46 protein-coding genes and 1 tRNA gene are annotated in these 54,026 nt (G+C 61.2%); 17 read left to right on the top strand and 30 right to left on the bottom strand.

What is annotated here, in order from left to right; translation table 11 throughout:
* Nucleotides 1-5,002: G5 domain-containing protein (locus tag HMPREF2792_RS01800; protein ID WP_083306367.1), on the bottom strand; the 5,002-nt coding region annotated here is incomplete at its 3' end.
* A gap of 348 nt (nucleotides 5,003-5,350) precedes the next feature.
* On the bottom strand, nucleotides 5,351-6,127 hold the full coding sequence (locus HMPREF2792_RS01795) for a hypothetical protein (protein WP_070530402.1): 777 nt from the start codon (nucleotides 6,125-6,127) through the stop codon (nucleotides 5,351-5,353).
* A 162-nt stretch (nucleotides 6,128-6,289) separates the two neighbouring features.
* On the opposite strand from HMPREF2792_RS01795, the gene HMPREF2792_RS01790 reads away from it, so the two are divergent.
* A complete protein-coding gene (locus tag HMPREF2792_RS01790; RefSeq protein WP_198530281.1) occupies nucleotides 6,290-7,429 on the top strand; it encodes an Mrp/NBP35 family ATP-binding protein in 1,140 nt (379 codons plus the stop codon).
* Nucleotides 7,430-7,436: 7 nt separating this feature from the next.
* On the opposite strand, the gene HMPREF2792_RS01785 is transcribed toward HMPREF2792_RS01790, so the two are convergent.
* The 3 genes from HMPREF2792_RS01785 to sigE all read right to left on the bottom strand — a co-directional run bounded on the left by HMPREF2792_RS01785 (nucleotide 7,437) and on the right by sigE (nucleotide 9,311).
* Nucleotides 7,437-8,009 (bottom strand): twin-arginine translocase TatA/TatE family subunit, encoded by a 573-nt coding sequence (locus HMPREF2792_RS01785; protein WP_070524949.1) that lies wholly within the window; start codon nucleotides 8,007-8,009, stop codon nucleotides 7,437-7,439.
* Nucleotides 8,010-8,093: 84 nt separating this feature from the next.
* A complete protein-coding gene (locus HMPREF2792_RS01780; protein WP_070524947.1) occupies nucleotides 8,094-8,561 on the bottom strand; it encodes an anti-sigma factor family protein in 468 nt (155 codons plus the stop codon).
* Nucleotides 8,562-8,645: 84 nt separating this feature from the next.
* Complete coding sequence (gene sigE / locus HMPREF2792_RS01775) at nucleotides 8,646-9,311, bottom strand: RNA polymerase sigma factor SigE (RefSeq protein WP_070525260.1); 666 nt, start codon at nucleotides 9,309-9,311, stop codon at nucleotides 8,646-8,648.
* Between the two features lie 164 nt (nucleotides 9,312-9,475).
* Here sigE and HMPREF2792_RS01770 point away from each other — a divergent pair, with 164 nt between their 5' ends.
* A complete protein-coding gene (locus HMPREF2792_RS01770; protein ID WP_070524945.1) occupies nucleotides 9,476-10,123 on the top strand; it encodes an O-methyltransferase in 648 nt (215 codons plus the stop codon).
* Nucleotides 10,124-10,204: 81 nt separating this feature from the next.
* Here the strand turns inward: HMPREF2792_RS01770 and glgC are convergent, their stop codons facing one another.
* Nucleotides 10,205-11,422, bottom strand: a complete 1,218-nt coding sequence (glgC, locus tag HMPREF2792_RS01765) for a glucose-1-phosphate adenylyltransferase (RefSeq protein ID WP_070524943.1) — start codon at nucleotides 11,420-11,422, stop codon at nucleotides 10,205-10,207.
* 154 nt (nucleotides 11,423-11,576) lie between these two features.
* On the opposite strand from glgC, the gene glgA reads away from it, so the two are divergent.
* On the top strand, nucleotides 11,577-12,731 hold the full coding sequence (glgA, locus tag HMPREF2792_RS01760; protein WP_070524941.1) for a glycogen synthase: 1,155 nt from the start codon (nucleotides 11,577-11,579) through the stop codon (nucleotides 12,729-12,731).
* A gap of 11 nt (nucleotides 12,732-12,742) precedes the next feature.
* Nucleotides 12,743-14,200, top strand: coding sequence for a GH32 C-terminal domain-containing protein (locus tag HMPREF2792_RS01755; protein WP_070524938.1), 1,458 nt, complete (start codon nucleotides 12,743-12,745; stop codon nucleotides 14,198-14,200).
* A gap of 493 nt (nucleotides 14,201-14,693) precedes the next feature.
* On the opposite strand, the gene HMPREF2792_RS01750 is transcribed toward HMPREF2792_RS01755, so the two are convergent.
* From HMPREF2792_RS01750 to dapE, 7 genes are all read right to left on the bottom strand, one after another.
* Nucleotides 14,694-15,578: a methyltransferase domain-containing protein gene (locus HMPREF2792_RS01750; protein WP_070530398.1), complete on the bottom strand. Its 885-nt coding sequence runs from the start codon at nucleotides 15,576-15,578 to the stop codon at nucleotides 14,694-14,696.
* A gap of 10 nt (nucleotides 15,579-15,588) precedes the next feature.
* The gene (locus HMPREF2792_RS01745) at nucleotides 15,589-15,756 is read right to left on the bottom strand and encodes a DUF3117 domain-containing protein (protein WP_010187237.1); all 168 of its coding nucleotides are present in this window, start codon (nucleotides 15,754-15,756) and stop codon (nucleotides 15,589-15,591) included.
* A gap of 89 nt (nucleotides 15,757-15,845) precedes the next feature.
* Nucleotides 15,846-16,145: a DivIVA domain-containing protein gene (locus HMPREF2792_RS01740; protein ID WP_070530397.1), complete on the bottom strand. Its 300-nt coding sequence runs from the start codon at nucleotides 16,143-16,145 to the stop codon at nucleotides 15,846-15,848.
* A gap of 3 nt (nucleotides 16,146-16,148) precedes the next feature.
* Nucleotides 16,149-16,886 carry a glucosyl-3-phosphoglycerate synthase gene (locus tag HMPREF2792_RS01735; RefSeq protein WP_070530396.1) on the bottom strand — a complete coding sequence of 246 codons (738 nt, stop codon included), beginning with the start codon at nucleotides 16,884-16,886 and terminating at the stop codon, nucleotides 16,149-16,151.
* A 3-nt stretch (nucleotides 16,887-16,889) separates the two neighbouring features.
* Nucleotides 16,890-17,702: a dihydropteroate synthase gene (folP, locus tag HMPREF2792_RS01730; protein WP_198530282.1), complete on the bottom strand. Its 813-nt coding sequence runs from the start codon at nucleotides 17,700-17,702 to the stop codon at nucleotides 16,890-16,892.
* A gap of 26 nt (nucleotides 17,703-17,728) precedes the next feature.
* Entirely contained in the window at nucleotides 17,729-18,499 is a 771-nt protein-coding gene (locus HMPREF2792_RS01725; RefSeq protein ID WP_070530393.1) for an LOG family protein, read from the bottom strand.
* Between the two features lie 7 nt (nucleotides 18,500-18,506).
* Complete coding sequence (gene dapE, locus HMPREF2792_RS01720) at nucleotides 18,507-19,595, bottom strand: succinyl-diaminopimelate desuccinylase (protein ID WP_070530391.1); 1,089 nt, start codon at nucleotides 19,593-19,595, stop codon at nucleotides 18,507-18,509.
* A 91-nt stretch (nucleotides 19,596-19,686) separates the two neighbouring features.
* Here dapE and HMPREF2792_RS01715 point away from each other — a divergent pair, with 91 nt between their 5' ends.
* The 6 genes from HMPREF2792_RS01715 (at nucleotide 19,687) to HMPREF2792_RS01690 (ending at nucleotide 25,754) form a co-directional block, all read left to right on the top strand.
* Nucleotides 19,687-21,045 (top strand): amino acid permease, encoded by a 1,359-nt coding sequence (locus HMPREF2792_RS01715; RefSeq protein ID WP_070530389.1) that lies wholly within the window; start codon nucleotides 19,687-19,689, stop codon nucleotides 21,043-21,045.
* A gap of 18 nt (nucleotides 21,046-21,063) precedes the next feature.
* Nucleotides 21,064-22,035 carry a 2,3,4,5-tetrahydropyridine-2,6-dicarboxylate N-succinyltransferase gene (gene dapD, locus HMPREF2792_RS01710; protein WP_070524922.1) on the top strand — a complete coding sequence of 324 codons (972 nt, stop codon included), beginning with the start codon at nucleotides 21,064-21,066 and terminating at the stop codon, nucleotides 22,033-22,035.
* 126 nt (nucleotides 22,036-22,161) lie between these two features.
* Complete coding sequence (locus HMPREF2792_RS01705) at nucleotides 22,162-23,592, top strand: amino acid permease (RefSeq protein WP_070530387.1); 1,431 nt, start codon at nucleotides 22,162-22,164, stop codon at nucleotides 23,590-23,592.
* A gap of 562 nt (nucleotides 23,593-24,154) precedes the next feature.
* Nucleotides 24,155-25,000, top strand: coding sequence for a type IV toxin-antitoxin system AbiEi family antitoxin domain-containing protein (locus tag HMPREF2792_RS01700; protein WP_070530385.1), 846 nt, complete (start codon nucleotides 24,155-24,157; stop codon nucleotides 24,998-25,000).
* A gap of 69 nt (nucleotides 25,001-25,069) precedes the next feature.
* Nucleotides 25,070-25,279 (top strand): helix-turn-helix transcriptional regulator, encoded by a 210-nt coding sequence (locus tag HMPREF2792_RS13115; protein WP_070524916.1) that lies wholly within the window; start codon nucleotides 25,070-25,072, stop codon nucleotides 25,277-25,279.
* Nucleotides 25,272-25,754: a hypothetical protein gene (locus tag HMPREF2792_RS01690; RefSeq protein WP_070524914.1), complete on the top strand. Its 483-nt coding sequence runs from the start codon at nucleotides 25,272-25,274 to the stop codon at nucleotides 25,752-25,754. The genes HMPREF2792_RS13115 and HMPREF2792_RS01690 overlap by 8 nt, the downstream gene beginning before the upstream one ends.
* Before the next feature lie 419 nt (nucleotides 25,755-26,173).
* On the opposite strand, the gene HMPREF2792_RS01685 is transcribed toward HMPREF2792_RS01690, so the two are convergent.
* The 8 genes from HMPREF2792_RS01685 to typA form a co-directional block, all read right to left on the bottom strand.
* Entirely contained in the window at nucleotides 26,174-26,737 is a 564-nt protein-coding gene (locus HMPREF2792_RS01685) for a GtrA family protein (protein ID WP_070530382.1), read from the bottom strand.
* A gap of 107 nt (nucleotides 26,738-26,844) precedes the next feature.
* On the bottom strand, nucleotides 26,845-27,603 hold the full coding sequence (locus tag HMPREF2792_RS01680; RefSeq protein ID WP_198530280.1) for a pseudouridine synthase: 759 nt from the start codon (nucleotides 27,601-27,603) through the stop codon (nucleotides 26,845-26,847).
* A gap of 48 nt (nucleotides 27,604-27,651) precedes the next feature.
* Complete coding sequence (gene dapC, locus HMPREF2792_RS01675) at nucleotides 27,652-28,737, bottom strand: succinyldiaminopimelate transaminase (RefSeq protein WP_070530378.1); 1,086 nt, start codon at nucleotides 28,735-28,737, stop codon at nucleotides 27,652-27,654.
* 3 nt (nucleotides 28,738-28,740) lie between these two features.
* On the bottom strand, nucleotides 28,741-29,064 hold the full coding sequence (gene fdxA / locus HMPREF2792_RS01670) for a ferredoxin (protein WP_070524905.1): 324 nt from the start codon (nucleotides 29,062-29,064) through the stop codon (nucleotides 28,741-28,743).
* A 50-nt stretch (nucleotides 29,065-29,114) separates the two neighbouring features.
* A complete protein-coding gene (locus HMPREF2792_RS01665; protein ID WP_070530376.1) occupies nucleotides 29,115-29,507 on the bottom strand; it encodes a hypothetical protein in 393 nt (130 codons plus the stop codon).
* Entirely contained in the window at nucleotides 29,504-30,370 is an 867-nt protein-coding gene (locus HMPREF2792_RS01660) for a PIG-L family deacetylase (RefSeq protein WP_070524901.1), read from the bottom strand. The genes HMPREF2792_RS01665 and HMPREF2792_RS01660 overlap by 4 nt, the downstream gene beginning before the upstream one ends.
* Complete coding sequence (locus HMPREF2792_RS01655) at nucleotides 30,363-31,964, bottom strand: ABC transporter family substrate-binding protein (RefSeq protein WP_070530374.1); 1,602 nt, start codon at nucleotides 31,962-31,964, stop codon at nucleotides 30,363-30,365. Before HMPREF2792_RS01655 ends, HMPREF2792_RS01660 begins: the two co-directional genes overlap by 8 nt.
* Before the next feature lie 102 nt (nucleotides 31,965-32,066).
* Entirely contained in the window at nucleotides 32,067-33,977 is a 1,911-nt protein-coding gene (gene typA, locus HMPREF2792_RS01650) for a translational GTPase TypA (protein WP_070524897.1), read from the bottom strand.
* 272 nt (nucleotides 33,978-34,249) lie between these two features.
* Here typA and HMPREF2792_RS01645 point away from each other — a divergent pair, with 272 nt between their 5' ends.
* From HMPREF2792_RS01645 to HMPREF2792_RS01635, 3 genes are read left to right on the top strand one after another with little or no spacing between them, the layout of a single operon-like run.
* Nucleotides 34,250-34,969, top strand: coding sequence for an Rv1157c family protein (locus HMPREF2792_RS01645; RefSeq protein WP_070530371.1), 720 nt, complete (start codon nucleotides 34,250-34,252; stop codon nucleotides 34,967-34,969).
* Complete coding sequence (locus tag HMPREF2792_RS01640) at nucleotides 34,969-35,505, top strand: ribonuclease FAU-1 family protein (RefSeq protein WP_070530369.1); 537 nt, start codon at nucleotides 34,969-34,971, stop codon at nucleotides 35,503-35,505. Before HMPREF2792_RS01645 ends, HMPREF2792_RS01640 begins: the two co-directional genes overlap by 1 nt.
* A 42-nt stretch (nucleotides 35,506-35,547) precedes the next feature.
* Entirely contained in the window at nucleotides 35,548-36,468 is a 921-nt protein-coding gene (locus HMPREF2792_RS01635) for a DUF808 domain-containing protein (RefSeq protein WP_070530367.1), read from the top strand.
* Here the strand turns inward: HMPREF2792_RS01635 and zupT are convergent.
* Both zupT and HMPREF2792_RS01625 read right to left on the bottom strand, forming a co-directional pair.
* On the bottom strand, nucleotides 36,461-37,258 hold the full coding sequence (gene zupT / locus HMPREF2792_RS01630; protein WP_070530364.1) for a zinc transporter ZupT: 798 nt from the start codon (nucleotides 37,256-37,258) through the stop codon (nucleotides 36,461-36,463). The genes HMPREF2792_RS01635 and zupT overlap by 8 nt on opposite strands.
* Nucleotides 37,259-37,267: 9 nt before the next feature.
* A complete protein-coding gene (locus HMPREF2792_RS01625; protein ID WP_070530362.1) occupies nucleotides 37,268-39,205 on the bottom strand; it encodes a BCCT family transporter in 1,938 nt (645 codons plus the stop codon).
* Between the two features lie 154 nt (nucleotides 39,206-39,359).
* Between HMPREF2792_RS01625 and HMPREF2792_RS01620 the strand changes: the two genes are divergently transcribed.
* On the top strand, nucleotides 39,360-40,184 hold the full coding sequence (locus tag HMPREF2792_RS01620; RefSeq protein WP_070530361.1) for a hypothetical protein: 825 nt from the start codon (nucleotides 39,360-39,362) through the stop codon (nucleotides 40,182-40,184).
* A gap of 71 nt (nucleotides 40,185-40,255) precedes the next feature.
* Here the strand turns inward: HMPREF2792_RS01620 and selB are convergent, their stop codons facing one another.
* The 3 genes from selB to HMPREF2792_RS01605 all read right to left on the bottom strand — a co-directional run bounded on the left by selB (nucleotide 40,256) and on the right by HMPREF2792_RS01605 (nucleotide 43,449).
* Nucleotides 40,256-42,046 carry a selenocysteine-specific translation elongation factor gene (gene selB / locus HMPREF2792_RS01615; RefSeq protein ID WP_070530360.1) on the bottom strand — a complete coding sequence of 597 codons (1,791 nt, stop codon included), beginning with the start codon at nucleotides 42,044-42,046 and terminating at the stop codon, nucleotides 40,256-40,258.
* Nucleotides 42,047-43,330 carry an L-seryl-tRNA(Sec) selenium transferase gene (selA, locus tag HMPREF2792_RS01610; RefSeq protein WP_198530279.1) on the bottom strand — a complete coding sequence of 428 codons (1,284 nt, stop codon included), beginning with the start codon at nucleotides 43,328-43,330 and terminating at the stop codon, nucleotides 42,047-42,049.
* Nucleotides 43,331-43,354: 24 nt separating this feature from the next.
* Nucleotides 43,355-43,449, bottom strand: a tRNA-Sec gene (locus HMPREF2792_RS01605).
* A gap of 35 nt (nucleotides 43,450-43,484) precedes the next feature.
* On the opposite strand from HMPREF2792_RS01605, the gene selD reads away from it, so the two are divergent.
* Nucleotides 43,485-44,462 (top strand): selenide, water dikinase SelD, encoded by a 978-nt coding sequence (gene selD / locus HMPREF2792_RS01600; protein WP_070530357.1) that lies wholly within the window; start codon nucleotides 43,485-43,487, stop codon nucleotides 44,460-44,462.
* Here the strand turns inward: selD and nrfD are convergent.
* The 4 genes from nrfD to HMPREF2792_RS01575 form a co-directional block, all read right to left on the bottom strand.
* Nucleotides 44,452-45,546, bottom strand: a complete 1,095-nt coding sequence (gene nrfD, locus HMPREF2792_RS01595) for an NrfD/PsrC family molybdoenzyme membrane anchor subunit (protein WP_070524875.1) — start codon at nucleotides 45,544-45,546, stop codon at nucleotides 44,452-44,454. The two genes, selD and nrfD, sit on opposite strands and share 11 nt — an antisense overlap.
* Nucleotides 45,543-46,586: a 4Fe-4S dicluster domain-containing protein gene (locus HMPREF2792_RS01590; RefSeq protein WP_070524873.1), complete on the bottom strand. Its 1,044-nt coding sequence runs from the start codon at nucleotides 46,584-46,586 to the stop codon at nucleotides 45,543-45,545. The genes nrfD and HMPREF2792_RS01590 overlap by 4 nt, the downstream gene beginning before the upstream one ends.
* Before the next feature lie 9 nt (nucleotides 46,587-46,595).
* Nucleotides 46,596-49,868, bottom strand: a complete 3,273-nt coding sequence (fdnG, locus tag HMPREF2792_RS01585; protein WP_232748427.1) for a formate dehydrogenase-N subunit alpha — start codon at nucleotides 49,866-49,868, stop codon at nucleotides 46,596-46,598.
* A 103-nt stretch (nucleotides 49,869-49,971) separates the two neighbouring features.
* Nucleotides 49,972-50,838, bottom strand: coding sequence for a PRC and DUF2382 domain-containing protein (locus HMPREF2792_RS01575; RefSeq protein ID WP_070530355.1), 867 nt, complete (start codon nucleotides 50,836-50,838; stop codon nucleotides 49,972-49,974).
* Nucleotides 50,839-51,318: 480 nt separating this feature from the next.
* Here HMPREF2792_RS01575 and HMPREF2792_RS01570 point away from each other — a divergent pair, with 480 nt between their 5' ends.
* Nucleotides 51,319-52,389, top strand: a complete 1,071-nt coding sequence (locus tag HMPREF2792_RS01570) for a lipoate--protein ligase family protein (protein WP_070530347.1) — start codon at nucleotides 51,319-51,321, stop codon at nucleotides 52,387-52,389.
* Nucleotides 52,390-52,506: 117 nt separating this feature from the next.
* Complete coding sequence (locus tag HMPREF2792_RS01565) at nucleotides 52,507-53,877, top strand: dicarboxylate/amino acid:cation symporter (protein WP_070530344.1); 1,371 nt, start codon at nucleotides 52,507-52,509, stop codon at nucleotides 53,875-53,877.
* The last annotated feature ends 149 nt before the right edge of the window (nucleotides 53,878-54,026 follow it).

Here is a 54,026-nt window from a genome sequence, read left to right as displayed (position 1 = left end):
CAGTCGGGGTTTCCGTCGGGTCCTCAGTCGGGTCTTCCGCTGGATCTTCCGTTGGGACCTCCGTTGGGTCTTCCGTCGGGTCCTCTGTCGGGTCTTCCGCTGGGTCCTCCGTTGGCTCTACCGTCGGGTCCTCTGTCGGGTCTTCCGTTGGGTCTACCGTCGGATCGTCCGTCGGGTCCTCGGTGGGATCAACTGTCGGGTCGTCCGTCGGCACTTCGCACTTGCACTTGGAACCCACACGAATCTTGCGCGGGGTCGGCTCCTTAATGACTTCCTCAGACGTCTCCGGATCGCTTTCCGGCACGCCGTCCTTGAGCTTCCAGGTCTTGGTTACTTCCTTCTCACCAAATTCGCCTGCCTGGTCCTCAACAACCTTGCCAACTTCCAGGTTCGGGTCATACTCAATGATGGTGTCGAACGGAGTGCTCTCCTTGTGCTTATCCGTCAGCTCAGTCTCGTGGTGGGTCGCAGGACCAACCTCGATAATGTGCGTGGTCGGATCACTGATCTTCTCAGTGGACTCATCCTTCGTCGCCTCACCGTTCTCAGCGTTAACGGTGACGGTGTGCTTAATCTCGCCCTGCTTGCCTTGCTGGACAACCTTGGTCTCGCCAGGCTTCAGCGCAGGGTTAACGCGGACCTCAACCTCGAACGGAGTGTGCTCATTCCATTCGATGACCGTGGATGCAGGCTTGCCCTTGGTGCCTACCCTGACGATCTTCTTAACTGGATCGCTAACGCGCTCAGTGGTGGTCTCCGTACCAGTAACCTTCGAATTCTCGATGTTCTTCGTCGTGGTGACCTTGTCCTTGCCCAGCTTGCCCTCTTGAACGGTCTCCTGGGTACCGGCTTCCATCGTGTCATCAAAGATGTACTCGGTCTCGAACGGCACATCGACCTCGTACTCGGAGGTCTCAGAACCCTCGGTCTTGGTGCCAACACGGATCACCGCGTTGCTTGGCTCCTTGGTGCGCTCAGTGGTCACAGTCGGCTCGCCATCCGGTTTGCCGTCCTTGATCTTCTGAGTGGAGGTGACGGTCTCGCTACCGAGCTCGCCTTGCTTGTCGACGACCTGCTCACCCTCCTTCAACGTGTTGTCAAAGACAATTTCGGTCTCAAACGGAACCGGCTTTTCAACCTTAGTCACCACAGAAGTGTCCTCGGCCGCAGGGCCGTACTCGATGATCTCGTTGACAGGAGCCTTGGTCTGCTTCTCCTCCGGGGTCACCGTTGCCTGGTCACCCTTCGCGGTGAAGTCCGCGGTGTAGGTCTTCTCACCCGGGACGCCCTTCTGGACAACCTTGATCTCACCCGGCTTCAACTCCGGGTTCGGACGGGTCTCAACATCGAACGGAACCTGAGCGGTCCACGTAACCTTCTCAGAGGCCTCAGACGGCTTGGTGCCAACGGTGATGACTTCGTCGACAGGCTGCTTGGTGATCTCTTCGGTGATCTTGGGATCGCCCGGCTTGGAGTTGACGATGTCACGCTTGATCGTCACCGTCTTCTCACCCGGCTCACCCTTGGTGGTCACCTTTGACTCGCCAGCAGGCATGTTCGGGTCATACTTCACTACAACCTTGTACGGGGCCTCAGCCTTGTAGGTCTCGGTGTTCTCACCGGTGGTCTTGGTACCGACGCGGATGATCTGCTCGGTCGGCTCCTTGGTGCGCTCCGTGGTGACGGTTGGGTCGCCGGAGGGCTTGCCGTCGACAAGCTTCTGCGTGGAGGTCTCAACCTCGGTGCCGAGCTCGCCCTTCTGATCGACGACCTGCTTGCCCTCTTCCAGGGTGTCATCGAAGACAACCTTGGTCTCAAACGGAATCGGCTTCTCGGTCTTGGTCACCAGCTCGCTCGGGGCCAGACCCGGGCCATACTCGATGATGCGCTTGACCGGTTCCTTTGTGGTCTCTTCCTCGGCTACCTCGGCCTTGTCGCCCTTAGCAGTGAACTTGGCTGTGTAGGTCTTCTCGCCGTCCGCGCCTTCCTGGACAACACGGGTTTCACCAGGCTTCAGGTCCGGGTTCTCGCGAACCTCAGTCGGGAAAGGAATCGGGACCGTCCAGGTCACGTCCTTGGCGCTCTCGGCAGGCTTGGTGCCGACGACAACGACCTCATTAACCGGCGCCTTGGTGCGCTCCCAGCTACCGTCCTTGTTCTGCTTCTCCGAGCCCGCCTTGCCTTCGGTTTCAACCGTGTAGGTACCGGCCGGGACGGTGTCGTCGTATTTGTAGACGACGTCAAACGGAACTTCGCGCGTCGGAACGTCAACAACGTTCACAACACCGTAAGCGGTGTCCGTGGAGCCATCCTCGTAAGTCACAGTAACCGGGATCTTGACCTGGTCACCCGGCTTGGCATCCTTAGGTGCGGTTGCGGTGATCTGGCCATTGTCATCAATGCTGACGGTCCAACCTGCCGGAACCTTACCCAACTTGTAGGGGTTTTCCTTCGCAACGTTGACGTTGTCCGGCTTCTCAATCGTCACCGGCAGTTTCGCAGTGTCACCCGGGTAGACCGTTTCCTCGGGGTAGGTTGGATCGGCCTCCCATTTGTTGGTCAGCTTCACCACGGTGGTCACGGGCACCTTCGGGGTGGATCCGTCTGGGGTTTCAACCGTGACGCTGATGGTCTTCTGCTCACCCGGCTTGGAATCCGCCGGCGGAGTGGAGGTCACGACACCAGTTTTCGGGTCGATCGTGTACTTCCAACCGTCAACATCCTGTTCGGTGATCGGCGATCCATCGTCGTTCTTACCAAAGGAGAACTTCGATCCCTTCGGGGCGTCCTCAACATGGTGCTCCACAGACTGGTTCGGGCCTGTGACCTGTACGTCGTAGGTAGGGGCGATGTCGCTCTTGAGCACGACAACGGTGCCCTTGACCTGCTGCGGTTTAGCGGTGTTGTCGTAGTAGGCAAGAACCGGAACGTCCAGGATGTATCCTTCGGGCGCTGTCCGTGGGATGGTGGTGGTGATTTCACCAGTGTTCTCATCGATCTTGACGGTCCACGTACCGCTGTCATCCGTGACGGTGTACTCGGTCTTGCCGCCTTCAAACGTGTAGCGCTTCGGGGCTTCATCGTTCGTGTTACCGCTCAGGCCGCGCTCCGGGAGCTTCGGCTTGAGGCTCACCTTTGCGGTCGGCTTGTTGGTCACCGTGTCATAGTCGGGGATCTTGATGTCCACGATGGCTTGGAACTGCGTCTCAATCTCATCGGTGGTCTGATCCGGGTAGGTGGCCTTGATCTTTGGGGTGATGATGCTGCCCGGCGGGACGGTTTCGTCCGCCTTCGCGGTAACCCTACCGGTCTCATCGACGGTAACGGTCCAGCCATCCGGAACGGTATCCGGGTCAACCTCAAACTTCGCGGGGTGAACCGGGCCATGGCCCTTCATGATGGACTTGGTGCCAACCTGAGCCGTAATGCTCTGGCCCACCTTGCCCTTCGAAATACCTGGGCGCACTAGGTCGGTGACCTGGGTGTGGTTCGGTTCAACGACTACGAGCAACTCAAGCTCATCGGTGGAGCCGTTCGAGTACTCCACAATAACCTTCGGACGAGCGAAGGTGCCTGGCTTTGGCTCCTCTGGAGCGGTGACGGTGACGTTGTAGTCCTCGTCCGTCTCAACAGTCCAGCCCTCGTAGACGTACTTCTCATCCAGCTTGACCTTGGCTTCGAAGCCCTTTTCGCCCTTCTTCTTCGCTAGGTCCCTGATCAGGTCCGGGGTCTGGGTGAAGGTAACCTTCTGTGGCTCGGTAGCCAGCGGCCCGGTGGCGCTATCGACGCCGGAGATGATCGAGGCGTCGGTCTTGTCGTACTTCGGGGTGTGGTACTCGGTGTCGTCCAGGGAGAACGCCTTCGAGTCGATGACGTTCGCCTTGTTGTAGCGCGTCAGCGAGTTGGAGCTTTCGAAGGCCTGACCACCTCCGAAATTGTTATTCTCGACAGCAGCTTGAAGCTGATCGACGGTACGCGGCTTCGCCAGAACGGAGAAGTTCACGTTCTTGTCAGTTGCCAGGTCGGTACCGCGGTACTCAGGCCACGTGAAGTAAATGTCACCGTTGTCGTCGATGCGTAGATTCTGCTCGCCGCCAGACGCTGCAGGGTCCGTAGTTCCAATGAACTTACCGTTGCCGTCGTAAGCTTCCACAAGCATGCGCGACATTGAATCGTCCGTGCCGCCGTTAACAACTTCCGGAACGTTGATGTGACCGACCTTGGTCTCTTCCCCTGGGACGATGACGTGCTTTTCGAAGCTCTCCCACGAGACCGTAATCGGGTTACATTCGATGTTCTCGCTCGGCCAAGGGTTCACGACAGCCGTGTACAGGGCATTGGGGCCCTGAGTCGCTTTCAGGCCGTTGGGATTCTCCTTCGTGTACTTGCTCTGCCAGACGTAGCGCACCGGGTTATCTTTACCGGCCTCAGCGAACTGTGTGACCTCTTCCTCGGTCAGGTCGGCGTAAAGATTCAGGTTTCTCTGAGTACGTGATGCCGTAATACTGATGCTTTCATCGGCCTTCGCAGTGGCAGGCCCCAAATCACCAAGAGGGGTCTCTCCGGGGTCCTTCGAGGAAACTGAGCCAGCATTCAGTACGGCTCCCAAGTTTCCAGCATTAGTAAAACCCCAATCCGCGAACGTACGGTCCTGCGAGTTGTCAAAAGATAGGCTCAGACCCCAATCCTTTTGCTTTTCAACAGGCGTACCCGAGCTCGGTTCCACGGTATACCAGGTAAAACCCGCCTGGCTGCCGCTTGGGGAATTCTCATTGATCACACACGAACCAGCCGGCAGGTCCGAGGCCTTCTGCGCGTCCTTCTCCACCGCGCCGGACTTGTCGCGGATGCCGCCGGTCAGCGTTGCGGCTGCGGCCTCGGGGGACACAGTATTAAAAGACGTGACGCTTAGCCCACTGAGCGCGAGAGTAATGGCGGAGAGAGCGGCCACTCCCCTGCGAGAGGCGCGACGGTGGGGCGAACTACTGCTTTGTGCATTCATTTCAATAGACCTTTCCAATGCAAAACTCTGCCTCGCCCCCCGCGGGAAAGCGTTGGTCTTAGGGCTTGCCAAGCGCTCTCCCCACAAATACCCGAGAGAACAGACAGGGAATAGACAGGTTATCGTTCAAAATAATACCTACCAAAGAGGAGAAAAGCAAGGAAAAATACCTACTCACCAGCCATTTATTGACGACAGTTCACAGCATTTTAAAAGCTGAAAATTCGCTGAATCGTCCACCCTATGAGACAGGACTAGGTTTCTGCATGTAGGGCACGGGGAGACGTCGCCAAGCACAGCGTGCCCACCGTCATGCGAAGCACACGATCAAGCGGTAGGCGCAACCGTTTAGGATTCCTCGTGAACCAAATCCGAGCCACCGGAGGAATTGGAGTCGCCCTCCTCGTTGAGGTTCTGCGAGAGGTTGGCCTCCATCCAGGCGCGCACGGCGCCCTCGAAATCCTCAGACTCCTCCACCTCCTCAACGACTTCATCGAGGTCCTGCGTCGTCAGGAATTTGGTAAAGGACGCGATCTCTAGTTTCTCATCGCGGTTAAAAAGCCCGTCTTGGTAGACCACGACGTAGTTTTGCGGCAGTTCCGGCTTGGAGTTAGGGCAGCCCTCAGCGCCGGCGGGCTCGACCACGGACATCTCCGGAGGCATCGACGCCATGAGCGCAACGTGGGTGCGCTCCAGGAAATCCACGTCCTTCGTCCCCTCATCCTTGGCGGCCACATAATCCTTTGAAATCTCGCGGGCCTCCACCGGGTTGTAGACGTTTAAAAATTCGCCCGTACAGCCAACGAAGAAGTTTCCGTTCGTGCTTACCCCACTGACGTGTTCACCGCCGCGCCGGACCATCATTGGCTCCTGGGAAACGGTGGCCGCACGCCCCTCATCGCGGAGGGTCTGGCGGTAGATCTCAGCCAATACGCGCTGCTCATGGGATGTCGGGTCGATCATGATGGTGATTGGCGCCGATGCAACAGGCTTGGGATCTGGCTTGGGCTCATATCCCGAGCAAGCGCTGAGCGACGCCCCCACAACCCCCACCAAGGCCACCCCAGCAACGCGGGAGAAGGTTCGGGAACGTGAGGTTTCGCGGGGCATCAAAATAGGGCGCATTCTTTCTCTTAAACCAGACATGGGGCAGGACATAAACCACAACATGTCACTACTGTGCAGCTGCAGCGCTTCAGGCGCAGCATCTGGCTGAATTTTACACATCCCATTGCCCTGACGCGGTGTGGCTCTCCTCAGCAACGGGTGACTAGACTGGTGCGGGTTATGACTAGCGCTATTACTGAATCTTCCGTTCGCGACGCGCTCACCCGCGTCGATGACCCAGAAATCGGTCGCCCCATCACTGAGCTCGGCATGGTGAAGTCCGTGACCGTCACCGGCTCGGACGTGGATATCGAGCTTTATCTCACCATCGCGGGCTGCCCGATGAAGAGCACCATCGAGTCCAATACCCGCGCGGCTGTTTCCGAACAAGACGGTGTCGGCGAGATCACCATCTCCATGACACCGATGAGCGACGAGCAGCGCAAGGAGCTCAAACAGAAGCTGCGCGGCGGGCAAGCCGAGCCGGAGATCCCCTTTGCCAAGCCTGAGTCCACCACCCGCGTCTTCGCGGTGGCCTCCGGCAAGGGCGGCGTGGGTAAGTCCTCCGTCACGGTGAACTTGGCGGCTGCCTTGGTGAACAAGGGCCTCAAGGTGGGCATCGTGGACGCCGATATCTACGGCCACTCCGTGCCCAGCCTGCTGGGTTCCACGGCGGGCCCCACAGTGCTTGACGACGAAATGCTGCTTCCCCCCGTCTCCCACGGCATCAAGCACATCTCGATTGGCCAGTTCGTGGAGGGTAACGCGCCCGTCGTCTGGCGCGGACCCATGCTGCACCGAGCCCTTCAGCAGTTCCTCGCGGACGTCTTCTGGGGTGACTTGGATGTGCTCCTGCTGGACCTGCCACCGGGTACTGGTGACGTGGCCCTGTCGGTGGCCCAGCTCATCCCCAACGCCGAGCTGCTCATCGTCACCACCCCGCAGGCGGCCGCGGCCGAGGTGGCCGAGCGCGCCGGTTCCATCTCGCAGCAAACGCGCCAGCGCGTGGCCGGCGTGATTGAGAACATGGGCGCGATGGTCATGCCGGACGGCTCCACGATGGATATCTTCGGCTCCGGTGGCGGCAGCGTGGTGGCCGAGCGCCTCAGTGTGCTGCTGGGCCACGAGGTTCCCCTGCTGGCCAGCATCCCGCTCGATCCAAGCCTGCGCGCGGCTGGCGATGCCGGAACCCCCATCGTCATCTCCGCGCCCGACTCCCCCGCTACGCAAGCCATCACCAAGGTGGCGGATTCCATTGCGGTGCGCTCCGATTCCCTCGTGGGCAAGAAGCTCGGCTTGGGCGTGACCCGCAAGAACTAATCGGGCCTTAGGTGACATCCTCCCAGGAGGAGCTGCCCTCGCCGGCGGATGCATTCCCGCCGCGCGGGGGCTGTGTCGTTTTCTTGTTAGTCGCTCGCTCTTCCACGGACTGCTGCGCACCCAGGTCCGGGTAGACCTGCGAATAATCAAACGTCGGCCGCGCGGGGTTCTCCTGTGGCGCGGGCTGCGCTGGTCTCTGCGGCGCGGGTTGGTTGTTTACTTCTGCGTCGTGCTCGTACGGGCTGGTGCTCTTCTTGATGTCCTCAGCCATCTTTTTCGGGTTGAAATCGTCCCAGGCGGACTCGTCGCCGTCGAAAAGCGCCTTGGTGATAACCCCGCGCGGCCCCATGCGCGTCCACTCCGCCGCCTGGCTCAGAGGTACGCGAAGATCATCGAACTCCGCGCCGAGACCGCTCATCTCACCGTTGAGCTCCGCCTTAGCGTTGGCAATTGCTTTGCGCGCCGCATAAATCGCCGCACGCACGTCCATAATCACACCGGGCAAGCGCTCAGGTCCGATGATCACCAGACCCAGCAGCACGATGACGAGGATCTCTACCCAACCAATTGAGGAAAACACGAAACTATCTTAACCACTTCGCTGTATGTGACAGGCAGGACCGGTGTGTAGGGCGCGCCCCACAACCTTTGGGGTTTTGGGGGCTCAGCTCCTCTGGTTATGGCGAATAGCGCGGACGACCATCTCCACCTTGTCAAGGAAGTCTTGGCGAGGCCGATGGGCGGGCATCTCCGCGTCCGGCCCAGGCCCAGCGCCCTGATTAGCAATACCCGCAAGTTTAGCCATGAGGGAATCCGGCGCCTTGACGTGGGAATCCACGCTGCATTCCCGAATCCATTCGGCGGCATTGCGCTGGTGGTGAATGTCCGCTCGGCACTCCGCGCAGTGCACGAGATGAACGCGCACGCGGTGGGCATACTTGGCCGGCATTTCACCATCGACAAAGGCGACGACCGCCTCGGGCCCCAAGTGGCCGATCGTATCCGCGCGCTGCGCGCGTGACTTGGCTTTATCGCGGACTTTGGCTTGGGCCTCAGTAAAGAATCCGGACGAGCCTAGGTAGTGGCCATGTTCCTGATCCCCCGAGGACTTCTTATGCCCTGATTCCTTCACCTCAACGTCACCTCAACTCAGCGCGTGCTTTAGGCCTTCACTTAGCTGCGAGTTTCGCAGTCCTAAGGCTAAACGCTGCCCAGTCTAGCGCGTGCGCAGCAGGCTGCGGGTGTCCGCGTTGGTCTGTGCTTCCTTTTCCAATGCGGCGCGCAACTGGGAGCGGCCACGGTGGATTCGAGAACGCACGGTACCCATCTTCACGCCAAGGGTTTCGGCGATTTCGTCGTAGCTCATGCCAACGACATCACAGAGCACCACCGCAACACGAAAATCAGGCGCAAGGTTATCCAGTGCCGATTGCAACGCCGGGTCGAGGTTAGCCACCGAGTAGGCCTGCTCCGGGGTCATGTCAGTGCCGGGGACACGCTCATAATCCTCCGGCAAGGCCTCCATGCGGATTTTAGAGCGGTGGCGGACCATGTCCAAGAAGAGGTTCGTGGTAATGCGGTGCAGCCAGCCCTCAAAGGTTCCGGCCTGGTATTTATTCAAGGAGCGGAAGACGCGCATGAAGGTCTCCTGCGTAAGATCCTCGGCGTCATGCTGGTTACCGGAGAGGCGGTAGGCCAAACGGTAGACACCATCAGCATGTTCGGCAACGAGTTCCCCCCAAGAGGGCATGTCGCCCTGGCCGGCGTCGAACGCTGCGGTTCCGGTCAGCTCTTGGGCTTCTGCACTCTCGGAAGAGCTGACGGTGGAAGAAGAATCACGAGTGCTTTGAGCGGGCTCAACACTGCGCTGCTGTGTGGTCATGAGGATCATCATTCTATAGTGCGGGCCGAAACTCCAGCCAGCGCACTGTGAGCAGCCTGTGAATCCGTCACTCCTCTTACATGCGCTTCTTGTGCCACACGGAGAGGACAATCGCGGGCGATTCTCGGCGCGCAGCTGCAGCGAGTTCACTATGGTTTTCTATTGTGACTACTACGGCTTATGACGCAATGCGAACCTATATCGAATCCACCAGCGAGAGCTCTGAGGTGCTCGCCGCCGCCCGCGCCCACGCGGAGGAGTACGGACTGCCTTCGCCGGATGAGGCCACCGGCCAGCTGCTCAGCACGCTCGCCGCGGTTTCTTCCGGTACCGCCTCCCGCCCCCAAGCGGTGGCGATTACCCCCGCTGCCTCTGTCGTGGGCCTTTACCTGTTGGCGGGGATGCCGGACAACGGTATCTTGACCTGCATTGACCCAGAGGCCGAGCACCAGGCCAGCGCTAAGCAGGCGTTCCGCGATGCTGGCTACTCCCCTAGCCGCGGGCGCTTCCTTCCTTCCCGCCCGCTCGACATCATGGGCCGCTTGGCTAATGACACATACCAGGTGATTTACGCCGAGGTCCCCGCCCTCGACATGCCTGCACTACTCAAGGCCGCCTGGCCTCTGCTCCATCAGCACGGCACCTTGGTGTTGGCCAATGCGCTTCTCGACGGCACCGTGGCCGACCCCTCCCGCACCGACCGCGACACCGCCGCCGCCCGCGAGGCCGACGAGTTTGCTCGCTCCCTCGACGACGCCGCCGTCACCCGCTTACCCTATGGCGCGGGCCTGACACTCATCACGAAGCTCTAGCCCACCAAGCACCACAAAAGCGGGCGCGACGGTGGCAATCACACCACCCGCACGCCCGCTTTAGGACAGAAATAACGCGACTTAGACCTTTACATTCTTGCCCACAACCACGACTCCGCCTTCAGAGACCTTGAAGCGCTCCTCATCGCGCTCGCGGTCCACACCGATGATGGCGCCGTCACTGACCACCACGTTCTTATCCAGGATGGCATGGCGGACTACCGCGCCACGACCGATGCGCACGCCGGGAAGGATGACGGAGCCTTCCACCGTCGCCCCATCCGCCACATGCACGTCCGAAGCTAGGACGGAGTTGCGCACCGTACCACCGGAGACGATGCAACCCGGAGCCACCATCGAGGACTGCGCAATACCGTTCTGCACAAACTTCGCCGGCGGGAAGTTGGAGTCATCCGTGGAATGAATAGGCCACGAACGGTTGTACAGGTTGAAGATTGGGTGCACCGAAATCATGTCCATGTGCGCCTCATAGAAGGAGTCGATGGTACCGACGTCACGCCAGTAGCCATGGTCACGCTCCGTGGAACCGGGAACTTCGTTAGCCATGAAGTCATAGACGTGCGCCTGATCGCGCTTCACGAAGTAAGGGATAATGTTGCCGCCCATATCGTGAGCGGAATCCTCATCCTTTTCGTCTTGCAGCAACGCGTCGATAAGCGCCTGCGTGGTGAAGACGTAGTTGCCCATGGAGGCATAGGTCATGTTCGGATCATCCGGGGTCGCCGGAGGATTGGCAGGCTTCTCGACGAACTCCGTAATCGTTCCCATCCCATCCGCCTGGATGCAGCCGAAGGCAGAAGCCTCCGAACGCGGGACGCGGATGCCCGCCACCGAGCAGTCCAGGCCAGTCGCGATGTGTTCCTCCACCATCTGCGCTGGGTCCATGCGGTAGACGTGGTCGGCGCCGAAAACGATGACATAGTCCGGCTTTTCGTCATAAATCAGGTTCAGCGACTGCAGGATGGCATCGGCGGAACCGTTGTACCAGCGCTTACCGCGACGCTGCTGAGCCGGAACGGAAGCGATGTACTGCGGGGTGGGTCCAGACAGGTTCCACGCTTGGGAAATGTGGCGGTCCAGAGAATGGGACTTGTACTGGGTCAGCACCGCGATCTTGAGGAATCCGGCGTTGACAAGATTGGACAGCACGAAATCGATCAGGCGATAGGAACCGCCGAACGGAACGGCGGGCTTAGCGCGGTCTTCCGTCAGAGGAAAAAGGCGCTTTCCCTCACCGCCGGCAAGGACAATGGCAAGGACATTTGGAAGGCTTCTCACATCACCCAATCTATAGACGTTTTCTGGATCGCGCAGTCGAAGAGTGCTTGTTTTTACCCCCTTTTGATGACCTCTCGCCGCCCCCGCGGGCCAACGTGCCACATGGCCTCTCAAGGTTTAGCGCGAGCTGTGGATAATCCGTATTCTGGCGATTATGAGAGCCGGAATTTTTTCTAAGGAGTATCCGCCGGAGATTTATGGCGGAGCGGGCGTCCACGTTGCAGAGCTCACGCGCTTCATGCGCGAGATCATCGATGTTTCAGTTCACTGCATGGGTTCTGAGCGCGACGAGAAGGATGTGTTTGTGCATGGCGTTGATCCCTCGTTGAAGGAGGCTAACGCCGCGCTGCAGACACTCTCCACAGGGCTGCGCATGGCCAACGCCGCCTCCGATATTGATGTGGCTCACTCCCACACCTGGTACACGGGACTGGGTGGGCACCTTGCCAGCCGCCTGTACGGCATCCCCCACGTGGTCACCGCACACTCGCTCGAACCCCACCGCCCGTGGAAGCGCGAACAGCTTGGTGGTGGCTATGAGATCTCCTCGTGGTCGGAAAAGAACGCCATGGAGTACGCTGACGCCGTCATCGCGGTGTCGGCCGGAATGAAAGACTCAATCTTGGATGCATACCCCCGCATCGACGCCGACAAGGTCCACGTGGTCCTCAACGGCATCGATACTCAGGTATGGCAACCGGGTGAGTCGGCGGTGCTGGATAAGTTGGGCGTCGACAAGCAGCGTCCCATCGTCGCCTTCGTGGGGCGGATCACCCGGCAGAAGGGCGTGAAGCACCTGCTGAAGGCTACCCAGAACTTTGACCAAGACATTCAGCTTGTGCTGTGTGCCGGCGCACCCGATACGCCGGAGATTGCAGCGGAGACCGAGGCCCTCGTGGAGGAGCTGCGCGCCCAGCGTGACGGCGTGTTCTGGGTCAAGGACATGCTCTCGCGCGAGGAAATTAAGCAGGTCTACTCCGGCGCCGACGTGTTCGTCTGCCCCTCAATTTATGAGCCTTTGGGAATCGTCAATCTTGAGGCAATGGCTTGTGGCACCGCCGTGGTGGCGTCCAATGTGGGCGGCATCCCCGAGGTCGTTGTCGACGGCGAAACTGGTGTTTTGGTCAACTATGACGCAGATGACGACGCGACCTTTGAGGCCGATATTGCCGCCGCCGTGAACCGCGTTGCTGCCGATAAAGAGCTGGCACAACGCTTCGGTGCTGCGGGCCGCCAGCGCGCCATCGAGGACTTCTCGTGGGCCACCATCGCGCAGCAGACCGTGGACATTTACCGCTCGTTAATGTAGGAAGGACTGCCGTGACGCATAAAGAAACGCACCATCGCCCAGAACTTCACTTCGTTCCCGATAGCGGGATCCTCGACGCCCCCGCGGGAATCGTCCGGGACGGTCATACCTGGCACTTGTTCCACCAGTACCGCCCTGACGCTGGCCAGCCTGCGCGCTGGGGCCATTCCACCTCCGAGGAAACAGCCTTCGCGTGGCTGGACTGCGACGACGTCCTCGCCCCCGTCGGTGGCGAGCTGTCACTACGCGCAGGCTCAGTGGCGGAGGGCAAGGACGCCCTCAACCTTTATTTCACCTCGGTGACCTCGGTGGGCACCAGCGTGCGCTTGGCGCGGTATACCGACTACGCCGATGAATGCATCGTGTCTGATGACCCTTCTGCGCTCGATCCGGATGTCGTCCGCTTTGGGGAGGCGGTGGGCGCCCACACCAACTATGACCGCTTCCGCTCGCCTTCCGTGGTCCCGGATTGGGCCAAGGAAGACCGCGAAGAGGGACACGATGGCTGGCTGATGCTGGCGCTGACCGGTCATTCCGATGCCCCGATGCCGGTAATTCTGGACAGCCCCAATGGCGAATCTTGGACTCTTCTTGGGCCCTTGAGCTTCGACGGCGACCCTGGCTTTGAAGACGGCGAGGTCCCGGCTACCTCCCCCATCCCGCCGGTGGTGTCACCGCGCTTGGTGCGCCTTCGTGACGAGGTAGATAGGGAAATCTACGATGTCCTCTTTGTCACCTTAGAGCGCGAGGGCCGCGACGTTTCTGGCTACATCGTGGGCCGCCTCGACGGCACCGTGTTCACCGTGGCACGAGGTTTCCAGCGTGTGGACTATGGCCATGACTTCTCCCGGCCACGCAACACCAACACCACGACCGGAACGATTCCGCAGGAGCGCCGCTACGACCGCGCAGTCATCCTCGGCCTGCTCAATGGCAATGGCCGCGGTGATGACGCTACCAAGCACCCCACGTGGGAGGCTGAGGACTGGGCTAATAGCTTGTCACTGCCACGTGCAGTCACGCTGCAGGGCGGTGTGCTCTACCAGACTCCGGCGGAGGGGCTGCCGGATGCTGTGAAGCTCTCGAACTACGCACGGTCTTGGACAGGTGTATTGGAGGTACCGGCGGGCTCGAGCGTGACTGTCACGCTGAAGGACGGCTCCGGTGACGCCGCTGCGGTCATCCGCCACACGGGCGAGGAAATCAGCTTGGATCGCTCCATGTCGAAGTCCTTCGACAACTACTTCAAGGATTCCGCGCCAGCAGTGGCCAAGCTGGCCGAGGGCGATTCGGATACCCTCACCGTCATTCAGGATGGTGCCAGCGTTGAGGTGTTCGTAGACGGCGGATTGGTCGCCATGAGCTCCCGCGTCTACTTCGAGGGTGGTTGCTCTGCTATCGAAATCAGCACCGAGGGCGAGGCTATTATTGAGCAGTCCTGGAACAGGAAGGGCACCAAGCTCTCTTAAGAGCATCGAACGACGATCATAGAAGGAGGCCCGGGGTAACCGGGCCTCCTTTTGTGTGCGGGCCCACTGTGTTGTGTGGCCACGTTGCGCCGCTGCGCTCGCGGTCATCATTTCTCGCGCATGCCTCATCAGTTCCACTCGCTCCCCTTCCGCCCTTCGCGCTCACCGGGAGCGGTCATGACGGCTGATTGAGGCTCTTGGTGAGCGCGAGGGGAGAATTCGATGGGTGGCTTCGAGGCAAGGGTTCAGCGAAATAGCCAGCGCGTCAGCGCAAGCTCCAGATCACAGTGAGCAAACAGGCCCAGGGGTGGTTGCATCACAGGCCGCCCCGCCCTTCGCGCTCACGGAGGAGCTAAAAACTTCCGACGGACCCATTGCCGGTGAGCGCGAAGGGTCGTTCCGGAGAGAAAAGGGACGTTCCGAAGAAAGAAGGGCCGTTCCCCGGGGCTGAAAAGCAAGGGCTGGCAATGAGAAGCCGAGCGCAAGCGATGAGTTAGGCCGAGCGCAAACGATCCAGACGGGCGTGGGCCGTCACAGTCAACGTCTGCGGCAAGGAGGCCATGCGCTCTGCCAGCTCTTCCGGACTAATGTGGCGCGCCGAGGGGCTCATCCCCACCTGCGCAGCGATGGACGCCTTATCCAAGACGATGGGGAAAGAAATATCGACCGGATCCGCTGCCTGCTTAAGGAACCCTTCCGCCTGCGTGTAGAGGCGATCCACCTTGCCTTCTTCCACGCCGAGAATTCCCAGCGGCTCTCGCAGCTCATCCAGGTGACCGGACTGCGGGGTCAAGACGATGACCTCCCCGCCGGGTGCGAGAACGCGCTGGAACTCCGCCGGATTGCGCGGCGCGAAGACCACCGAGATGGCATGGATTGAATCATCCTTCAAGGGCAGGCGCTCCCACACATCCGCAACCACAGCGCCGACGCGCTCGTGCGACTTTGCCAGATGCTTAGCCGCATGCGTAGAGATATCGAGGCCCACGCCGCGAGCGCCCTCAATCGAATCGAGCGTGTGCGCCAGGTAGTAACCCGTGCCAGCGCCTACCTCTAGGAGCGAGGGGGCGGTGTCCTCATTGAGGCCTGCTTGCTGAGCCGCGTCCTGACTCTCCAAAGAATCCTGCACCGCTCCAGTGACTGCCTCCACGAAGGGTGCGAAATGCCCCATCGCCAGGTAGGTTTCACGGGCGGTGACCATCGCGGCATCGTCACCTTGATGCTTCAGACCCGCACCAGCTGCCAACGTGACGTAGCCCTGCTTGGCCACGTCATAGGAATGGCCGGTCTCCGACACGAGGCGGGAAAAATCATCCGCGCCTTCAAGGGCGCTGCCATCGGCGGGATCGGCCAGAATATCGACGATATGTGAAAGCATGCTCCCTAGACTAGCTAGAAACTGCTACGAGGAGTGAACCCAACTCCGCTGCTTCTTCTTTGCTGAGCTCAATAACAATGCGCCCACCCCCGTCAGAAGGAATGCGCATGACGATCTTGCGGGACTCCTCTACCGCTTCCATCTCTCCACCAGTGGTACGGGGCTTCATCGCTGCCATATTGAGTCTCCTTCGACTGTATTTTGTACGTCCTTCTAGTCTAGCTCTTTTTCGGCCGCCGGCGGCAGACTCGTCGCTGTAGGCTCGGCCTAGGCCTGAACCGAAGGTTCTGAAGGTTCGCCCGATGACGCCGCCTTGGCACCCCAATGGCGCTCCACTGCCGCCAACAGGGCATCCACTTGGTCCTGGCGGTAGCCGCGCGCAACCACGTCAAAGCGCAGGTCATCGAAGCGCCCCTCCTCGAGGGCCCGCAGATTCTCTCGATCGGTATCCACGGCCTTGTCGGGAGCGCCCATGACAGGTCCCCGGCCTACGAAGCTTCCCCACGCCCACGTGCCGATGATGATGAGGGCAATGAGCACAACGATAAGAAGAATCCAGGACATCATGCGCTAAATCCTACCCAGCAATGGTGGCCTTTGGGCAACAGGCCCAACCACGCCAGCACGGGACAGGATGGTGCGCGCAACCACATCGGCCATCGGGGCTAGCTCCTCCAATGGACGGTTACGGTGGGTGCGGGTGCCCAGGTCAACCTCGGCGAGGGCATAGGGGCCATAGCGCTTGGCGACGTCTATCAGCAGCCCCGCTTCCACCCCGTACCCTTCCACGAACGGCAGCTCCATGGCGGCCGCGCGTCTTAAGGCGTATTCGCCGCCGAGTGGTTGGTCAATGTGTGCGAGCTCCGGGAAGAACTGCCGCAAAAGCGGCTTGGCGGTCAGCTCGGTCACGCGCCCGCCACCGGTGGGCTTTCCTTGAAAGCTGCGCTGGTAGCGCGCCTTAACCATCTGGATGTGCGGATCGATGAAAGACTCTGTGAGCGCGGAAACCATTCCGGGCGCGGCGGATTCTAGGTCCGCATCGATGAAGACGACGATGTCGCCCTCAGCTGCCGCCACGCCGCGCCAGAGGGACTCACCCTTGCCTGGTCGGGGCATCTCAGGCAGGATCTCGCGCCAATTGAGCACCCGAGCCCCTGCCGCCTGTGCCTCAGCCACAGTTTCATCGCTCGAGTCCGCATCAATGACGATGACCTCTAGAGGATCATCCGCCAGGCAAGCACGCACCACGTGCGCGACTGTGCGCTCCTCGTTGAGCGCAGGGATAACCACAGAAACGCTGTCGGTCATGGCTTAGGCTAGCCCCCGCGTCGTGGCCAAGGGAGCTATCTGGCCCTGGATGGCGGCGGTCATGCGGATGACGTCGAGAGTCGGGGCCACCTCATGGACCCGAAAGGCCGCCACGCCCCGTGCCGCCGACCATGCCGTCGCTGCCAGCGTGCCCGCGACGCGCTGGTCCACGGCGCGGTCGAGGGTCTCACCCACAAAGTCCTTGTTCGACAAGGCCATGAGCACCGGCCAACCGGTCGCCACGATCTCATCGATGCGCCGCAGCAACTCCAAGCCGTGGAAGGTGTTTTTGCCGAAGTCGTGCGTGGGGTCGATAAACGTCAGCTCCTCCGGGCAACCGAGGTCGGCGGCTCGCTCGGCCAGCCGCGTGGTCTCGCTGATGACATCGGCAACCACATCATCGAAGTGCACGCGGTGCGGGCGGGTGCGCGGTGTGACACCGCCGGTGTGCGAGCACACGTAGCCCACCTTGTGGTGGCCAGCCACCTCGATGAGCTCCGGGTCCCAGCCGGCCCACGTGTCATTGACCAAACCGGCCCCCGCAGCGATCGCGGCATCTGCTACCTCAGCGCGCCACGTGTCCACGGAAATCAGCGCCTCTGGGCGGCGGCGGTGCAGCTCCGCGATGGTGGGCACGACGCGCTCGATTTCCTCGGCGGCGTCGACATGCTGACCCGGGCCGGCCTTGACGCCTCCGATGTCGATGATGGAGGCGCCGTCGTCAAGCGCTTGCTCCGCGCGCTGGATTGCTGGGTCGAGCTCGAAGGTGGCGCCCTTGTCGTAGAAGGAGTCTGGGGTGCGGTTCACAATCGCCATGACCCGCGCGAGGTTGTGCGCTTGGGTCACTTGCTCTCCTGCTCCCGCAGGCGCTTGTCCGACATGACCTTGTGCGCGGCCAGGATGTGGGCGACGGCCTCATCGATATCGTCCGTGACCAAGAAAAGATCGAGGTCCTCGGCGCTGATGAACCCGCCCTCGGCCAGGGTCTTCTTCATCCACTCCACCAAGCCGGACCAGTATTCAGTACCCATGAGCACGATGGGATAGTTGGTCACCTTGCCAGTTTGGACCATGCACATGACCTCAAAGAATTCATCCATGGTGCCCATGCCGCCGGGAAGACAGATGAAGGCCTGGGAGTACTTGAGGAACATGGTCTTGCGGGCGAAGAAATAGCGGAAGTTAAGCCCCAGATCCACGTAGGGGTTCAGGCCCTGCTCGTGCGGAAGCTCGATGCCCAAGCCCACAGACAACCCTCCGGCCTCGTGCGCGCCGCGGTTGGCCGCCTCCATGATGCCGGGGCCACCGCCGGTGATGACGGCATACTTGGCTTCTACCAGGCGGCGACCCAAGGCCACACCTAGCTGGTAGTTCGGATCCTCCTCCGGGGTGCGAGCGGAACCAAAGACGGTCACGGCCTTCGGCAGCTTGGCCAGGGCGTCGAAGCCGTCCACGAACTCGCCTTGGATGCGCAAGACGCGCCAGGGATCGGCGTGCTGCCATTCGTGATCCGCGCCGGACTGCAGCAGCCGTTGGTCAAAGGTGGAGGACTGCTCTCCGGCGGTGCGCACGAGAAGAGGTCCGCGCAGGGTGCGCAGTTGCTCAGGCGTCATGGTGGTCTTATCCCTTCAGGTAGTTCAAGAGTGCGGTCGAGACTTCGGCGATCTGGGTGACGGGCACTTGTTCGTCCTTCTTGTGGGCAAAGCCTGGGTCACCAGCGCCGAAGTTGACGGCTGGGGTCCCCATCTCGGAGAAGCGGGCCACGTCGGTCCAACCATACTTGGCGCGGACGTTGCCGCCGACGGCGTCGACAAGCGCGCGTGCCGCCGGCTGGCCCAGACCGGGCAGGGCGGCGCCGGCGATGTCATCGACCTCCACGGTGATGTTCTCGTGTTCGCCGATGACCTCCATCAGGTGCGCCAGCGCCTCCTCGGAGCTGCGGTCCGGGGCGAAGCGGAAGTTGACGAACATCCAGGCCTCATCCGGGATGGTGTTGGTGGCCACGCCGGATTCGAGGTGGACGATGTTGAGGCCTTCCTTGTATGTGCAGCCATCAATTTCCACATCGCGCGGCTGGTAGTTGGCCACGTTGAGCATCACCGGCGCCAAGGTGTGGGCGGCGTTGGAGCCCAGCCAGGCGCGGGCCGAGTGCGCACGGGTGCCATGGGCGGTGACGCGCACGCGAATGGTGCCCTGGCAGCCGGCCTCGATCATGGCGCCGGAAGGCTCGCCCAGCAGCGCGAGGTCCCCCTGCAGCCACTCGGGGTGATCCTTCTGCAGGTGGCCCAAACCGTTGAATTCGGTGGCGACCTCCTCGCCCTCATAGGCGATGACCGTGAGATCGTGCTTGAGCTCATCGGTGTTGTACAGCTGCGCGAAGGCGTTGAGGTAGACCGCCATGCCCGACTTCATGTCCACGGTGCCGCAGCCATACATGATGCTGCCGTCCTCCGACATGGTGTGGGGCACGTTATCGGCCAGGGGCACGGTATCGATGTGGCCGGCGAGGACCACGCGGCTTTCGAAGCCCCGATTCGTCCGGGCGCAGACGGTGTTGCCGTAGCGTTCCACCTCTACTTTGCTCTGGTCCAGACCACGTAGGGCCTCTTCGACCGCATCGGCGATCGCTTGCTCGTGGTGCGAAGGGCTAGGGATATCCACCAAGGCCTTGGTCAGCTCGATGGGATCGGAGAAGAGATTTAAAGTCACAACCCGCCATGCTAGCGCCCCCGGATGCTCAGCGCATTGCGTAAAGTACTTCCCATTACAAACAATCAATAGCGTTGAAGGTGATCACCCTATGGCAGCGGCCACACAACTCAAAACCCGCCACCTCACCATGATGGGGCTCGGATCCGCAGTGGGTGCGGGACTCTTCCTGGGCGTGGGCCTAGGCATTCAGGTGTCCGGCACCTCCGTTCTCATCTCCTATGCGGTAGCTGGCGCGCTCATCGCCTTGGTGATGTGGATGCTCGGAGAGATGGCCGCCGCACGCCCTTCGCTGGGCGCTTTCTCCACTTATGCAGGACAGGCTTTTGGGCCGTGGGCCAGGTTTACGTTGGGCTGGATTTACTGGTTCATGCTGGTCATGGTGATGGGCGCGGAGATTACCGGTGCTGCGGCCATCATCTCGAATTGGTTCGGGGTCGATCCGTGGATACCGGCTTTGGTGGCTGTGGTGTTCTTCGCCGTGGTCAACTTTGCCGCCGTGGGTGGTTTCGGCGAATTCGAGTTCTGGTTCGCCATCATCAAGGTGGCCACCATCGTGGCTTTCCTGGGCGTCGGCGTGCTCATGGCTTTGGGCATCCTGCCCGGAATGGACCTCTCCTTGGCAGGTCATAACTTCACAGAGAACTTCCTGCCCAACGGCGGCCCCGGTTTTGCTGCCGGCCTGCTCGCCGTGGCTTTCGCCTTCGGTGGCATCGAGCTGGTCACCATTGCCGCAGCCGAGTCCGAGGATCCAGCGCACAACGTCGCCACTGCGGTGCGCGCCATTATCGTGCGCATCATGGTCTTCTACATCGGTTCCATCCTGGTTATCACGCTGGCATTGCCTTTCAGCTCCATCCAGGACGCCGACGTCGCCGCGGACTCGCCCTTCACGCTGGTCCTCGCCGCCGCGAAAATCCCCTTCGCTGCAGGATTCATGGAAGCCATCATCGCCCTAGCGCTGCTCTCTGCCTTCAACGCACAGATCTACGCCACCTCCCGTCTGGTCTATGACATGGCGAAGGACCATAGCGCGCACCACATCTTCCTTCGGACGAACGCCTCCGGTTCCCCCATTTTTGCGGTGGTGCTCTCCATCATCTTCGCCTTTGCATCGGTGGTGCTGCAGTACTGGAACCCGCCGGGATTGTTGGCCTTCCTCTTCAACGCGGTTGGCGGCTGCCTGCTGGTCATCTGGTGTTTCATCGTGGCCTCCTATATCAAGCTGCACCCACAGATGCAGGCCAACGGCGAGCTCACCACGCTGCGCGTCCCGGGCTTCCCGTGGCTGCCGTGGCTCACCGCCCTAGCGCTGGTCGGCCTCACAATTCTTATGCTTTTCGACGCCTCCGCCCGCAACCAAGTCCTCGCCGTCCTCATCCTGACCGTGGCCCTGGTTGTGATCTTTCACCTACTACCGGGTAACTCACGGCGCACGACAGAGGCGTAGCTGCTAGGGTGTGAGCCTATGACTTCAGCATCCGCACGCGGCCTGGCAACCATTACCCACGACGGCACCGTCCTGGACGTTTGGTTCCCGGCAGTTCACACCGATATTTCTGTAGACGCCAGCGGCACCGAGCGCTTGGAGGAGGTTCCGCAGCAATTCGCTGACCTGGTTGGCCCTGATGAGGAGCGCGGCGTCGCCCGCATCGCAGTGGAGACTAAGATTGCGGACCTTGACGAGGCGCCCGCCGATACCTACGACGCTTACCTGCGCCTGCACCTGCTCTCTCACCGCGCAGTCAAGCCTCACGGCCTGAACGTGGACGGGATCTTCGGCAAGCTGGCCAACGTGGTGTGGACCAACTACGGCCCCTGCGCGGTTGCCGATTTCCAGATGGTCCGCGGCCGCCTCGCTTCCCGCGGCCCGGTCGTGGTCTACTCCGTCGATAAGTTCCCGCGCATGGTGGACTACGTCGTCCCGTCCGGCGTTCGCATTGGTGACGCCGACCGCGTTCGCCTGGGCGCCCACCTCGCCGAGGGCACGACCGTGATGCACGAGGGCTTCGTCAACTTCAACGCCGGCACCCTGGGCGCCTCCATGGTCGAGGGCCGCATCTCCGCAGGTGTTGTCGTGGGCGATGGCTCCGATATCGGCGGCGGCGCCTCCATCATGGGCACCCTCTCCGGCGGCGGCAAGGAGGTCATCTCCATCGGTGAGCGCTGCCTTTTGGGCGCGAACTCGGGTGTAGGCATTTCGCTTGGCGACGACTCCGTCGTCGAAGCCGGCCTCTACGTCACCGCCGGCACCAAGATTGCGGTCTTTGGCAAGATTGCTCAGGCCCTGGGTCTGTCCGAGGGCGAGACTGTCAAGGGCTCTAAGCTCTCCGGCGTCTCCGGCGTTCTGCTGCGCCGCAACTCCGTCACCGGCGCCGTCGAGGCCGTGGACTGGAAGTCTGAGGCTGTGGCCCTCAACGAGGATCTGCACAAGAACTAGGCGCTGTTGCTTGAGGCCCCCGTTTCTGCGGGGGCCTTTCGCGATCGTGGACTTAAGCCCTCCGCTTTGTGCACAAGCGCTATAAAATGGCCCCTTTATGCCCAAACGCCTTGGCAGCTGCCTACAATGCTAAAGGTGACTGCTCAAAACGATTCCTCTCCTAGCTCACTCGGCAGCGGCTTGAAAGTCCGCCACCTGACCATGATGGGGCTGGGCTCCACTATCGGTGCCGGTCTTTTCCTAGGCACCGGCGTAGGTATTTCCGCCGCCGGTCCCGCGGTTCTCTTGGCCTACCTCATCGCTGGCTTCCTTGCCATCTTGGTCATGCAAATGCTCGGTGAGATGGGCACGGTCATCCCCGCTTCCGGTTCCTTCTCCGAATACGCCGAGCACGGTATCGGACGCTGGGCAGGCTTCACGCAAGGCTGGATTTATTGGCTTGCCACCGTCGCCGTCCTCGGCGCGGAAATTACGGGCGCTGCTGGTTTCATCGGCGCATGGTTCGACTGCCCGCCGTGGATCCCCGCGGCCATCTGCGTGGCGCTCTTTGGCACCATCAACCTCTTGCGTGTGCGCTTGTTCGGCGAGTTCGAGTACTGGTTCGCCTTCATTAAGGTCGCTGTCATCATTGCCTTCCTTGTCATCGGTGCGCTGCTGATCTTCGGGCTGCTTCCTGGCCACACCTTCATCGGGACGTCCGTCTTCCTTGCCGACGGCTTCATGCCCAACGGCCTTGGCGGCGTGGCCGCCGGCCTGCTCGCCGTGGCCTTTGCTTTCGGCGGCATCGAGGTCGTCGCCATTGCCGCGGCGGAATCCGAGGACCCCGAGAAGTCCCTTGTCAACGCGGTGCGCACCACCATTACTCGCATTTCGGTCTTCTACTTGGGCTCCGTCCTCGTCATCACCTTCCTCCTGCCCTACTCTTCGCTCGGCTCCGCGCAGTCTGCCGCCGAGTCTCCGTTCACGATGGTCTTGGACCGGGCTGGAATCCCTGGTGCTGCGGCCATCATGGAAGTGGTCATCGTGCTCGCGCTACTCTCCGCGTTCAACGCGCAGATCTACGCCTCCTCCCGCATGATGCACTCGCTGGCCTCCCGAGGTGAGGCGCCCAAGCTCTTCGCTGCAACAGATCGCCGCGGCGTGCCAACCGCCGCCATTGCGCTGTCCGTGGTGCTCTCCGCGGTCATGGTTGTTCTCAACTATGCGGATACCGGATGGCTGCTGTCCTTCATGCTGAACGCCGCTGGTGCTTCGCTGCTCATCGTGTGGGTCTTCATTGCGGTGAGCCAGTTGCGCCTGCGCCCGCAGCTCGAGGCCATCCACCCGCTGCCGGTCCGCATGTGGGCCTACCCCTACCTCACGTGGTTCGCGCTGGCATTGTTTGCAGCTATTGCTATGCTCATGCTTAGCGACGCCTCCGCCCGCATCCAGCTCTACTCCGCCGCCACGATGTTCGCTGTGCTCGCTGTCGCGGGCGTGATCAACGCTAAGGCCCGCGGAATCTCCCCGACCGCGCGCCTGCCGCTACCGACAGCCGAGGCGCTGAAGGCCCGCTAGCCGCCCCTCCCGCTGCCGCTCCACTCCCTTCGCGTCCCTTCCTCACTCCTCCTCGCAGCCACCCCACCCCCTTCGCGCTCACCGGCGCACTGCGTAGCACCGTTTCTTCGATCCCTGTGGCCGCCAAGGGCATGCCGCATGAGCTGTCACCCCAGCAAGCGCCCTTCGCGCTCACCAACGAAGGGCGGACTATGACAGGCGCCTGCCCCGTGAGCGCAAAAGGTAGGTGGACCCGAACGGCGCTCGATGCAATTCCCAACCTCACCGATGCAATTCCCGACCAAGCCTATGCCCTTCGCGGTCACCGCCGAAAGCTCTAGCAGCTAATCAGCGAGCTCGGTGAGCGCCAAGGGCGCGGAGGGATTTAAGGGGCTGTGTTGGTCGACAACGCCGAATCGATGCGGCGATCCGAACACTGCAAAGCCCAAACGATAGGGAATGCGCTAGACAGGAAGACGACGCGTCAACATAAACCCTCAAAATCTGGCTTTTGAGGCAGGGTTATCCACAGGCGGAGAATTGACTATCGACTCGTCGCCAAGCACTGCATACCTTGAGTTTCATGAAGGCATGGACTACCGCAGAGCTGCGCGAGATGGGGTTGAGCAAGGAGGCAATCCGGCGGAAGCTTCGCGCGGGAAAGCTGTTTCGCGTGCATCGGGGGATTTATAGCGATGAGTGGTCGCCGTTAGCTGTGGCACAAGCTCTGGCTCACGGGCTGAGTCGATTACATTTCACGGGTAAGACCGCGCAGGAGATTCACTTGGGGCGGAATTTGACGTTTCCGCTGGAGGCCGAGGGGCCACGAACGCTCAAGGGGAAGAACTTTCGGGTGACGCATTCGCGGCTTTCGGCCACAACCCTGGTCAACGGACTTCCGGTCATTCAGGTTCTCTGGGCGGCGCGGCGAATAGCCGCAGCGTGTGGTCAATTGCTGGAAGAGCATTATCGCGGCAAGACAGGCCCTGCTCGCCTCGAAGATGACCGGCGGAGAATGCGGCGAGTCCCACAACGCTTGAAAGAAACTATCCGTCGCACGCCCATCGGCACAGACAGCGTGCCGGAGCGCCAGCTCAGTCGAAGACTGCGCACGGACGGAATCTTCCCTGAGCACAATGCGCTCATCGCGGTCTACCGCTTTGACTTGAAGATTGGCAAGCTCATAGTCGAGGTCGACGGCTGGGAGCACCACAAACATAGTCGCGCTTTTCAAGCAGACCGCTCGAAGCAGAACGCCGCAGTGGCACATGGCTATACGGTTTTGCGCTTTACTGCCGACGATATCCGCTACCACCTCGACGATGCAGTTCTACTCATCAAAACCACACTTGAACAGCTCAAAGGGCGTAAACCGAAGCTGCCGGCTGTGGTGATGCACCCCTACTGGACATGGCATGTTTGCATGTAACCCTTGCTCCTATGACAAGTTTGCTTTACATTAAGACATGTAAACGCGACACACCGTAAAGGAGACCACATGGCCGAGCACCAGAATATGGTCCGCAAATGGCGTCGGTGGCTCGAGATGTCTCAAGCCGACCTTGCTGAAAGAGCCGGAGTTTCCCGCCAAACTATCGCCAATATCGAGCGCGGCAACTACTCCCCATCTGTGTACCTAGCTCTCGATATTTGCCGCGAACTAGGAAAAACCGTCGAAGAAGTCTTTGGAGATGAACAACATGATTAACGCCCTTGCTAACTACACCCTCAACGAGATCGAGCGCGCCTCCCGCGACGAATACGAACGCGAAACCTTTTACAAAGCCTGCGCCGTCGCAGCGCCGCCTGTGCAGTTCTTGGAGCTCGTCATCGCTGCCATCCTTGCTTGGGTACTTCCCGGCCAGATGAGCATGTTGTGTTTCCTCGCCATAGTGCCGTCTGTCATCGGCAATGCCATCGGCACGGCGTGGCTGCGAAAACGCGTCGCTACCCCGCTTGTGGGTCGTAATTGGTCCGCCATGGCCGTTTACTTAATACCGGCAATCGCGATGTTCGCGGGAATCGCCTATAACGCCTATGCGCCTGCCGACGGCCACAATCCCACCGCTTATCTAGCCGGCACCGCAGTTGGCGCTATCGCCGTCCTCATCCTCGCCCCATTCATCCGCCGCCATCAGCACCGCCGCGACCAAGAGCGCCTCGACGCCGAGCTCGACGACTAGGCAGCTCTTCCCCGCCCACCTTCCTCCATCCCGCCCTTCGCGCTCACCGCGGACGGCGGGTTCCTCTATTTTGCAGGCGCCGGTGAGCGCCAAGGGAGAATAGGGTCACGCCGAACCAGGCGTCGAAGTGCATCTCACCCCGCCATCTCACCGGTCAAACCGCCAGCACGCCCCTTCGCACCCAACGGTAGCAGTAGCTACCGAATTTATTGGACGCCCGTGAGCGCGAAGGAGGCATTTCCACCAATTACCCCTAAGCGCTCACCAGGGCGATGGAGCGCTGCCTCGTCGTGTTTCCGGTGAGCACGAAGGGAGCATCTGCTTGCCGACGCCCCCCCTTCCCGCTCACCGCAGCATCGAAAAGACCCCACCGGCCGTCGCTGGTGAGCGCGAAGGGCAGGCGGGGCGAAGGGTCGATTTTAAGCCGGTTCCGTTTCGTGGACCACGACTGGCTTCTTGGGTGTCGAGCGGAAGGTCCACAGCTTGTTGAAGATGAAGTTAATCGGCATGGCCACCACGATCGAAATGGCATTGGCCCAGTAGTACATCGTGCGGAAGCCCGTGGAGTCATCGAAGATATGGGGAGACAGCTGCAGCGGCGAGGTTGGATTCATCAGCAGGTACTGCACCGCGAGGGTCACTAAGTATGCACCGATGCCCGTAATGAGGAACGGGAAGAAACCCCGCAACCACGAGACCTTGTTGACGGACTTGAACGTCCACATTCGGTTGAGCTGGTAATTCCACGTATTCGCAACTAGGAAGGCGATGGTGGAAAAGAGCATGAACCAGCGCACGTGAAACTGGGTACCGAAGAGATTGAACATCGCGTCATGCGGCGTAGCGCCGAACCAGGCCAATCCACACTTTGCGGCCAAGATTGAGGTCGCAATGTTGACCAACGCGCCCGAACTGCCTACCAGACCGAACTTAATGAACTGGCCAAAATTCGAGGCAAAGCGAGCAAAGCTCAGATCCGCCATGGACACGCCCTTCGTACAAAATGCTCAATTATGATGAATAAAACTTCGTTTGAGTTTAGTCCCTCAATCAGCGCAAACTAAAACGCACGCCGCATTAGCGCCCAATCTCACAGCTGAAACTCCCGTTTGTGGCCGGTAACTGGATCGCTAAAACTCAAAGCGACATGGGAAAGCAGCAGCGGCGTGGAGAAATCATGAAGATCCAAGCCTCGATCCACGGGATAAGTATCATCTCCCACAATCGGATGTCCCAGGTGGTTAAGCACCACGCGGATCTGGTGGGTATGGCCGGTGAGCGGCCATACATCGGCAGTCGTTCCACCAGCACGCACGCGGGTCACCGTAGGCGTACCGGTGGAATCCACGCGGACCTGACGTTCACCACGCACGCGCCGCATCCCCAGCCGTACAGTGCCGTCGAAGGAGAAGGGCGCAGCCACCCGAGCACGGTAATGCTTCACCACCTCACGCTGCTGAAAAAGCCGCTGGTACGCAGCGCGCGTGCGCGGATTACGCGAGCACAGCACCAGGCCCGACGTCAACCGGTCCAGCCGGTGCAGCGGCACGATGGAGTCCTCATTAAAGTCCACGCGCAAGCGTGTCTGGAGCGTCTCGCGGACGATGCGCCCATTCGACGTCGTGGGTAAGAAGTGCGGCTTGTCCGCGACTATCAGGTCCCCGTCCTCATATACCACCCGGTAATCAAAGGGAATGGGCGCTTCGGAAGGTACCGAGGGGTGATACCACGCCAGCGTAGGGCCAGGAAGTAGAGTGCCGGGCTCCAAGCGAGTGCCAGGAGAAAACGCGGAATCGCCCGCCTCACCTGCCCAATAGGTAGGTGTGGCGGGCACGATGCCAGTGAGCATTACCTTGCGCGGGCTAATCCCCTCCCGCGCCGGCGGGCGAAAGGCCACTTACTCAGCCAAGCGCGCCACCGCCGCCGCGATGCGCTCGTCCGTACCGTTGAGGCCAATGCGCACGAACTGCTCGCCCGCTGGGCCATAGAAATCACCCGGTGCAACGAGGATGCCGCGCTCGGCCAGCCAGTCGACGGTCTCGCGGCAGTTCTCACCGCGCGTTGCCCACAGGTAGAGCCCAGCCTCGGAGTGCTCGATCCTAAAACCAGCTCCAGTCAGCGCCCGCATGAGCTCCACACGGCGCGCGGCGTAGCGTTGGCGCTGGAGGGCTTCGGAGGGGTCGTCGTCAAGCGCGGCAACCATCGCCGCCTGGATGGGGCCTGGAACAATGAGCCCTGCGTGCTTACGCAGCTCCAGCAGCTCCGCGATGAGCTTGGCATCGCCCGCAAAGAAACCGGCGCGATAGGAGGCCATGTTCGCGCTCTTGGACAGCGAATGCATGGCGATAAGCCCGGTATTGTCGCCATCGGTCACGCGCGGGTCCAAGATGGACACCGGCGGGTTCTCATCGTCCCAACCCAAGCCCATGTAGCACTCGTCCGAGGCCACGATGGCATTGTTCGCGCGCGCCCAAGCGACGATTTCGCGCAGCTTCTCGACGCCCAGCACCCTGCCCGTCGGATTCGACGGCGAGTTGATGAACACGAGCGACGCATCCTGGAAATCCTCGTCGGCGCGCAACGGCTTAGCACCGGCCAAGAGGGCGCCGACTTCATAGGTAGGATAAGCCACCGTCGGGAAAGCCACGGTCTCACCGCGCATGCCCAGCAAGGTGGGCAGCCAGGCGATAGCCTCCTTGGTGCCGATGACCGGCAGCACCGCGTCCACGTTCATGGTGTAGCGGCGCTCAAGTGCCTTCGCGATGGCCTCGCGCAGCTCCGGAGTGCCCTGAGTCTGCGGATAGCCGGGAGCCTCGGCCGCTGCGGACAGCGCTAACTGCACGCCAGGGGCAACTGGATCAACGGGATTACCCACCGATAGGTCAACGATCCCGTCCGGATGCGCCTGGGCTTTCTTCTTGGCACCGGCGAGCGAGTTCCACGGAAAATCCGGAAGCGTGTCTCCCAACGGCGTGCGGCTCATGCTCTACTCCTGGTTCTGGGGTGGGAGCTTAGCGATCATCGGGACGTCAAAGTCCTGCGGTCCAAGTGCTGCCGCGCCACCCGGGGAGCCGAGATCATCAAAGAAGGCGGCGTTGGCGTCGTTGTAGTCCAACCACTCATCCGGGACGTCATCCTCGTAGAAGATGGCCTCCACCGGGCAAGCCGGCTCGCAGGCGCCGCAGTCCACGCACTCGTCTGGGTGGATGTAGAGCATGCGCTTGCCCTCGTAGATGCAGTCGACCGGGCACTCTTCAACGCAGCCGCGGTCCATCACGTCGACGCAGGGCTGCGCGATGGTGTAAGTCATAAGGTGTTTAAACTCCTGTGTGTCACGGGTTTTCTACGAATAACAGTATGCTACTCCGAGGCGAAAAATGGCCAAACGCTGCCCGCGATTCCCGCGGCGAACAGCAGCAGGCTGAGAATATTATTGGCCAGCAGGCTGCCATCCCCGATGGCGGCTCCCAGCATGAACGCGAGAAATCCTCCCACCCAGGCCAGTCCTGGCACGCCTGCGATGTAGGGATTCTCACTCCACAGACGCGCTGTGCGGGTCAACACCCCGTTGAACCAGAAGGCGATGAGGATGGTGATGGGAAAGGCCATCCCGGACTCGCCGGGCCACGGCAGACGCGCGGTGAGATAAACCACCTCGAGGGTCAGCGAGCAGAGCGCTCCCAAGACCAGCCACACCAAGCCACCTATTTGCTCGCCCCGGGAGAAATCAGTGCGAATGGCGCGCTCGCTCACTTCTCCCCCAGCAATGAATCCTGCGGCTCTCCCTGGCCAAGCTGGTAGAACTCCTGGCGCAGCAGCGGCATCGTGAGCAGATTGGACAAGGCATAGGCGGCGGGGACTTGGGCGGGGTCCTTAAGACCCGCCTGGGCGGCGTGGGGGTTGACGGTGGTGAGGGAGCCGTCGGCAAGCCAGATCTGCGTGGCGTGGGCCAGCATCGCGGCGCGCTTGGCAGCAAGTGCTACGTCGCTGAGCTCGTAGGTCACGTCGCAGCCGGCGTTGGTGAAGTTGTCCAGGTACGCCTTGTCCGGCAGGCTCCAGCCATCCGGAGGAGTAATAGCGTCGAGACCCCGATAGTGCGCGGCACGCTCAAAGACGGCCCACCAAATGCGCTGATCAGGTACTGCGGCCGCGTGCACGGCCTTGTGCACGGCGATGTGGTCTGGGTGACCGTAGCCGCCGTCCGGACCATAGGTCAGCACCGCGTGCGGGCGCAGCTGTTCAAGGTGGCCGCGCAACAGGTCTGCTGCTTCCTCCACACGGTTGACCAGGGCCCGCGGGTGATCATGGGCGGGGGAACCTTCCATCCCAGAATCGCGGAAATGCCCGAAGCCGCCCAGCTGGATGCCATCAACGCCCAAGGCGTCGAGTGCGTGCTTGAGCTCCCAAGCGCGGAACCCGCCCAACTGATCTGTTTCTGCGAGGCCTTGGTAGGGCTCACCGATGATTTCGCCCTCCTCCCCCAGCGTCGCGGTAATCACGGTGACCTCCGCACCGCGCGCGGACAAGTCCGCCAACGTGCCGCCTGTAAAGAGCACCTCATCATCCGGGTGCGCGTGAACGGCCACGACACGGTAGCCGGTGAGATCCTTATTCATCGTCTTTCCTCCACTGCGGTGCACTAATCAGACCGGAGTCCCAGTCCTTGATGCTTTGTCCGGGGCCAACAATACCCTTGCCCAAAGCGTGGATTCGCACCTCATTAAGCAACGGGACGAAGAGAACTTCTTCTTTGTTGAGGTGCTCCACCTGCTCTTGAGCCGCTGCTGAATCGAGCTTTCCCGACAAAATATCGGTAGCAGTCTTCGCGGACTCTTCAGGGCAGAACTCCGACTGCGTTGCCGCAGGCCGCGTGGGCGTTGCGCACACGAAGTAGTTAGCCAAACTCAGCGCATCGCTGCCGTTTTCGTCCCACGCCACCACGGCATCTACCTTGCCAGCCGGGAGCAAGTCAGAAGTAATGGTGGTCGGGCGTTCGGTGACGAGCTCCGCGTCGATGGCCTTGGCTTGCAACACGTCCACGATGGTGGTGGCTGCAGCCAGGGCAGTTGGATTGAGGGGATCCGCGGCGATGCGCACGGGTTTGCGGCCCGCACGCTCGCGCAGCGGGGCAAGTTCTGCGTTGCTATCGAAGGGGTTCTCCCCCGGTTCGAGCTCCGAAGCGCGGCCGGTGGCAAGCCGGGCCAGCTGGTCGGTGTTGAGCAGCGAAGCCAAGGCGCGGCGTTGCGGCTGTTCCTCGAGTGCGCCCTCGGCGGCCGACATCTCCAGGCGGAGCTGACGCTGCCGGGTCACCACACCGGTATTGACGTTGCTGAGCAGGCTCAAATTCTCCAGGGTGGTCTGCTGCGGGGTGAAGTCAGCAAACCCGATCTGGTGCGAGCGCAGCATGTTCACTGCCTGCGCGGTATCGCGCACGGCGCGCAATTGGATCACGTCGATATGTGCGGGATCCTCTCCCCAGAACCGGTCATTGCGGTTAAGCGTGATAATCCCTCGCCCGCGGTCCATCCCTTCGACGAGGTAGCGTCCAGCAGAGGCTGGGATACCCTCAGCTAAGGCCGAGGTGAAGTCCTTGTCCTCCAGCACATGGGAGGGCAATAGGTGGGCAAAGAGCTTGTGCCAGTCCTCCACGCGGTGGTCGAAGTCCACGGTGACCACTCGCCCATTACCGGAAGTCCGCACGGCCGAAATTGCCCGGTAACCGGACACGTTTTTAGCACCCGGAGTGCGCGTGATCTGGGACCACAAATAATTGAAGTCAGAGCCACTGATCGGCGTCCCATCGGACCATTGCGCTGGCGCGGCGATGGTATAGCGCACCCGCATGGCAATACTGCCCGGAGCATCGATTTCCTCGGCGGATTCGAGGACATCCGTGTCCATCTGGTCCCCGTGGAAGGCCGAGGGCAGCACTAGCTCAGCGATTTGGTTGACCAGTTCCGAATTATTCGCCACGAGGTGCGGGTTGAGCCCGCCGCGCAGCGGGTCCACCCCAATGGCCACGGTGCTGCGCTTCGGCAGCGCGTCTTCCTTGGGTGCTGCCTCCGGCGGCGGCGTGGTGGTACTTGAGTTCGTGGGCGTGGCGCTGCGATCGTCCTCGTCCACTACCGGCGGCGGGCCGGGGTTGGCTTGGCATGCAGTCAGCACGGCGGCTGCGAGAATGACTCCGAGCCGGGGCAGGAAACGGTCCACTCCACACAACCTTTACGTCCGGAAAACTCTTCCGCGCTATTTTAATACCCCGGGGCAGGTGGTCCTAGCGGTGGGGCGCCGCTTGGCGACGCCCACAGCGGCCTACTTGTTGAGCTGCTTAGCGCGTGCGGCCGCGCGCTTGCGGTCGGTGGCAGACAGTTCAACCTTGCGCACGCGCAGGACCTTCGGGCCCACCTCGACGCACTCATCGGTGCCACAGAACTCCAGTGCCTCGTCGAGGGACAGGGTCTTGGCCTTAGCCAGCGTGACAGTGGCGTCGGCGGTGGCGGAGCGCATGTTGGTCAGCTTCTTTTCCTTGGTGATGTTGATGTCCATATCCTCATCACGGTTGTTGGCGCCGACGACCATGCCCTCATAGGCCTCCATGCCCGGCTCCACGAAGAAGTCACCGCGGTCCGCCAGCTGCTGCAGAGCATAAGCGGTGATCTGGCCGGAACGGTCGGCCACGAGCGAGCCGGTCGGGCGAGCCTTGATGTCTCCGGCCCACACGTCGAGACCATCGGAGATGGAGTTAGCGATACCGGAACCGCGGGTCTCCGTCAGGAACTGGGTGCGGAAGCCGATCAGGCCGCGCGCTGGGACGCGGAAGACCATGCGGACCCAGTCGCCCTCGCGGACGTCCATGGACTGCATCTGGCCCTTGCGGGAGGCCAGCAGCTGGGTGATAGCACCCTGGAATTCCGATGGGGAGTCGATGGTGAGCATCTCGTAGGGCTCCATGGTCTTGCCGTCGATGACCTGGGTGACCACCTGCGGCTTGCCGACGGTCAGCTCGAAGCCCTCGCGGCGCATGTTCTCGATGAGCACGGACAGTGCCATCTCGCCGCGGCCCTGTACCTCCCATGCATCGGGACGCTCAGTCGGCAGCACCTTGATGGAGACGTTACCGATGAGCTCCTGGTCCAAGCGGGCCTTGACCATGCGGGCGGTCAGCTTGTCGCCGCCGCCCTGGCCTGCCATCGGGGAGGTGTTCACGCCGATGGTCATGGAGATGGCCGGCTCGTCGACCTTAATGCGCGGCAGCGGCTTCGGATCCTCGACGTCGGCGATGGTGTCACCGATCATGATGTCGGAGATACCGGAGATGGCCACGATGTCGCCGGCGATGGCCTCGGTGTCCGGCTGACGCTCGAAGCCGACGGTGCGCAGCAGCTCGGCCACCTTGACCTGCTTGACGTGCATCTCGCCCTCGTCGTCGTAGTGCATCCAGGCCACCTGCTGGCCCTTCTTGATGGTGCCGGAGTAGATGCGCAGCAGTGCGATACGACCCAGGAAGTCGTCGGAGTCCAGGTTGGTCACGTGGGCCTGCAGCGGGGCGTCGACCTTGGCGGAGGGCTCAGGGAGGACTTCGTAGATGACGTCGAAAAGCGCCTGCAGGTCGTCGGCGTTAGGAACATTGCCGTCACCCGGGTTTTCGGTCGAGGCCTTGCCCTCGCGGCCGGAAGCGTAGAGAACCGGCAGGTCCAAGAGTTCCTCGGCGGCAGCGGCTGCTTCCTCATCTTCGAGGCCGGCAGCGATTTCCAGCAGAAGATCCTGCGCTTCGGTGACGACCTCGTCGATACGGGCGTCGGGGCGGTCGGTCTTATTCACGCAGATGATGACCGGCAGCTTCGCTTCCAGTGCCTTGGTGAGCACGAAGCGGGTCTGCGGGAGGGGGCCTTCGGAGGCATCGACAAGCAGCACAACGCCGTCCACCATGGAGATGCCGCGCTCGACCTCGCCGCCGAAGTCGGCGTGGCCCGGGGTGTCGATGACGTTGATGATGAGGTCCCCGCCGTCCTTGCCCAGGCCCTTGCGGTGAATGGCGGTATTCTTCGCCAGAATGGTGATGCCGCGCTCGCGCTCCTGATCATTGGAGTCCATGACGCGGTCCGAGTGTTCGCCATGGTCGCCGAAAGCGCCGGACTGCTCCAGCATTCCGTTGACGAGGGTGGTTTTACCGTGGTCAACGTGTGCGACGATGGCTACGTTACGGAACTCAGTATTACTCACGTGTGGGGTGCTCCTTTAAAGCATGATGCGTTAGCGGTATGAACGGCCCTTAAATATACTCTCTAGCTCTTTCATGTGCAGCATCGTGCGTATCGCGCGCTTTAGCGCGCGATGTAACGAAACGATATCAACAGCCGACATACCGCACAGTAGGTCTCTATTTAGAGTTGACTACGCCAAAAAAGTGAATATTGTGGCAGCAGATACTATTGTGACGCATGTGATTTGGTTTCCTGCCGCCACGTTCCCCTACCCAAACACAAGGATTTTCCATGGCCCTTTCCGAACAGCGCTCTTCCCGCTCCGCCCGCCGTGGCGTCGCCGGACTAACTGCTGCCGTGATGATGGGCTTCCTCAGCATCACGCCAGCACATGCCGGCGCCCCCGATCTCTCCTCGCTGGTGAACATTCCACAGAGCAGTAACCCGCTGGACAGCCTCGGCCGCCCCACCCCGGAGACGCAGGAGCGTGTTCGCGCTTTCGCGGCACAGCCATGGATCCCACAGGAGGCCCGCAGCGCCATCCTCACCGCCCTTAACTTCTCCGCCGGTGACGGCGGCGAAGGCGGTGTGGCCATGCCGAAGGGAAACAACCCCGGCTTCCGCCAGTTCTACTGGCCTACGGTCTCCGCGCAGTGCATCGGCGGGCAGGGCGATTCGGTGGGCTCCGCCATCGCCGTGCCTGGCCCGACCGATATGCCGGCCCCAGGCGCAGGCGAAGGAGAAACCGTCTTCCTCTTCACCGCGCTGGGCACCCCCACCGCCGCTGAGCAGCAGGGTGCCATGAGCGTCCAGTGGTTCAACCTGGATACCTTCCAGTTCGGCACCACTCCCCTGTTCAACAACGGCATCAACGCCGATGGGCCGACCACGGTCTCGGGCCGCGCAGCAACGGGCAAGGGCACCGTCGTGGCGGTCCTCTCTGGCGCGGTCAACACTGCTGAATCCTCGTGTTCTTTCCCACCTACCGCGGCTTACCTCGAGGTGAACTAATGAGCACTGACCTGCACCCAGTCAAGCAAGAAACCTTTAACACCACCGACAACATCAATGTCGACCCGAAAGGTTTTCAGCGGGAGGTAGACACCTACCGGGTCACCGACTTTGGCCTTTACATGGCCCGCGGCGCCAACCACCCGCGCTTCGGCTACCTTGAATCCTGGTTGCTGCCGGAGCTGGGCCTGCGCGCCAATATCTTCCACTTCCGCGAGGGCGTGGATGTCCACCAAGATTTCTACATTGACGTCGCTGATATCGACGTCGACGGTGATGTGTGGACTACCCGCGATCTTTATGTCGACTTGGTCTCCACCTCCGGCGAGCCGGTTGATGTGCTCGACATCGACGAGCTAGCCGCCGCCACCTCCAACGGCCTCATCAGCGCCGAGGAGGCCGAGCGCGCCATGGAGCGCACGCTTACCGCCGTCGAGGGCATCACGCGCTACGGCGATGACGCCATGAGCTGGCTGCGCACGCTGGGCATGGAACTTACCTGGGCAGAAAATGTGGAGCTCGTTCCTGCCGAGTAACCTAGGGTAAACACTTACCCCTACACCACAAGGAAGTGAGCCATGGCCGGTGGCCTTTTTGCCCTGCTTGATGACGTCGCCCTGATCGCCCGCTCCGCTGCCTCCAGCGTCGACGACGTAGCAGCATTGGCCGGAAAGACCTCGGTGAAAGCAGCGGGAGTCGTCGTCGATGACGCCGCTGTCACGCCCCAATACGTCCAAGGCGTCAAACCGCAGCGTGAGCTACCGATGATTTGGCGGATTACCAAGGGCTCGCTCATCAACAAGCTCGTCATCATCCTGCCTATTGCCCTGATCCTGTCCTGGATCGCTCCTTGGGCGCTCACCCCGATCCTCATGTGCGGCGGTACCTACCTGTGCTTCGAGGGCACAGAGAAGATTTTCCACGCTGTCCTCCACCGCGGCGAGGAGGAACAGCAGACAGTGGAAGAAAAGGGCCCCGATGCCGAGGACTCCCTGGTCAAGGCCGCTATCACCACGGACCTCATCCTCTCCGCTGAGATCATGGTGATCTCCCTCAACGAGGTCATCGACCAACCATTCTGGCTGCGCCTGGGCGCCTTGGTCACCGTTGGTGTCCTCCTCACCTTGGGCGTCTACGGCGCCGTTGGACTGCTAGTCAAAATGGATGACATCGGCGTGGCCCTGCTCAAGCGGCACGACGGAGATTCGGCCGTGGGTACCGCCCTGGTAAAGGGCATGCCCATCGTTCTCAAGATCATCGGCATCATCGGCACCGCCGCCATGCTGTGGGTCGGCGGCCACATCGTAGTCAAGGGCCTGAGCGAATTCGGCGCCGAGCAGCCCTATGGCTTCATCCACCACGTGACCGAGAGCATCAGCAACGGCGCACTCGCCTGGTTGGCGGACACCGGCTTGTCCATGTTGTGCGGTTTTATTCTGGGCGCCGTCATCGTCACCATCATCATGGCGGTCAAGGCCACTGCGGAGCGCGTTAAATAAACATCGCGAGCGAGACCGCCATGACCGCCATACCGGCGATGAGACCGTAGATGGCGCAGTGGTGTTCGCCGGTCTCCTCCGCCGTGGGCAAAAGCTCATCGAGGGAGATGAACACCATGATGCCGGCGATGACGGCGAAGCTGATGCCGAAAGTCATCGGCCCGATAAACGGCATCAGCAGCGCGAAGCCAATGAGCGCGCCGAGGGGCTCAGCCAGCCCCGACAGAGTGGCCCACCAGAAGGCTTTCTTGCGGGAGCCCGTTGCACTTCGCAGGGGCACCGCCACCGCAATGCCCTCGGGGATGTTGTGGATGGCGATGGCCACGGCAACGGGGATCGCAATCTCGGGAGCTTCGAGGCCCGAAAGAAATGTGGCAAATCCCTCGGGGAAGTTGTGGATGGCCAGCGCGAAGGCGGTGAACATGCCGGTCTTCATCAGCCTCTTGCGGCGTGCTTCTTCCTCTGTAGTGGCCGGCTCGTGCGGGTTAATCTCCTCGGGAACGAGGCGGTCGATAATGGCGATGACCGCAATGCCGGCGAAGAACGCCGCCATCATCGTCCACGTGGCAGTGGCCTCTCCCCCAAGGGTGCTTTCCAGCTTCTCTAGGGCCTGCGGCAGGATCTCCATAAAGGAGACGTAAAGCATCACGCCCGCAGACAACCCCAGGGCGGCGGCCATAAACTTCGGCCCGGGCTCACGCTTGCCGACGGCCAGGGCGGCACCGATGGACGTCGACAAGCCAGACAACAGCACGAGGCCGAATGCGAAGGCGACGGTGGCTAGATCCATAGTGGGAAACTATAGCTTGTCGGTGCTGTCCTCTGGCGGTAGCGCAAGTGACTCGCCGTCCTTGACTGTCGGGTCGTCGTCAGTGTATTCGCCGGTCTCATAGTCATAGCCCACGGCGTGTCCGTCTTCATCCGTGCGCGCATACCATTCGGTGACTTCAACCGCGGTGGAATCAAAGTCTGCGCCAGTGGCATAGGCGGAATCATCCGTTGTGGGCTCAATGGCCAACGCAAAGTTATCGCCGTGGTCTCGCACGCCGTGGATGATGGCATTGGACACTGCTTGTTCTTCATAGAACGTACGGATCGCGGCGGGGTCGTGACGCAACTCCCGAATCAACGCGATACACATGAGCACAATGATGACCGCGAAAGGCAATGCAGTCACGGTAATGAGGTTCTGGAGGCCCTGGAGCGCATTACGGCCGCCCGCGAGAAGAATCACTACGGCGATTCCCGCCATACACATGACCCAGAAGATAGTGACCCCGGGCTTCGGTTTAGGGTTGCCGCGTTGCGTGAGCTGTGAGTTCACGATGGACGCGGAATCCGCCGTGGTGATGAAGAAGACGATGAGCATGACGAGCACGAGCGGCGCCATGATCTGCGATCCCGGTAGGTGGTCCAGAACGGTGAAGAAGATGTCTTCTGCAGGCGGCATGGAATCAATCGTTCCATCGGGAGCAATATCTCCGTCGCGACGCTGCAGCCAAATTGTCGTTCCGCCCAGGATGGTAAAAGCACACACGATGATGGCGGAAGGAATGAGCAAGACGCCCAAGATGTACTGGCGGATGGTACGTCCGCGCGAGATCTTGGCCACGAACACACCAACGAAGGGCGCCCAGGACACCCACCAGGCCCAGTAGAACGTGGTCCAGGAGGACAGGAATTCAACCATCTCCTCGCCTTGCCCCATGTTGGCGGAGAGCATGCTCGGCATCTCATCGAGGTACTCAATGATGACGGCGGGCAGCATGTTGGCCAGGAAGGCGGTGGGCCCCACGACAAAGAAGAAGACCGCGAGCCCGAGCGCCAAGACAAGGTTGATGTTGGACAGCCAGCGGATTCCCTTCGATACACCCGAGACCGCGGAGAAGATCGTGCCAATGGACAGCACTATGATGATGACCAGCGCCGCTGTGTTACCCGTCGTAGACCAGCCGCTGACGATTTCCACGCCGCGGCCGATCTGCAAGGCTCCAATACCAAGTGTTGCCGCGGTGCCGAAGAGCGTGGCGATGATCGCTAGCCCGTCGATGATGCGCGCGGGTATGGAGTCCGTCTCACGGTTGCCAAAAAGCGGCATAAGGATCGAGCTCATCAACGGCACCCGCCCGCGGCGGTAGGACACGTAGGCCACACACAGTCCGACGATGGCATAGATTGCCCACGCATTGATTCCCCAGTGCATCGCTGCTTGAGCCATCGCACCCATGACGGCTTCATCGCTGGCGGCCTCATAAGCGCCGGGCCGGGGTGACAGGTAGTAGCTCAGCGGCTCAAAGGGGCCGAAGAAGATAATTCCGATGCCGATGCCGGCTCCAAAGAGCATCGCTGCCCAGCTCACAGTAGAGAACTCCGGCTTCTCTCCATCCACGCCCAAGGGAATTTTTCCGTATTTGGAAAAAGCGAGGATGAGGAGCAAGAACATAAGGAATGTTGCCAGCGTGGTAAAGATCCATCCCAGGTTGCGCATGACCCAATCCAAGGCCGCGGAGGAGGCAGTGAAAACCTGCTCGGGCGCGATGACACCCCAGGCAACGAATGCCACAATGAGTCCGCCCACGACGATCAAAATGGGTTTGTCCACCCCATACTTCACCTTTTGGTCTTCGATGGACACGCCCGGAACCAAGGCCGGATGGATGTTGTGCGGATAGATAATATCTTTAAGAATCCGCTTAGCCTCGCGCGTACGCTTCTTGCTCTGATCGGTATTGTTCACCGAACTACGAGAATCAGCCGTGATGGGTCTTCACTCCTTATTCGATATGTTGTTGTTTAAGTCTTCTATCGACCGTATCGGAGATCCGGCTCCTGCGTAAGCTTGAGACAAGTCCGTCGATTCCCATCTGACCCACGAGGTGACTGCCGCAACTATGGCGCTGTATCCGCTAGCTCCTTCTTATTTTGGTGTCGAGCACGTCGCGGTTCTTGAGCACGTGAACTTCTCCACCGCGTTGAGCATCCCTGGGTTGGCGCAGGAGCCTGCGCTCGTCGACGTTTCCTTGCTCCCCGACCCCACCACCGGGGGCTGGCGCGTACATTCAGATTTCGGATTCTTGGGTTCACTCGATGGTGCGGAGTCCGCAGAGTATCCCGCCCTAAATCGACTGCGCACGGCGGCGATGAACCCGGCGACGCATGCCACCGTCGACATTGTCGACGGCGAGGTGGAGATCGCCCTCGCTTTGGGGCTCGACCCGTGGATGGTTCCCGCCAACAACCAGCCTGCGGGTACCGCGCTGCTCAGTGGCGGGCAGGGCGCTCTTGTTCGCGTCGCGGAAGGCGAGCTCACCGCATATCAGCTCCGCACGATGGGTACGGAACAGTTCTTCGTGACGCTCGTGCTTCTCGACGACACCGTCCTCGCCACCCACGACAACCTCGTCCTCGGACCGTGCGCGGAGCTCTCCGATGCCCCAGCGTTGGCCGCCGCGTTCGCGGCCGCCACACAAACCAGTGCCTCCCTTGCCGCCCGTGCTTATGCTGGCGCGGGCCGCATCGCAGTGGACTTTCCAATAGACCCCGAAGCGCTCTTCGCCCCCGCAGTCCCGCCGTTGCCGATCGACCCGAACAAGCCTGCCATCCCGCCAGTGCTCAACCCCAATGCCGATTGGGAGTTCACTGCCCCGGCCGATCCCCTTACCTCACCGCTGCCGGCCGGTCCACGCGCCTTCACGTCCCCCAAAGACACCTTTTAACTGGCACCTTATGCGCTTAACCTAATACACTGAACTGGGGTTTCCCCGAAAACCGGCCCCAAATGGTGCCTTTACTTTGGTTCCTTTGCCCCTGCCGCGCGCACGAATCGCTTTCCGTCGACTAGGCGCGTCGCACCCGTAGCGTCGAGGTGCTCCAGCACCGGGATGGCAACCCGGCGCGTCGTTCCAAGTGCCTTGCGCGCCTCCGAGAGGGTGAAGGGCTGTTCCAACTGTGAGACCACGGCGAGTGCCTCGCGCGGAGCTGAAGGCAGAAGCACCACACCGTTAGCCAGCCGGAGCAGGCGCCCAGCGCGTTCGGCAGCGGCCAGCTCTTTCGGGCCCAAGCCCAGCTCTTTGAGGTCTTCCGCTTCCGGGGCAGCAAAGGGGTCCTCGCGCAGTCGCCGCTCGAGCTCCGCCACTCCCCTCTCCGCGGGGCCAAGGTCGACTGTCTGCCCGGGCATGCGCAGCACGCCATCAACTGTCTCGAGCTTGGCAGCTGCTACCGCTAGGCCTAACAAGGCCGGCTCGGTCAGTCCCAGTGCATCCATGGCCGCTGCCTTCGTCAGCCCCGGAGAGAGCGGATTCGCCTTGGCGTGGGCTTCCACAGTCTGAATCAAAGACCTTTTCCACGCAGTGACCTGGCTGGCGGCGATCCACCAGTCGCGGAACTCAATGACTCCCGCTGGCTTCTCTGTCACCGAAAAGCCATCGCGCACAAGACCATGCAGCTCCGCGTAGCCACAGCGCTTGAGCCATTGGGCCGGGTTCGTTGCTTCTAAAGTTTCTAGCTCAACAGCGCGCTTCTTGGCATCGCCGCGCCTATTCAATTCAGCTGGGTGTACATCCACCACCTCAAAACCGGCCACGACGTGCCGCCCGCCCGGACTGCGCACCACAAACCTATCGAGCAAAGTAAGCGGTAGCGGGCTTTCCAGAGTCAACCGCGCGAACTCACCTCCTAAAGGCCGCAGCCGCGCTCCCACTCCCGCGGTGCCGATGTGCACCACGAGGTTCTGTGGAAGCTCGCTCATGTTAGTACAGAACGTTCGCCGCACATCCACGGTGTCGAGCACACGCCAGCACCCAGGGCTAAGCAAAGCATCTCCGCGATGAACCTGGTCCGCGGCCACCCCGCGCAGGTTGAGCGCTACGCGCGTGACGGGTGCAGCGCTGTCCACTGCCCTGTTCTCACTGTGCACCCCACGCACCGTGGCGCGTTGCCCACTGAGCTCAAGGTCATCGCCAACCGAAACCGTCCCGGCCGCCAACGTTCCCGTCACCACGGTTCCAGCGCCCTTCACGCTGAAGGCGCGATCCACCCACAATCGCACGCGCGCCTGCGGATCCGGCGCGGGCATAGCAGCAAGCACGCTATCCAATTCGGCACGCAGCTTCTCCACGCCTTCGCCGGTCTTTGCGGAAACGTAGACAATGGGGGCGTCGGCAAGCGCTGTTCCAGCCAGTTCTGCCTTGACCTGTACGGCGACCTCTACCCGGCGGGCAGTATCAGCCCTATCAGCACGAGTCAGCGCCACCACGCCGTGCTCAATTCCCAAAGCGCGCAGAGCATCGCGGTGATCGGTGGACTGCGCCTGCCAGCCTTCATCGGCCGCCACCACAAAGAGAACCACCGATGCCGGCCCCACCCCGGCCAGCATGTTGCCCAAGAACTTCTCGTGCCCCGGCACATCGACAAATGCGACGTCCGCGCCGGAGCCCAGCCTCGTCCACACAAATCCCAAGTCAATGGTCAATCCGCGCCGCTTTTCTTCCTCCCAGCGGTCCGGTTCCATCCCCGTCAGCGCCTTGACCAGGCTCGACTTGCCGTGATCCACGTGCCCCGCAGTGGCCACTACATACACCTAGATCACCGCCCGCAATGCCGCGATGAGCTCGGCATCCTGTGCCTCCGGCACACACCGCACATCCACCAGGCAGCGCCCCTGATTCACGCGCGCCACCACAGGAGGCTGCCCCAACCGCAGTGGACGCACAAGCTCTTCTGGCAGCGCCACAGCCCAGCCCGGTAGCGGCACCTCGGGTGCCCCGCCACCGCCGACGCGTCCGGCGTGTTCGACGACCTCACCGCCAACTGCCGCTGCCACCTTCTCGGTGCGCTCGCGGTGGCGCTGCGGATCAATGTGGAGCGCGTCCTGCACGGCGTTGGAGGGCGTGGACAGAGAGGCCTCGAGCGCGTTGAGCCGTAGCTTATCGATGCGCACCGCCCGCGCCAACGGATGTTTCTTGCACGCAGTAATCGCTTCCTTTGCACCGACGAGCACCCCGGCCTGCGGGCCGCCGAGCAGCTTATCCCCTGAAAAGAGGACAACGTCGGCGCCATCGCGAAGAGCCTCGCTGGCGGAGGGTTCTGCCGGCAGCGCGTCATCTGGTCTAAGCAACCCCGAACCGATATCCACGATGAGCGGCAAGTCGGTGAGCGCACGAAGCTCAGCAACCGATACCGAAGAAGTGAACCCACTGATCAGGAAGTTGGAGGGATGCACCTTCAAGATGGCTCCCGTGTCCTCCCCCATCGCCCGCTCATAGTCCGCCAGGTGAGTGCGGTTCGTAGCGCCGACCTCGCGCAAGCGGGTGGCCGTGGACTCGATGAGCTCGGGCAAGCGGAATCCCGCGCCAATCTCGATGAGCTCACCGCGGGAGATGATGACTTCCTTGCCAGGGGCCAAGGCCGCCGTAGCCAACAATAACGCGGAGGCACCGTTGTTCACTATCAGCGCATCCTCCGCGCCGGGGCATGCAGCCAATACCGCATCAACGGCCGCGCGGCCCCTATCTCGTGAGCGCAGGCCGTTGTCCAGATCCATCTCAACGTCCGTATACGATGCCGCGGACACTAGCGCATCTACCGCTGCCGGCGGTAAAGGAGCCCTGCCCAAGTTCGTGTGGATGATGACGCCAGTGGCGTTGATGACGTGGCGCAAGGAATATGGCTGCACAGCATCGAGCCTGGTGGCCAGCTCCTCCTCAATCTGGGAGGGGGCGAGGGAGCCGGAGCGGGCGTCGGCAAGCACGGCGTCGATGATCCCGCGCACCGAGTGCGGCGCCAGGCGGTGGTGGGCATCCTGCACCGCCGGGTACTGGAGGATCTCATCCATCTTCGGGATAAAGCGGCGGGGGTCAGTCATCAAAGTTCCTCCTAGCTGCGCACATGGCGGAGACGGACAGGAATCGAACCTGCCAGACCGAGATGCTCGGCCTCACCGGTTTTGAAGACCGGGGCGCCCACCAGGACACGTACGCCTCCGTCTGCTCACCTTACACGGGGCTAAAGTAGGACTTATGACTGACATTAAACTTACGTCCTTTGCCGCCGGTGGCGGTTGTGCTTGCAAGATTCCCCCGGGGGAACTCGAGTCTGCTGTGGAGGGCCTCGTGGGCACCGCGGACCCCAACGTGCTGGTCGGGCTTGACGACGGCGACGATGCCTCCGCCGTGCGCATCCCCAACGGCCTGGCGGTCATCTCTACCGCGGATTTCTTCACGCCGATGCTCAATGACCCTTATGACTGGGGCCGCGTGGCTGCTGCCAATGCGCTTTCCGACGTCTACGCCATGGGCGGCACCCCCATCACCGCCATCAACCTGGTTGGCTGGCCACGCGAGGTGCTTGGTCTCGACATTTTGCGCGAGGTTCTGCGCGGCGGCATGGACGTGGCATCTCAGGCCGGCATCTCCATTACCGGCGGTCACTCCATCACCGCACCGGAACCCACCTATGGTTTGGCAGCCACGGGTATCGTCCACCCGGACAAAATCCTGCGCAACGACGCCGCCGAAGCAGGGCTTCCCATCACGCTGACCAAACCGATTGGCGTGGGCATCCTCAATAACAAGCACAAGGCCACCGGCGAGGTTTCCCAAGCCGCGGTGGATTCCATGACCGCGCTTAATCGGGATGCCTCTGCGGCAGCCGTGGCGGCCGGCGTGCGCGCGGCTACCGATGTCACCGGCTTTGGTCTTCTGGGGCATCTCTACAAGATGTGCCGCGCCTCCGGTATAGGCGCAGAGCTGGACTTCTCAGCTGTTCCTGCGATTGAAGGTGCCAAGGATGCCTTGGCGGATGGCTTCATCCCGGGTGGCTCGCGCCGCAATCTGGATTGGGTGCGCCCCCACCTCGACACGGATTTGAGCGAGGAAGACTTGATTTTCCTCGCCGATGCCCAAACATCCGGTGGACTCCTCGTCATCGGCGAGGTTCCCGGCTACCCAGTCATTGGCCGGACTGTGCCGGGCGATGCACGGATTTCTATCCGCTAGTCACCGTCGAATGGCTGAGGCCCTCTGCCCTGCGGCGGGCTTCAGCGCGCCGCTTTTGGGGGCCAATGCTTGTCGACGGATCCTTCACCGCCTCCAGCCCAGCGTTGAGCACGCCAAAGCGCGTGCACGCGGATCCCGCCATGAGCGCCACGCCGGATACCACCGACACCGCGCGCGACTTTGTCGCCGACGCGATTACGGTTCCCACCCCACCCGCGGCGATGAGCGCCTCAGAGGCCTTCATGAGTTTCCCGGGCGTGCCTTCGTGCAGCGGGCGAAGAGGCTCAGGCTCCATGTTCGCTTCCATGACACGGGTCGCGGCCAGATCGGCCGCTGCGGCAGTAATACCGAGCGCTCGTGCCGCGCCCGCATTCTCCACCGGGGTAAAGACCATGACAGCACCCGACGCCGCTGCCGAGGCCGAGGACACGAACACATAGGGCAGGTGCTTCTTCGCGTCATTCCACGTCGGGTTTGATGTGTTGGCCAACAGCACCGCGGTGTAACCCGCCAGCGGTCCGCCAAGCACGCCGGCGACAGCGCCTGCTGGGCCCGCGGCCTTATTGAGGAGGCGGCGAAGCGGCTCCGGCAGCACACCACCGACCAGCTCGTCCGCTTCCACGACCGCGGGCAGGGCCGCGGCGGAAGCGAAGCTGCCCAGGATCCACGAGCCGATGGACATCGGCGAGGTCACCTTGAAGACGCGGAACATGTTGAGCAGGCGCTCTGGGCGGCCGAGGTCCAGCACCAAAAAGACCGAACCTACCGACGCCGCGGAGAAAGCCGTCAACCGCGTCGAGCGTTTCAGCGGTGCGTTCCCAGTGGCCTGGGCACCGGCGGCCAACATCGCAGAACCGCCGGCCACGCCGCCGAGGAAGAAATAGCCGCCGATGGGCCACTCCCACGGCGGGGCCTTGACTACTGGCTTGCCGTAATACGAGGAGAACTCGAAGTCCTCGGCCATGCGCTCTTCTTTGGAACCATCCTGTGCGCCGGCTCCGACTCGTCCACGCCGGCGCTTCTTGCCGCCGCCACGCCTGCGCCTAGGCTCCTGCGGCGGGCGGTACTCATCAAACTCGCTCACTTGCGGCCTCCCAACATGAATGCCCCGGCCACAGCCAGCGCCATTCCTCCGATAGCTTTCGCTGCGGTCTTGTACATCTGCGGCAAATCCGCCGTGGGCACGCGCGGATCCGGCGGCAGCCCATAAACCTCAGGAGAGTCGAGCAACAAGAAGATTGATCCCGTTCCCCCAACACCATCTTGCGAGTTTGCTCCGTAGAGACGAGCCTCCGTCAGCCCTTGCTCGTGGAGGACGCGCACGCGCTCCCGCGCTGCGGCAAGCATCTCCTCGTAGGGGCCGAATTGGATGGAGTCCGTCGGGCAGGTCTTGGCGCAGGCAGGCTGCTCACCAATTTTCAGGCGGTCATAGCACATGGTGCATTTCTGGGCCACGCCCAGATTCTTAATGGGCATGGCCTGTCCCGGTGTATGGTCGGGGCCCTGCGGCTTGAGTTGCTTCAGCTTTGCCAACACGTTTACGCCCGCGTGGTCCGGAACCTGGTAGTCCACGGTGGCCGTTTTATCCGCCTTCAGCGTCACGCCGCCGTCATCGCGGCGCTCAATCACGCCGAACGGACAACCGGCCACGCATGTCCCGCAACCATTGCACACATCATCTTGGACCACGACGGTGCCGAATTCGGAACGGAACAGCGCGCCTGTCGGGCACACGTCCAAGCATCCAGCGTTGGTGCAATGCTTGCACACGTCGGAGGACATCAACCACCGGAAATCATCGGTATCCGGGGTCATGCTTGGGGCGGAAGCTTTGGGCATGCCTAGCGAAACAAGTTTCCGTCCCTCCTCGCGAGCCTGTTGAATACGCTCGTTGCTTTGCTCAATGAAGGCCACGTGGCGCCAAGTATTGGCGCCCAGCGAACCAGTGTTGTCATAAGAGTCACCGGTGACCGCGTACCCCTCAACCGGGTTTCGGTTCCACTCTTTACACGCCACCTCGCAGGCCTTGCAGCCAATGCAAATCGAGGTATCCGTAAAGAAAGCCATGCGCTGATAGGACTCATAGCCGTGCTTATCAGCCTTTTCGGTCAAAAGATTAGCCATTGGTCCTCCTTAGCTTTCTTTGCCTTCATAGTCGGCGACGTTTCCAGCAGTCGCATCATCACCCGTGTTGTCCTCGGTAGCTGCTTTCTCAGTGCTGAAGGCATCGTCAACATCCAGGATCCGGTTGCCGGAGTCCACGGTGAGGTGTGCTCGTTCTTGGTACTCGTGCAAGAGCTGAAGACGTGCCTCGCCACGCGGGCGGCGGCCCGGCTGGATATCGCACGCGCCCACCTTGGAATTCTGGATGAATACGTTTGGTTCCAGGGTCAGGCCCAACAGGTCGTTGGCGCCATCGCCGGCTACCTCGGTGGTCTCCGATTCTCCGTAGTGATACGGCAGACCGATCTGGTGGAAGTCCTCACCATTGATAGTAAGCATCTCCATGCGGTCCGTTACCAGAACCTGTGCCTCGATGACACCGCGTGGGGACACGATGGTGGCCCACTCACCGTTGACCAATCCACGCTTGGCGGCCAGCTCCTTGTCCACCTCGCAGAAGAGTCCCGGCTGCAGCTCCGCCAAATAAGGCAGGCGGCGTGACATCGCACCCGAGGTATACATCTCCGTCAGGCGATAGGTGGAGAAGACGAACGGGAAAACATCAGCACCGCGCTCCCCCGGCTCCGGGCGGGAGAGGTTGTCTTCGCGCTTAATTGTCAGACGCGTCGGCGACTGCTGCTGCTTGTACAGCGCATTGTGTACCGGTGATTCTTGCGGCTCGTAGTGAGTCGGCAGCGGGCCGTCAGACAATCCCTTCGGCGCGAACAGCCAGCCTAGGCCGTCGGCCTGCATGATAAACGGATCGTCGCCATCGAGGGCATCGGGGCCAATGGCGTCGACAGGCGCCACGTAGTCCGGGCGCTTCGTCAACGGGAAGTCGGGCACGTCATCGCCAACCCACTTTCCTTGCTCTTCATCCCACCAGATGTACTTCTTGCGCTCCGACCACGGAGTTCCATCCGGCTTTGCGGAAGCACGGTTGTACAAGATGCGGCGATTGGCCGGCCAGACCCAACCCCAGTCGAGAGCAACCTCGTTTTGCTCCGAACCCGGAACCTTCTTCGCGGCATGGTTGATGCCGTCCTTGTACACACCGGTGTAAATCCAGCAACCGCCGGAGGTGGAGCCATCGGTACGCATTTCTGTAAAGGCAGGCAAGAGCTGCCCCTTCTTCGGGCCGTCGAGATAGTAACCGTTGATCTCCCGCAAAATCTCATCCGAGCTCGGATCGCCGTGTTCATCTTCGGTGTAATCCCAAGTTACGGACTTGATTGGCAGGTCGCGCGGATCAGTCGAATCCGCGAGGCGCTCCCTAATCTTCTTGCCCAGCTGGTAGAAGAACCACGCCTCGCTGCGCGCTTGCCCGGGTGGCGGAACCGCTTGGAAACGCCACTGGACCATGCGCTGGGTCTGGGTAAAGGTTCCAGACTTCTCCACGTGGGTAGCTGCCGGCATGAGGAAGACCTCAGTAGCAATGTCCTCAGTCTTCAGCTCGCCGTTCTTAATCTCCGGCGAATCCTTCCAGAAGCTTGCAGTCTCAATCTCTTGGAAATCGCGAACAACCAGCCACTTCAGGGAAGCGAGACCGCGGCGCTGCATACCACCGTTGGACTGCGCCACCGCCGGATTCTGACCGAAGACAAAGTAGCCCTCTACCTCATGGCGCAGCATGGCCAGCAAGGTCTCATAGGTCGAGTGTGCTCCAGAGAGGCGCGGCATGAGGTTAAAGCCCCAGTCGTTCTCCTTGGTAGCAGCATCGCCCCAGTAGGACTTCATGAGCGAGACCGCGTAGTTCTCGCCCAATTGCCAGAAGCCCTTCTGGTCCGCCGCGCGGAAAGAATCCAGGTAATCCGCCCAGGTTTCCTGGTCCACATGCGGCATGGGCAGGTAGCCCGGAAGCGAGTTGAACAGGGTCGGGATATCCGTCGAACCCTGAATCGAAGCATGCCCGCGTAGCGCCATGATGCCGGAACCGGGGCGGCCCACGTTACCCATGAGCAGCTGCAGGATTGCCGCGGTGCGGATGAACTGTGCACCCAAAGTGTGCTGGGTAAAGCCCAGCGCGTAGGCGAAGCACGTCGTGCGCTCCGGGTTGGAATTCTGCGCAATGGAATCCGCCAAGTAGTAGAAGTCCTCCGGCGAAATACCGCAGGTCTCCTCCACCATCTCCGGGGTGTAGCGCGAGTAGTGGCGCTTGAGAATCTGGAAGACCGTGTTCGGGTCCTCCAGCGTCATGTCCTTCTCCACGTTCCACGAGGAGCCCTCGGGCTTTTGGACATATTGCCACGAGTCCGTGACATATTTGCCCTTCTCTGCGTCGTATCCGGAGAACAAGCCCTCCAAATCCTCGGTGTCCTGGAAATCCGGCGAAATAATCGACGCCGCGTTCGTGTAATTCACCACATAATCGTGGAAATACAGGTCATTATCCAACACGTACTTGATAATCGCGCCGAGCAGTACCACGTCCGTGCCACCGCGAATGCCGATGTGGCGGTTCGCAAAGGCAGACGTACGCGTATAACGCGGATCAACGTGAATAATCCGCGCGCCGCGCTTCTTGGCTTCAACGACCCATTGGAAACCCACTGGGTGGCATTCCGCCATGTTAGAACCCTCGATGACGATGCAGTCCGCATTCGCCATATCCTGCAGCGGTTGGGTTGCGCCGCCGCGGCCAAACGAAGTTCCTAGACTAGGAACGGTGGCGGAGTGTCATATGCGCGCCTGGTTTTCCACCTGAATGGCGCCGGTGGCAGTAAACAGCTTCTTAATGAGGTAGTTCTCCTCATTATCCAGCGTCGCACCGCCCAGCCCAGCGATACCCATCGTGCGGTTAAGGGGACGCCCCTGCTTATCGACGTCCTCCCAGTGCCTTGCGCGCGATTCCACGAAGCGGTCCGCGATCATGTTCATCGCGGTCTCTTCATCGAGCTCCTGCCATTCGGTGGCATAGGGTGCTCGGTACTTGATCGTGGTGACGCGAGTCGAGGAGTTAATGAGCTGCTCAGAGGCCGAGCCCTTAGGACACAGACGTCCGCGGGAAATTGGGGAGTCCGGATCGCCCTCGATTTGGATGACCTTGTCATCCTTGACATAGACGCGCTGGGAACAGCCCACCGCGCAATAGGGGCACACCGATTGCACCACGCGGTCCGCGTCTACGGTGCGTCCGCGCAGATCTTCGCTCTTAGCCGACTGCGTAGACACATCGCGACCGAAGGCATCCTTGTTCCGGATCTGGCGCACGACGGGCCAGTTCAGTGGACTAAATCGAGACATGCCCTCAAATCTACTTCCTTCTACGTCTATTTGCTAGACACCCTCTACAACGACAAAAAGGGCCTGAAGCCCTGAGGCTTCAAGCCCTTATCTTTATCCCGATTTACTTGCGGACGTCATTGATACCATCGGTATCAATCTGTTCCTTGCGCAGCTCTTCGGTGTGGGTCTCGGTGTCCTGGACGGCCTCCTTGGACAGGTTGACCTTCTCAACTGGCACGGTCTTCTTCTCTACGCTGACGCGCTCCTCATGCAGGGTGACAGAAGCCTCTTCGCTGGCGTTGTCGCCGATGGTGCCGGTGAAGTTAGCTGCGTCGGCCTCGGAGATCGGGGTGCGCTCGACGCGAACCTCTTCGCGCTCGACCGGAACCTCAACGGTCTCGGTGTCAGTCACGACGTACTTGCGCAGGCGCGCCTCGCCGGTAGCAACGCGCTCCTTATTCACATCGAGACGCTCCTCGGAGCGGATGAGCTCGCCATCGTTGTTGGTGACGTTGTGGTCAGCGGTAGCACCTGCAGTCGTGTCGGTAGCAGCGGCGCGGTCGGTCTCAACACGGTCAGTGGTGACTGTCTCGTCCTTAGCGTGCGCACCTACGCCTGCACCCGCAACACCGGCGCCGGTGGCACCAGCACGCTCGTCACGGTAGGTGGTGACGTCCTGCGCGTTCTCCAAGTTGTAGTGCTTAAAGATGTCGGACTGAGCCTCCGGGGTCAGCGGCTTATCGGAGTCAAAGTCCGGAGCATCCTCAATACGGTCCTTGGAGAAGGCCAGCTTGAGGTCATCACCGTTGAAGTCGTGGCCACGGAGCGGAACCAGGCTGGAGTTCATACCGAAGAGACCGTGGTTGACCTCAACGAAGGTCGGCTGGCCAGTCTGCTCATCGACGAAGACCTCCTTGACGGAGCCAAGCTTCTCGCCGGCCTTGTCGTATGCGGTTGCATCGAAGAGATCCTTGATGTTCTTGTCCATTGTTCTTTAAACCTTTCTATAATTGGTCTACCTGTCGCCAGCAAATACGCCCAACCAATCACCACCCCCAAAGCTTAAGATTAAAGGGGTGGCGATTTGCTTTTTCGCTTGCTCCGCGCTCCACAATACGGACAAATCAACAACGCGCCACCGTTGCGCCCCGAATTGACCAGTTTCCACACCCTTATCGCAGGTCATACGACTTATAACGATTAAATAACGCAATCATCCATGCATCATAATGACCTGTTTTCTCGCCCCCCCTAATCCGAAGCGACGCAACAAAGTATCGCCACCCTACAGAGCAATCAGAAAACCTTTGTCCCCAACCTCTCGCAATAGTGTCCACTTTCCACGCAAGCCTTTACCCCCTCCACAGGAAATTCTAATAAAACACCAATAGCCCCAACACCGCCAGAACTCCATTAAAGGTCTATATCCTCACGTGCGCTTTTATCCCCCCTAGGTACCCTGAACATCATGAGCACGAATAAACACTTTGAACTCAAGGTCCCCGGCGGCAAGTTGCTCGTCGTTGACCTCGATTTAGACACCAACAACACCGTCACTGCCGCGAAGGTTTCCGGTGACTTCTTCCTCGAGCCTGAGGAAGCCTACGAGGCACTAGCCCCAGCACTGATCGGCATCACTACCGCCACCTCGACAGAGGAAATTCAATCCTGCCTCGATGCCGCCCTTGCACGAATCGATTCACCCGTAGCTCTCCACGGCTTTGACACCCACCACCTTGCCGTCACCGTTAAGCGCGCGCTGTCTGGTGGCACCGATTTCACCGACCACAACTGGGAGATCCTGCGCCCAGGTGTTCTCCCCACGCCCGTAAATGTCGCACTTGACGAGGTTCTCCTCAACGAAGTTGCTGAAGGAAAGCGCGGGCCCACGCTCCGATTTTGGGAATGGGAAGATCGTGCCGTCGTATTCGGTTCCTACCAGTCCTATGCCAATGAGCTGGATCAGGAGGGCGTCGACAAGCACGGCATTGTTCCGGTGCGCCGAATCTCCGGCGGTGGCGCGATGTTCATGGAGGGTGGCAATTGCGTGACCTATTCCCTGTACGCCCCGGAGTCGCTCGTGGCCGGCTATTCCTACGAGGCCAGCTACGAATACCTGGACCAGTGGGTGCTCGCGGCGCTGAACAAGCTTGGCGTCAATGCATGGTACGTGCCGATTAATGACATCACCTCGGACGGCGGCAAGATTGGCGGCGCCGCCCAGAAGCGCCGTAAGGGCGCGGTACTGCATCACACCACGATGAGCTATGACATCGATGCGGACAAGATGATGGAGGTCTTGCGCATCGGCAAGGTCAAGGTCTCGTCCAAGGGTCTTGCCAGCGCAAAGAAGCGCGTCGACCCGCTCCGCCGCCAGACTGGCGTGCCCCGCGAGGAGATCATCGAGACCATGGCGCGCGAGTTCGCCACCCGCTATGGCGCCATCGACGCCGAGCTTTCCGACGACTCCCTCGCCGCCGCCCGCCACCTCGTCGACACCAAATTCCTCAACGATGAATGGACCAAGCGTATCCCATAATTTGCGGGGGAATTTCTGGGCAGCGTACGGTGTTATAAGTTCAAGTGAACCGATCGGTACGAGAGTACCGAACTAAATGGTCCATTTCTATACAACACTGTCTAGAAGGAAAATCTCGTGTCAGACACTTCCTCTCGTGCATCCTCGCGCACGCTGCCCTCTTGGGCCACCGGCTTTGGCGCCCAAGTTATCGCCGGTCTCATCATCGGCCTCATTCTCGGTTTTATCGCTTCCGGCATGGAGTCTGAGTGGCTCTCCGATACCCTGTCCGGCGTCGGCGGCGCGTACGTCCAATTGCTCAAGGTGATGGTCCCGCCGCTCATCTTCGCGGCCGTCGTTACCTCGGTTGCCAACCTGCGCAAGGTGGCTAATGCAGCCTCGCTGGCGATCTCCACTCTGGTCTGGTTTGCCATTACGGCGTTCTTCTCCGTGCTTGCCGGCATTCTGGTCGCCCTAGTAATGAAGCCGGGAGTAGGCACAACTGTCGATGCTTCCACCGCCGCCGACCCATCCCACATCGGCTCCTGGACCGCTTTCCTCCAGCAACTTGTCCCCGCCAACTTCTTCGGGCTCACCGCTTCGCTGAGCGACGGTGAAATCTCCCTCGGCTTCGGTGCCCTTCAGCTCCTTGTCATTTCCCTCGTGCTGGGAATCGCCGCCGTCAAGGCTGGCAAAGCCGCCGATCCCTTCCTGCGCTTCACCGAATCCTTCCTCAAGGTCATCCAGGTGGTCCTCTGGTGGATCATCCGCCTTGCCCCGATTGGCACCGCCGCTCTTATCGGCAAAGCCGTGGCCACCTATGGTTGGGATGCGCTTAGCTCCTTGGGCAAGTTCGTCCTCGCTATGTATGTGGGCCTTGCACTCGTAATTTTCGTGGTCTACCCCGCCGTGCTCGCATTCAACCGGATCCCGGTAGTTGGCTTCTACAAGCGAGTCTGGCCCGTCTTCTCCCTTGGCTTCGTCACCCGCTCCTCCATGGGCGTCATGCCAGTTACCCAGCGCTTTACGGAAAAGGCCATGGGCGTGCCCCGAGAATACGCCTCCTTCGCCATCCCGCTGGGCGCTACCACCAAGATGGACGGCTGCGCCTCCGTCTACCCGGCCATCGCCGCCATCTTCATTGCACAGTTCTACGGCGTTGATCTCTCCTTCACCCAGTACCTGCTCATCATCTTCGTTTCCGTCATTGGTTCCGCAGCAACCGCCGGCACGACCGGCGCTACCGTCATGCTGACGCTGACGCTCTCCACGTTGGGTCTTCCGCTCGCCGGCGTGGGCCTCTTGCTGGCCATCGAACCCATCATTGATATGGGACGCACCGCCGTCAACGTCACCGGCCAATCACTGTGTGCCACCATCGTGGCCAAGCGCGCCGGCATTCAAGACGAAGCCGTCTGGGATGCTGCTGGTAACGGAGTCTCACACATTATGAACGAGGACCAAGACGCAGACGAGCACGAGACACAGCCGGTCAACACGACTGCATAACTCTTCCTGCCCCCAAGCCTTCCTAACACGCAAGAGCCGTGTAGGAAGGCTTCGGTATTTCTGCCCCAAGCGACGGGCTTTACCCGTCGTTCTTTTCGACGGTGGGTGTGTTCTTGGCTTCTTGTCCTTTCGGTTGTTTGGAGTGTGGT

Origin of the sequence: Corynebacterium sp. HMSC068H04, assembly GCF_001811255.1 — a bacterium.
Lineage (GTDB): Bacteria > Actinomycetota > Actinomycetes > Mycobacteriales > Mycobacteriaceae > Corynebacterium > Corynebacterium hesseae.
This window is presented reverse-complemented; position numbering and strand designations above follow the sequence as displayed.

Coding starts and splice junctions, on each gene's coding strand:
- HMPREF2792_RS01795 (WP_070530402.1), bottom strand. CDS start 6,127: ATGCGCCCTATTTTGATGCCCCGCGAAACCTCACGTTCCCGAACCTTC.
- HMPREF2792_RS01790 (WP_198530281.1), top strand. CDS start 6,290: ATGACTAGCGCTATTACTGAATCTTCCGTTCGCGACGCGCTCACCCGC.
- sigE (WP_070525260.1), bottom strand. CDS start 9,311: ATGACCACACAGCAGCGCAGTGTTGAGCCCGCTCAAAGCACTCGTGAT.
- glgA (WP_070524941.1), top strand. CDS start 11,577: ATGAGAGCCGGAATTTTTTCTAAGGAGTATCCGCCGGAGATTTATGGC.
- HMPREF2792_RS01750 (WP_070530398.1), bottom strand. CDS start 15,578: ATGCTTTCACATATCGTCGATATTCTGGCCGATCCCGCCGATGGCAGC.
- HMPREF2792_RS01745 (WP_010187237.1), bottom strand. CDS start 15,756: ATGGCAGCGATGAAGCCCCGTACCACTGGTGGAGAGATGGAAGCGGTA.
- HMPREF2792_RS01740 (WP_070530397.1), bottom strand. CDS start 16,145: ATGATGTCCTGGATTCTTCTTATCGTTGTGCTCATTGCCCTCATCATC.
- HMPREF2792_RS01735 (WP_070530396.1), bottom strand. CDS start 16,886: ATGACCGACAGCGTTTCTGTGGTTATCCCTGCGCTCAACGAGGAGCGC.
- folP (WP_198530282.1), bottom strand. CDS start 17,702: ATGGCGATTGTGAACCGCACCCCAGACTCCTTCTACGACAAGGGCGCC.
- HMPREF2792_RS01725 (WP_070530393.1), bottom strand. CDS start 18,499: ATGACGCCTGAGCAACTGCGCACCCTGCGCGGACCTCTTCTCGTGCGC.
- HMPREF2792_RS01715 (WP_070530389.1), top strand. CDS start 19,687: ATGGCAGCGGCCACACAACTCAAAACCCGCCACCTCACCATGATGGGG.
- dapD (WP_070524922.1), top strand. CDS start 21,064: ATGACTTCAGCATCCGCACGCGGCCTGGCAACCATTACCCACGACGGC.
- HMPREF2792_RS01705 (WP_070530387.1), top strand. CDS start 22,162: ATGCTAAAGGTGACTGCTCAAAACGATTCCTCTCCTAGCTCACTCGGC.
- HMPREF2792_RS01700 (WP_070530385.1), top strand. CDS start 24,155: ATGAAGGCATGGACTACCGCAGAGCTGCGCGAGATGGGGTTGAGCAAG.
- HMPREF2792_RS13115 (WP_070524916.1), top strand. CDS start 25,070: ATGGCCGAGCACCAGAATATGGTCCGCAAATGGCGTCGGTGGCTCGAG.
- HMPREF2792_RS01690 (WP_070524914.1), top strand. CDS start 25,272: ATGATTAACGCCCTTGCTAACTACACCCTCAACGAGATCGAGCGCGCC.
- HMPREF2792_RS01685 (WP_070530382.1), bottom strand. CDS start 26,737: ATGGCGGATCTGAGCTTTGCTCGCTTTGCCTCGAATTTTGGCCAGTTC.
- HMPREF2792_RS01680 (WP_198530280.1), bottom strand. CDS start 27,603: ATGCTCACTGGCATCGTGCCCGCCACACCTACCTATTGGGCAGGTGAG.
- dapC (WP_070530378.1), bottom strand. CDS start 28,737: ATGAGCCGCACGCCGTTGGGAGACACGCTTCCGGATTTTCCGTGGAAC.
- fdxA (WP_070524905.1), bottom strand. CDS start 29,064: ATGACTTACACCATCGCGCAGCCCTGCGTCGACGTGATGGACCGCGGC.
- HMPREF2792_RS01660 (WP_070524901.1), bottom strand. CDS start 30,370: ATGAATAAGGATCTCACCGGCTACCGTGTCGTGGCCGTTCACGCGCAC.
- HMPREF2792_RS01645 (WP_070530371.1), top strand. CDS start 34,250: ATGGCCCTTTCCGAACAGCGCTCTTCCCGCTCCGCCCGCCGTGGCGTC.
- HMPREF2792_RS01640 (WP_070530369.1), top strand. CDS start 34,969: ATGAGCACTGACCTGCACCCAGTCAAGCAAGAAACCTTTAACACCACC.
- HMPREF2792_RS01635 (WP_070530367.1), top strand. CDS start 35,548: ATGGCCGGTGGCCTTTTTGCCCTGCTTGATGACGTCGCCCTGATCGCC.
- zupT (WP_070530364.1), bottom strand. CDS start 37,258: ATGGATCTAGCCACCGTCGCCTTCGCATTCGGCCTCGTGCTGTTGTCT.
- HMPREF2792_RS01620 (WP_070530361.1), top strand. CDS start 39,360: ATGGCGCTGTATCCGCTAGCTCCTTCTTATTTTGGTGTCGAGCACGTC.
- selA (WP_198530279.1), bottom strand. CDS start 43,330: ATGACTGACCCCCGCCGCTTTATCCCGAAGATGGATGAGATCCTCCAG.
- selD (WP_070530357.1), top strand. CDS start 43,485: ATGACTGACATTAAACTTACGTCCTTTGCCGCCGGTGGCGGTTGTGCT.
- HMPREF2792_RS01590 (WP_070524873.1), bottom strand. CDS start 46,586: ATGGCTAATCTTTTGACCGAAAAGGCTGATAAGCACGGCTATGAGTCC.
- HMPREF2792_RS01575 (WP_070530355.1), bottom strand. CDS start 50,838: ATGGACAAGAACATCAAGGATCTCTTCGATGCAACCGCATACGACAAG.
- HMPREF2792_RS01570 (WP_070530347.1), top strand. CDS start 51,319: ATGAGCACGAATAAACACTTTGAACTCAAGGTCCCCGGCGGCAAGTTG.